57 protein-coding genes and 2 tRNA genes are annotated in these 55,956 nt (G+C 71.0%); 36 read left to right on the top strand and 23 right to left on the bottom strand.

The window, feature by feature from the left end:
• Positions 1 to 53 precede the first annotated feature (53 nt).
• Positions 54 to 1,565 (top strand): SulP family inorganic anion transporter, encoded by a 1,512-nt coding sequence (locus tag IEZ00_RS05965; protein ID WP_229795136.1) that lies wholly within the window; start codon positions 54 to 56, stop codon positions 1,563 to 1,565.
• A gap of 165 nt (positions 1,566 to 1,730) precedes the next feature.
• On the opposite strand, the gene IEZ00_RS05960 is transcribed toward IEZ00_RS05965, so the two are convergent.
• Positions 1,731 to 2,039, bottom strand: coding sequence for a hypothetical protein (locus IEZ00_RS05960; RefSeq protein ID WP_189222041.1), 309 nt, complete (start codon positions 2,037 to 2,039; stop codon positions 1,731 to 1,733).
• A gap of 224 nt (positions 2,040 to 2,263) precedes the next feature.
• On the opposite strand from IEZ00_RS05960, the gene IEZ00_RS05955 reads away from it, so the two are divergent.
• On the top strand, positions 2,264 to 3,439 hold the full coding sequence (locus IEZ00_RS05955) for an HNH endonuclease signature motif containing protein (RefSeq protein ID WP_189222040.1): 1,176 nt from the start codon (positions 2,264 to 2,266) through the stop codon (positions 3,437 to 3,439).
• Between the two features lie 2 nt (positions 3,440 to 3,441).
• On the opposite strand, the gene IEZ00_RS05950 is transcribed toward IEZ00_RS05955, so the two are convergent.
• Positions 3,442 to 4,320: a serine hydrolase gene (locus IEZ00_RS05950; RefSeq protein ID WP_189222039.1), complete on the bottom strand. Its 879-nt coding sequence runs from the start codon at positions 4,318 to 4,320 to the stop codon at positions 3,442 to 3,444.
• Between the two features lie 16 nt (positions 4,321 to 4,336).
• The gene (locus IEZ00_RS05945) at positions 4,337 to 5,068 is read right to left on the bottom strand and encodes a Type 1 glutamine amidotransferase-like domain-containing protein (protein WP_189222038.1); all 732 of its coding nucleotides are present in this window, start codon (positions 5,066 to 5,068) and stop codon (positions 4,337 to 4,339) included.
• 52 nt (positions 5,069 to 5,120) lie between these two features.
• Between IEZ00_RS05945 and IEZ00_RS05940 the strand changes: the two genes are divergently transcribed.
• The 4 genes from IEZ00_RS05940 to IEZ00_RS05925 all read left to right on the top strand — a co-directional run bounded on the left by IEZ00_RS05940 (position 5,121) and on the right by IEZ00_RS05925 (position 8,800).
• Complete coding sequence (locus tag IEZ00_RS05940; protein WP_189222037.1) at positions 5,121 to 5,768, top strand: YdcF family protein; 648 nt, start codon at positions 5,121 to 5,123, stop codon at positions 5,766 to 5,768.
• A 10-nt stretch (positions 5,769 to 5,778) separates the two neighbouring features.
• On the top strand, positions 5,779 to 7,029 hold the full coding sequence (locus IEZ00_RS05935) for a deoxyguanosinetriphosphate triphosphohydrolase (protein ID WP_189222036.1): 1,251 nt from the start codon (positions 5,779 to 5,781) through the stop codon (positions 7,027 to 7,029).
• A 56-nt stretch (positions 7,030 to 7,085) separates the two neighbouring features.
• On the top strand, positions 7,086 to 8,156 hold the full coding sequence (locus IEZ00_RS05930) for a serpin family protein (protein WP_189222035.1): 1,071 nt from the start codon (positions 7,086 to 7,088) through the stop codon (positions 8,154 to 8,156).
• 77 nt (positions 8,157 to 8,233) lie between these two features.
• Positions 8,234 to 8,800, top strand: coding sequence for a carboxymuconolactone decarboxylase family protein (locus tag IEZ00_RS05925; protein ID WP_189222034.1), 567 nt, complete (start codon positions 8,234 to 8,236; stop codon positions 8,798 to 8,800).
• Positions 8,801 to 8,830: 30 nt separating this feature from the next.
• Here IEZ00_RS05925 and IEZ00_RS05920 read toward each other — a convergent pair whose 3' ends face one another.
• Positions 8,831 to 9,739, bottom strand: a complete 909-nt coding sequence (locus tag IEZ00_RS05920; protein WP_229795273.1) for a sigma-70 family RNA polymerase sigma factor — start codon at positions 9,737 to 9,739, stop codon at positions 8,831 to 8,833.
• 25 nt (positions 9,740 to 9,764) lie between these two features.
• Between IEZ00_RS05920 and dnaG the strand changes: the two genes are divergently transcribed.
• Genes dnaG through IEZ00_RS05905 form a run of 3 tightly spaced genes read left to right on the top strand, consistent with a single transcriptional unit; the run spans position 9,765 to position 12,929 of the window.
• A complete protein-coding gene (dnaG, locus tag IEZ00_RS05915; protein ID WP_189222032.1) occupies positions 9,765 to 11,657 on the top strand; it encodes a DNA primase in 1,893 nt (630 codons plus the stop codon).
• Positions 11,657 to 12,181: a hypothetical protein gene (locus tag IEZ00_RS05910; protein ID WP_189222031.1), complete on the top strand. Its 525-nt coding sequence runs from the start codon at positions 11,657 to 11,659 to the stop codon at positions 12,179 to 12,181. Before dnaG ends, IEZ00_RS05910 begins: the two co-directional genes overlap by 1 nt.
• A 4-nt stretch (positions 12,182 to 12,185) precedes the next feature.
• A complete protein-coding gene (locus tag IEZ00_RS05905) occupies positions 12,186 to 12,929 on the top strand; it encodes a trans-aconitate 2-methyltransferase (RefSeq protein WP_189222030.1) in 744 nt (247 codons plus the stop codon).
• A gap of 5 nt (positions 12,930 to 12,934) precedes the next feature.
• On the opposite strand, the gene IEZ00_RS05900 is transcribed toward IEZ00_RS05905, so the two are convergent.
• On the bottom strand, positions 12,935 to 13,183 hold the full coding sequence (locus tag IEZ00_RS05900) for a hypothetical protein (protein ID WP_189222029.1): 249 nt from the start codon (positions 13,181 to 13,183) through the stop codon (positions 12,935 to 12,937).
• A 137-nt stretch (positions 13,184 to 13,320) separates the two neighbouring features.
• Here IEZ00_RS05900 and IEZ00_RS05895 point away from each other — a divergent pair.
• The 4 genes from IEZ00_RS05895 (at position 13,321) to IEZ00_RS05880 (ending at position 15,948) form a co-directional block, all read left to right on the top strand.
• Positions 13,321 to 13,392 (top strand) — tRNA-Asn (locus IEZ00_RS05895).
• A gap of 209 nt (positions 13,393 to 13,601) precedes the next feature.
• Positions 13,602 to 14,450, top strand: a complete 849-nt coding sequence (locus tag IEZ00_RS05890; RefSeq protein WP_189222028.1) for an oxygenase MpaB family protein — start codon at positions 13,602 to 13,604, stop codon at positions 14,448 to 14,450.
• 76 nt (positions 14,451 to 14,526) lie between these two features.
• Positions 14,527 to 14,601: transfer RNA gene (locus tag IEZ00_RS05885), tRNA-Ile, on the top strand.
• An 81-nt stretch (positions 14,602 to 14,682) separates the two neighbouring features.
• Entirely contained in the window at positions 14,683 to 15,948 is a 1,266-nt protein-coding gene (locus IEZ00_RS05880; RefSeq protein ID WP_189222027.1) for a tyrosine-type recombinase/integrase, read from the top strand.
• Here IEZ00_RS05880 and IEZ00_RS05875 read toward each other — a convergent pair.
• A complete protein-coding gene (locus IEZ00_RS05875) occupies positions 15,945 to 17,660 on the bottom strand; it encodes an AIPR family protein (protein WP_189222026.1) in 1,716 nt (571 codons plus the stop codon). The genes IEZ00_RS05880 and IEZ00_RS05875 overlap by 4 nt on opposite strands.
• Before the next feature lie 120 nt (positions 17,661 to 17,780).
• Here IEZ00_RS05875 and IEZ00_RS05870 point away from each other — a divergent pair, with 120 nt between their 5' ends.
• On the top strand, positions 17,781 to 18,338 hold the full coding sequence (locus tag IEZ00_RS05870; RefSeq protein ID WP_189222025.1) for an NUDIX domain-containing protein: 558 nt from the start codon (positions 17,781 to 17,783) through the stop codon (positions 18,336 to 18,338).
• On the opposite strand, the gene IEZ00_RS05865 is transcribed toward IEZ00_RS05870, so the two are convergent.
• Entirely contained in the window at positions 18,315 to 19,382 is a 1,068-nt protein-coding gene (locus IEZ00_RS05865) for an NsdA family TPR-like regulatory protein (RefSeq protein WP_229795134.1), read from the bottom strand. The genes IEZ00_RS05870 and IEZ00_RS05865 overlap by 24 nt on opposite strands.
• A gap of 240 nt (positions 19,383 to 19,622) precedes the next feature.
• Complete coding sequence (locus IEZ00_RS05860) at positions 19,623 to 20,009, bottom strand: helix-turn-helix domain-containing protein (RefSeq protein ID WP_189222024.1); 387 nt, start codon at positions 20,007 to 20,009, stop codon at positions 19,623 to 19,625.
• A 172-nt stretch (positions 20,010 to 20,181) separates the two neighbouring features.
• On the opposite strand from IEZ00_RS05860, the gene IEZ00_RS05855 reads away from it, so the two are divergent.
• The 5 genes from IEZ00_RS05855 (at position 20,182) to IEZ00_RS05835 (ending at position 24,099) form a co-directional block, all read left to right on the top strand.
• Positions 20,182 to 20,460, top strand: coding sequence for a helix-turn-helix domain-containing protein (locus tag IEZ00_RS05855; protein ID WP_189222023.1), 279 nt, complete (start codon positions 20,182 to 20,184; stop codon positions 20,458 to 20,460).
• Positions 20,461 to 20,523: 63 nt separating this feature from the next.
• Positions 20,524 to 20,817, top strand: a complete 294-nt coding sequence (locus IEZ00_RS05850; protein WP_306344653.1) for a WhiB family transcriptional regulator — start codon at positions 20,524 to 20,526, stop codon at positions 20,815 to 20,817.
• The gene (locus IEZ00_RS05845; protein ID WP_189222022.1) at positions 20,814 to 21,143 is read left to right on the top strand and encodes a hypothetical protein; all 330 of its coding nucleotides are present in this window, start codon (positions 20,814 to 20,816) and stop codon (positions 21,141 to 21,143) included. The genes IEZ00_RS05850 and IEZ00_RS05845 overlap by 4 nt, the downstream gene beginning before the upstream one ends.
• Before the next feature lie 14 nt (positions 21,144 to 21,157).
• Entirely contained in the window at positions 21,158 to 21,949 is a 792-nt protein-coding gene (locus IEZ00_RS05840) for a hypothetical protein (protein WP_189222564.1), read from the top strand.
• On the top strand, positions 21,946 to 24,099 hold the full coding sequence (locus IEZ00_RS05835) for a cell division protein FtsK (protein ID WP_189222021.1): 2,154 nt from the start codon (positions 21,946 to 21,948) through the stop codon (positions 24,097 to 24,099). The genes IEZ00_RS05840 and IEZ00_RS05835 overlap by 4 nt, the downstream gene beginning before the upstream one ends.
• 295 nt (positions 24,100 to 24,394) lie before the next feature.
• Here IEZ00_RS05835 and IEZ00_RS05830 read toward each other — a convergent pair whose 3' ends face one another.
• The 4 genes from IEZ00_RS05830 to IEZ00_RS37980 form a co-directional block, all read right to left on the bottom strand.
• The gene (locus IEZ00_RS05830; protein WP_189222020.1) at positions 24,395 to 24,592 is read right to left on the bottom strand and encodes a transcriptional regulator; all 198 of its coding nucleotides are present in this window, start codon (positions 24,590 to 24,592) and stop codon (positions 24,395 to 24,397) included.
• A 582-nt stretch (positions 24,593 to 25,174) separates the two neighbouring features.
• Positions 25,175 to 25,507 carry a hypothetical protein gene (locus IEZ00_RS05825; RefSeq protein ID WP_189222019.1) on the bottom strand — a complete coding sequence of 111 codons (333 nt, stop codon included), beginning with the start codon at positions 25,505 to 25,507 and terminating at the stop codon, positions 25,175 to 25,177.
• Positions 25,504 to 25,698, bottom strand: coding sequence for a hypothetical protein (locus tag IEZ00_RS05820; protein ID WP_189222018.1), 195 nt, complete (start codon positions 25,696 to 25,698; stop codon positions 25,504 to 25,506). The genes IEZ00_RS05825 and IEZ00_RS05820 overlap by 4 nt, the downstream gene beginning before the upstream one ends.
• 139 nt (positions 25,699 to 25,837) lie before the next feature.
• Positions 25,838 to 26,956: an NUDIX hydrolase gene (locus tag IEZ00_RS37980; RefSeq protein ID WP_306344652.1), complete on the bottom strand. Its 1,119-nt coding sequence runs from the start codon at positions 26,954 to 26,956 to the stop codon at positions 25,838 to 25,840.
• A 775-nt stretch (positions 26,957 to 27,731) separates the two neighbouring features.
• Here IEZ00_RS37980 and IEZ00_RS37975 point away from each other — a divergent pair.
• Together IEZ00_RS37975 and IEZ00_RS05810 are read left to right on the top strand one after the other, a co-directional pair.
• A complete protein-coding gene (locus IEZ00_RS37975) occupies positions 27,732 to 28,127 on the top strand; it encodes a hypothetical protein (RefSeq protein WP_306344651.1) in 396 nt (131 codons plus the stop codon).
• Positions 28,085 to 28,867, top strand: coding sequence for an NsdA family TPR-like regulatory protein (locus IEZ00_RS05810; RefSeq protein ID WP_506347058.1), 783 nt, complete (start codon positions 28,085 to 28,087; stop codon positions 28,865 to 28,867). The genes IEZ00_RS37975 and IEZ00_RS05810 overlap by 43 nt, the downstream gene beginning before the upstream one ends.
• A 270-nt stretch (positions 28,868 to 29,137) precedes the next feature.
• Here IEZ00_RS05810 and IEZ00_RS05805 read toward each other — a convergent pair whose 3' ends face one another.
• From IEZ00_RS05805 to IEZ00_RS05785, 5 genes are all read right to left on the bottom strand, one after another.
• Positions 29,138 to 31,129 (bottom strand): hypothetical protein, encoded by a 1,992-nt coding sequence (locus tag IEZ00_RS05805; protein ID WP_189222017.1) that lies wholly within the window; start codon positions 31,127 to 31,129, stop codon positions 29,138 to 29,140.
• Entirely contained in the window at positions 31,126 to 31,851 is a 726-nt protein-coding gene (locus IEZ00_RS05800) for a hypothetical protein (RefSeq protein WP_189222016.1), read from the bottom strand. Before IEZ00_RS05800 ends, IEZ00_RS05805 begins: the two co-directional genes overlap by 4 nt.
• Before the next feature lie 69 nt (positions 31,852 to 31,920).
• The gene (locus IEZ00_RS05795) at positions 31,921 to 32,598 is read right to left on the bottom strand and encodes a Crp/Fnr family transcriptional regulator (RefSeq protein ID WP_189222015.1); all 678 of its coding nucleotides are present in this window, start codon (positions 32,596 to 32,598) and stop codon (positions 31,921 to 31,923) included.
• Between the two features lie 152 nt (positions 32,599 to 32,750).
• Positions 32,751 to 32,945, bottom strand: coding sequence for a ferredoxin (locus IEZ00_RS05790; protein ID WP_189222014.1), 195 nt, complete (start codon positions 32,943 to 32,945; stop codon positions 32,751 to 32,753).
• Complete coding sequence (locus IEZ00_RS05785; protein ID WP_189222013.1) at positions 32,942 to 34,141, bottom strand: cytochrome P450; 1,200 nt, start codon at positions 34,139 to 34,141, stop codon at positions 32,942 to 32,944. Before IEZ00_RS05785 ends, IEZ00_RS05790 begins: the two co-directional genes overlap by 4 nt.
• A gap of 193 nt (positions 34,142 to 34,334) precedes the next feature.
• Between IEZ00_RS05785 and IEZ00_RS05780 the strand changes: the two genes are divergently transcribed.
• Genes IEZ00_RS05780 through IEZ00_RS05770 form a run of 3 tightly spaced genes read left to right on the top strand, consistent with a single transcriptional unit; the run spans position 34,335 to position 36,282 of the window.
• A complete protein-coding gene (locus IEZ00_RS05780; protein ID WP_189222562.1) occupies positions 34,335 to 35,198 on the top strand; it encodes an ABC transporter ATP-binding protein in 864 nt (287 codons plus the stop codon).
• Positions 35,195 to 36,046 carry an ABC transporter permease gene (locus IEZ00_RS05775; protein ID WP_189222012.1) on the top strand — a complete coding sequence of 284 codons (852 nt, stop codon included), beginning with the start codon at positions 35,195 to 35,197 and terminating at the stop codon, positions 36,044 to 36,046. Before IEZ00_RS05780 ends, IEZ00_RS05775 begins: the two co-directional genes overlap by 4 nt.
• Positions 36,043 to 36,282, top strand: coding sequence for a helix-turn-helix transcriptional regulator (locus tag IEZ00_RS05770; RefSeq protein ID WP_189222011.1), 240 nt, complete (start codon positions 36,043 to 36,045; stop codon positions 36,280 to 36,282). The genes IEZ00_RS05775 and IEZ00_RS05770 overlap by 4 nt, the downstream gene beginning before the upstream one ends.
• 83 nt (positions 36,283 to 36,365) lie before the next feature.
• Here IEZ00_RS05770 and IEZ00_RS05765 read toward each other — a convergent pair whose 3' ends face one another.
• Positions 36,366 to 37,577, bottom strand: coding sequence for a macrolide family glycosyltransferase (locus IEZ00_RS05765; protein ID WP_373293086.1), 1,212 nt, complete (start codon positions 37,575 to 37,577; stop codon positions 36,366 to 36,368).
• Between the two features lie 319 nt (positions 37,578 to 37,896).
• On the opposite strand from IEZ00_RS05765, the gene IEZ00_RS05760 reads away from it, so the two are divergent.
• The 4 genes from IEZ00_RS05760 to IEZ00_RS05745 all read left to right on the top strand — a co-directional run bounded on the left by IEZ00_RS05760 (position 37,897) and on the right by IEZ00_RS05745 (position 41,872).
• Positions 37,897 to 39,051, top strand: a complete 1,155-nt coding sequence (locus IEZ00_RS05760; RefSeq protein ID WP_189222009.1) for a nitric oxide synthase oxygenase — start codon at positions 37,897 to 37,899, stop codon at positions 39,049 to 39,051.
• 78 nt (positions 39,052 to 39,129) lie between these two features.
• Entirely contained in the window at positions 39,130 to 40,239 is a 1,110-nt protein-coding gene (locus IEZ00_RS05755) for an NAD(P) transhydrogenase subunit alpha (protein WP_189222008.1), read from the top strand.
• Positions 40,236 to 40,511, top strand: a complete 276-nt coding sequence (locus IEZ00_RS05750) for an NAD(P) transhydrogenase subunit alpha part 2 (RefSeq protein WP_209615800.1) — start codon at positions 40,236 to 40,238, stop codon at positions 40,509 to 40,511. The genes IEZ00_RS05755 and IEZ00_RS05750 overlap by 4 nt, the downstream gene beginning before the upstream one ends.
• Positions 40,508 to 41,872 carry an NAD(P)(+) transhydrogenase (Re/Si-specific) subunit beta gene (locus IEZ00_RS05745; RefSeq protein WP_189222007.1) on the top strand — a complete coding sequence of 455 codons (1,365 nt, stop codon included), beginning with the start codon at positions 40,508 to 40,510 and terminating at the stop codon, positions 41,870 to 41,872. The genes IEZ00_RS05750 and IEZ00_RS05745 overlap by 4 nt, the downstream gene beginning before the upstream one ends.
• Before the next feature lie 94 nt (positions 41,873 to 41,966).
• Here IEZ00_RS05745 and IEZ00_RS05740 read toward each other — a convergent pair whose 3' ends face one another.
• Positions 41,967 to 43,973 carry a GGDEF domain-containing protein gene (locus tag IEZ00_RS05740; protein ID WP_229795132.1) on the bottom strand — a complete coding sequence of 669 codons (2,007 nt, stop codon included), beginning with the start codon at positions 43,971 to 43,973 and terminating at the stop codon, positions 41,967 to 41,969.
• A gap of 228 nt (positions 43,974 to 44,201) precedes the next feature.
• Between IEZ00_RS05740 and IEZ00_RS36270 the strand changes: the two genes are divergently transcribed.
• The 3 genes from IEZ00_RS36270 to crcB are packed head-to-tail and all read left to right on the top strand — an operon-like array spanning position 44,202 to position 45,330.
• Entirely contained in the window at positions 44,202 to 44,639 is a 438-nt protein-coding gene (locus IEZ00_RS36270) for a MarR family winged helix-turn-helix transcriptional regulator (protein ID WP_209615806.1), read from the top strand.
• The gene (locus tag IEZ00_RS36265) at positions 44,636 to 44,989 is read left to right on the top strand and encodes a fluoride efflux transporter FluC (RefSeq protein ID WP_229795130.1); all 354 of its coding nucleotides are present in this window, start codon (positions 44,636 to 44,638) and stop codon (positions 44,987 to 44,989) included. Before IEZ00_RS36270 ends, IEZ00_RS36265 begins: the two co-directional genes overlap by 4 nt.
• Entirely contained in the window at positions 44,986 to 45,330 is a 345-nt protein-coding gene (gene crcB / locus IEZ00_RS05730) for a fluoride efflux transporter CrcB (protein ID WP_189222006.1), read from the top strand. Before IEZ00_RS36265 ends, crcB begins: the two co-directional genes overlap by 4 nt.
• Before the next feature lie 18 nt (positions 45,331 to 45,348).
• On the opposite strand, the gene IEZ00_RS05725 is transcribed toward crcB, so the two are convergent.
• On the bottom strand, positions 45,349 to 47,598 hold the full coding sequence (locus IEZ00_RS05725) for a HelD family protein (protein WP_189222005.1): 2,250 nt from the start codon (positions 47,596 to 47,598) through the stop codon (positions 45,349 to 45,351).
• A 234-nt stretch (positions 47,599 to 47,832) separates the two neighbouring features.
• Here IEZ00_RS05725 and IEZ00_RS05720 point away from each other — a divergent pair, with 234 nt between their 5' ends.
• The 4 genes from IEZ00_RS05720 (at position 47,833) to IEZ00_RS05705 (ending at position 51,380) form a co-directional block, all read left to right on the top strand.
• The gene (locus IEZ00_RS05720) at positions 47,833 to 48,510 is read left to right on the top strand and encodes a hypothetical protein (RefSeq protein ID WP_229795128.1); all 678 of its coding nucleotides are present in this window, start codon (positions 47,833 to 47,835) and stop codon (positions 48,508 to 48,510) included.
• 124 nt (positions 48,511 to 48,634) lie between these two features.
• On the top strand, positions 48,635 to 49,279 hold the full coding sequence (locus tag IEZ00_RS05715; RefSeq protein WP_229795125.1) for a TetR/AcrR family transcriptional regulator: 645 nt from the start codon (positions 48,635 to 48,637) through the stop codon (positions 49,277 to 49,279).
• A gap of 36 nt (positions 49,280 to 49,315) precedes the next feature.
• Entirely contained in the window at positions 49,316 to 50,695 is a 1,380-nt protein-coding gene (locus IEZ00_RS05710) for a dihydrolipoyl dehydrogenase family protein (protein WP_229795123.1), read from the top strand.
• Between the two features lie 313 nt (positions 50,696 to 51,008).
• Positions 51,009 to 51,380 (top strand): hypothetical protein, encoded by a 372-nt coding sequence (locus IEZ00_RS05705; RefSeq protein ID WP_189222004.1) that lies wholly within the window; start codon positions 51,009 to 51,011, stop codon positions 51,378 to 51,380.
• 28 nt (positions 51,381 to 51,408) lie between these two features.
• Here the strand turns inward: IEZ00_RS05705 and IEZ00_RS05700 are convergent, their stop codons facing one another.
• Complete coding sequence (locus IEZ00_RS05700) at positions 51,409 to 52,656, bottom strand: hypothetical protein (RefSeq protein ID WP_189222003.1); 1,248 nt, start codon at positions 52,654 to 52,656, stop codon at positions 51,409 to 51,411.
• A gap of 356 nt (positions 52,657 to 53,012) precedes the next feature.
• On the opposite strand from IEZ00_RS05700, the gene IEZ00_RS05695 reads away from it, so the two are divergent.
• Positions 53,013 to 53,516, top strand: a complete 504-nt coding sequence (locus IEZ00_RS05695) for a DUF3145 domain-containing protein (protein WP_189222002.1) — start codon at positions 53,013 to 53,015, stop codon at positions 53,514 to 53,516.
• A gap of 40 nt (positions 53,517 to 53,556) precedes the next feature.
• On the opposite strand, the gene IEZ00_RS05690 is transcribed toward IEZ00_RS05695, so the two are convergent.
• Positions 53,557 to 55,257, bottom strand: coding sequence for an ATP-binding cassette domain-containing protein (locus IEZ00_RS05690; RefSeq protein WP_189222001.1), 1,701 nt, complete (start codon positions 55,255 to 55,257; stop codon positions 53,557 to 53,559).
• Positions 55,254 to 55,956, bottom strand: a 703-nt coding sequence (locus IEZ00_RS36260) for an ATP-binding cassette domain-containing protein (protein WP_229795121.1), incomplete at its 5' end; no start/stop codon positions are given. The genes IEZ00_RS36260 and IEZ00_RS05690, both read right to left, overlap by 4 nt.

Raw genomic sequence — 55,956 nt, 5'->3', positions numbered from 1 at the left:
TCCACCGCCCACGCCGATTCGCGAATCGCGCCCGGCCCGATCGGAGCGCGGCCGTGACCGGGCAGTTGGAGCGTTCCGCGCCGCCCTCGCGCGGGTTGACCTGGCGGCAGTCGTGGACCAGCGACCTCGGCGCGTCGCTGGTGGTCTTCCTCGTCGCGCTGCCGCTGTGCGTCGGCATCGCCGTCGCCTCCGGCGTCCCCGCCGAACTGGGCATCGTCACCGGCGTGGTCGGCGGCATCGTCGTCGGCCTGCTGCCGGGCAGCAGCCTCCAGGTCAGCGGCCCGGCCGCCGGGCTGACCGTGCTGGTGGCCGACACCGTCGCCGCGCACGGGATCGGCGCCCTGGGCGTCATCGTGCTGGGCGCGGGCCTGCTCCAGGTCCTGCTGGGCCTGCTGCGGCTGGGCCGGTGGTTCCGGGCGATCTCGCCCGCGGTGGTGCAGGGGATGCTCGCGGGCATCGGCCTGGTGCTGATCCTGGGCCAGCTCTACCCGCTGGTCGGCAGGCAGCAGCCCGCCACCACCGGCGAGAAGTTCGCCGGACTGCCGGGCCTGGACCCGCTGACCGCCTCGGCGGCGCTGGGTCTGCTGACCATCGTCGCGATGGTGCTGTGGCGCCGCGTCCCCGGCCCGGTGGGGAAGGTCCCCGGCATCCTGGTGGCCGTCGCCGCGGCCAGCGCCGTCGCCACGGTGCTCGACCTGGACGTGCCGCGCATCGAGGTCGGCTCGCTGACCGGCGTCGTCTCGCTGGTCGACTTCTCGGTGCTCGACGCGGGCGTCGTCGGCGCCATGCTCACCTTCGCCCTGGTGGCCTCGGCGGAGAGCCTGTTCAGCGCGGCGGCGGTGGACCGGATGCACTCCGGCCCGCGCACCCACTACGACAAGGAGCTGGTCGCCCAGGGCGTCGGCAACGCGGTCTGCGGCGTGCTGGGCGCGCTGCCCATGACCGCCGTGATCGTGCGCAGCGCCGCGAACGTGGACGCCGGGGCGCGCACGAAGCTGTCCCGCGTGCTGCACGGCGTGTGGCTGCTGGTGTTCGTGGTCCTGCTGCCCGGCGTCCTGTCGGCGGTGCCGCTGGCGGTGCTGGCCGCCCTGCTGGTGCACGCCGGGTGGAAGCTGCTGGACGTGCGCGGCGTCGCCCGGCTGGTGCGCGCCGACCGCGCGGAGGGCGGCGTGCTGCTGCTGACCGCCGGGCTGATCGTGCTCACCGACCTGCTCACCGGCACGCTGGCGGGTCTGCTCGCGGCGGTGGTGAAGACCGCCTGGGACGTCTCCCGGCTCTCGGTGGTGGTCACCGACCACGGTGAGGACCACCACCACGTGGCGGTGCGCGGCAACGCGACGTTCCTGCGCCTGCCGAGGCTGCTGGAGACCCTGGAGGCGCTGCCCGACGGGCGCGTGCGGGTGGACCTGAGCGATGTCCGCCACCTCGACCGCGCCTGCGGGCAGGCCATCGAGCAGTGGGCCGCGCAGCGGGTCGGGGTCGAGCTGATCAGGCCGCGGGAGCGGTCAGGAACGGGCTCGCCCGATCGACGTAGGACACCCGCAGAGCATCACGAGCACGAGTAGCGGCGACGAACAGCAGGCACCGCTCGCGGAGGACGTCGTGCTCGTGCGCCACGGCGTCCTCCTCGGCGGGGGGTGATCGCGCAGCGCTTTCCCAGGTAGTGAGGTGGTTGCCCGCCGAACCCCTGGCGGATCCGTTTCCGCTGTCCGCGAGCCGGGGCAACCGGCTCACAGCACCGCGCGCACGATCGCGGCGCTGCCGAAGAGCAGCACCAGGGCGACGAACAGCCAACCGGCTCGCGCCCCCAGCAGACCCGCGCCGGGGTCGGCCGTGGCGCGGGCTCGCGCGTTGAGCGCTTCGGCGCGCAGCACGCAGGCGAGCGCGCCCGTCCACAGCGCGAACGCGACCAGGAACACCCGGTGGGCCACAGCCCCGGCGATCAGGAAGCCGATGAGGAACGGGGCGAACACCGCGATCCACGACCACCGGAACAGCAACCCCCAGCGGTAGGTCCCGCGCGGCGGCTGGTTCCCCATCCGGGTTCTCCTCCCCGAAAGCGTGCTTGCTCCTGTTGATGATCCGCTGCTTCGCGTCACGGCTCCAACACCACCGCCGTGTCCGACAGCCTGGTGAGACTGGTGGAGGTCTTGATCAAGCGGTCAAGGGGACCGGCCAAGCTTGAGCTGCTCGTCCGGAGCCGCGATGGGCGTACCTGATCGTGTAATAGCCTGATCGAACGCCTGTTCGATAGCGTGGGTTTATGGATCTCTCGCCCGCCCTGTTGACCGACGATGGCCTGTTCGCCGCCGTCGCGGAGGTCGAGGCGTGGGCGCGCGAGGTGCACGTGAAGCGTTTGCGCCTGCTCGCCGAGGTGGTCCAGCGGGGTCTGGACGTGCGCTCCTACCAGCAGGCCACTCGGGCCAACCCGGCCGAGGTGAAGAGGTGGCTGACCCAGGCGCGGCTGTTCCTGCCGGGACGAGGGCCGACCGGGCAGCCCGTGGAGGCGGCGGACCCGGTGGTCGCGGCGGCGGTGGAGGAGTTGAGCGACGGCCACCTGACCGAGTTGGCCCGTGCCGTCGGGCTGCGGCTGCCGGAGGGATCGCAGGAGATCCTGGTGACCGCGGCTCGCTCGGTGGAACCGAAGGCGGTGCGGCGGTTGGCCGACCGCATCCACGACCAGGTCGTCCAGGACGGCAAGGACGAAGTCGACGAGGACGCGGCCGACCAGGGCGATGTGCTGCGGCTGCGGGATCTGCCCGGCGGGCGGCTCGAGTTCTGGGGCGAGCTGTCGGCGCGGAGCGGGGCGCGGTTCAAGGCCGCGCTGGAGCCGCTGTCCCAACCGCGTCCCGAGGGACCGCGTGATCGGGCGCAGCGCCAGGGGGAGGGCTTCGGCGACCTCCTGGCCCTCGTGCTGACCTCCGGTGCGCTGCCGGTCGAGGCGGGGGAACGCCCGCACGTCAGCGTCACCCTCGACTACGACACCCTGCGGCGCGGGGTGGGCCACGCGCTGCTCGACGGCGGCGCGCACCTGAGCGCGGCACAGGCCCGACACCTGGCCTGCGACGCCAAGATCATCCCGGTGGTGCTCGGCGGTGCGTCCGAAGTCCTCGACCTGGGTCGCACCCGGCGCACCGTCAGCGTGGCCCAGCGCAGGGCGCTGCACGCCCGCGACCGGGGGTGCGCCTTCCCCGGCTGCCCGCGACCCGCGAAGTGGTGCGACGCCCACCACGTGGTCCACTGGGCCGACGGCGGCCCCACCGACCTGGACAACCTCCTGCTGCTGTGCCGTCTGCACCACAGCCTGGTGCACCACTCGCGGTGGCGCATCACCATCACCGGAGGTGTCCCGGTGTTCATCCCGCCCCGCCACATCGACCCCGCCCAACAGCCCCGGCAGAACCTGCTGCACCGACAACCCACCCGGCACGCGGCCTGATCTCACGGGTCGGTGAGAGCGTCGACCACGGTCCTGGCGATGGCGGTGACGTTGTCGCGGGCCGTGGCGGTCGCCACGCCGGTCTGCACCGACAGCAGCGCCACGGCGTACCGGTCGCCGACCACGCCCGCGCTGTGCAGGTACAGGTCGGCGGGTAGGTAGTACATCCAGCCCTGCTTGGTGTAGCCGCCCAGCCCCAGCAGCCCGAACCCCTGGTCGAACCCGTCCGCCGCGGTGGTCGGGGCGGACGACAGCGCGGAGACGATGAAGTCCCGCGCCTCACCCGGCAACTCCCGCAGGACGTACTGGTAGAGCCGCACCACGTCGACCGCGGACATCTCGACCTCGCCCCACTGCGACGGGTCGGCCGGGGCGGTGGTGTTCCGCAGCCCCGCCCGCTCGGCGACGCGGGTGATGGCCCCGATGCCGTCGTGCAGGACCCACAGGGCGTTCATGGCGTTGTCGTCGCTCACGCTCAGCGCCCGCTGCAGGTAGTGGCGGTCCTGGTCGGAAGCACCCGCCCCGAGCACGTCCACCGCGACGACGAGCTTGCTCAGCGACGCGGAGCGGAAGGGCGTGTCACCGTTGTGGCCTGCCAGCGCGCCGGTTGCCAGGTCGAGCACGGCCAAGCCGAGGTCCACGCCGGTGGCCGCCGCCGCGCGGTCGACCGCCTCGGCGATCTCGGCTTCCGACGGTCCGGGCGGTTCGGAGCCGGGCGGTTCGGAGCCGGGCGGTTCGGAGCTGCGCGGCACCGCGGCGTGCGGGGTTGCCTCGGGGCTGGGCTCGGGAGCGCCGTCGCTCGGTGGGCAGCCCAGCACCAGCGCCACTGCCAGCGCGCTCACCGTCGTGAGCGCCGCCACCAGCCACCAGAGCCTTCCCACACCTCAACGGTGCTGCTCACAACCGCCTGATGTCGAGCGAATCCTCCTGTGCGGTACCTGAAGATTCGTCCCGCCGCACCACGTACGCGCCGCCGCTGCCGCGCTCGGACACCGCTTCCACCAGCTCCGTGCCCCGGTACAGCAGGCCCGCGCCGTCGTCGGTGCAGTAGGTCAGCGGGAGCGTGCCCGCCGCGACCGCCTCGTGCACCGCGGGCCTGCGCGCGGCCTCGGTGTCGTAGTGCACGCCGTTGCCGTAGGGCAGCAGCGCCAAGCCGTTGTCCACCACGCGCAGCTCGGGGCCGAACGAGTCCGTGGTGCCGCCGACGTGCCAGCAGATGGATCCGGCCGAGACGCCGCCGAGCACCACGCCCGCCTCCCACGCCCGGCGCATCACCGCGCCCAGGCCGTGCACCTGCCACACCGCCAGCAGGTTGGCCACCGAGCCGCCGCCGACCCACACCACGTCGTGCTCCAGCACGAACCCCGGCACGTCGTCGGTGGGCGGCATCGTGAACAGGTTCAGGTGCGACACCTCCCACCCGGCCAGCTGACCGGCCTCGGTGATGTGGGCGTTGAAGTGGCGCTGGTCGCCGTTGGCGGTGCCCACGTGCAGCAGGCGGGGCTTGCGGCCTTGCACCCCCGCCAGGTCCACGGCGAAGCGGACCAGGCCGCCGAACTCCAGCATCGTCCGGTGCCCGGCGCGGAAACCGCCGGAGGTGGCCAGGATCGTCGGTTGCTCTGCAGGCATGTCGTGATCCTCGCAGCGTGGTCGGAGCGGCGGTTGTGGAAACATTCACCTTGTGCGACCCACCACTTTCCTGTCCAGGCTCCGCCGTGTCGTCCAGCGCGTCGTGCTCGGCGGGATCGCGGTAGCGGTGCTCGTGGTCGGCGGCACGGCGTTCCGCGTGTGGCAGGTGGCGCGGGAGGACGACCGGACGCACGCGGACATGGCTATCGTCCTCGGCGCCGCCCAGTACAACGGCGTGCCCTCCGACGTGCTGGCCGCGCGGCTGGAGCACGCGCGGCGGCTGTTCGCCCAAGGGGTGGTCGGCTACATCGCCACCACCGGGGGCCGCCAACCCGGCGACAACTACACCGAGGGCCAGGCTGGCCGGATCTGGCTGGAGGAGCGCGGCGTGCCCGCCGACCGGATCATCGAGGTCGGCGAGGGTTCCGACACGCTGGGCAGCATCCGCGCGGTGGCGGCCAAGGCGCGCGAGAAGTCCCTGGAGACCGCGGTGATCGTCAGCGACCCCTGGCACTCCCTGCGCGCCCGCACCATGGCCGAGGACGAGGGCCTGGACGCGTGGACCTCGCCGACCCGCAGCGGTCCCAACGTGCAGACCCGCGCCACGCAGCTGTTCTACATCCGCCGTGAGACCGGCGGCCTGCTGTACTACCACCTGATGAAGGCGCCGGCGGGCGCGTTCGACGGCATCGTGCTCTAGCGTTGGCCCGATGAGCACGGGCTACACCGAGCACGACCGCGCGCGGCTGCTGCCCGAACGGCCCAAGACCGCCGTGCTGCCGGGCGCCCGGCCCGAGCGGCGCGGCGCGTTCTCCCGCGACCGGGCCCGCGTGCTGCACTCCGCCGCCCTGCGCAGGCTGGCGGGCAAGACCCAGGTGGTCGGGCCGGGGGAGGGCGCCGAGGTCACCGGCGTGCCGCGCACCCGGCTGACGCACTCGCTGGAGGTGGCCCAGATCGGCCGCGGCATCGGCGAGGAGCTGGGCTGCGACCCGGACCTGGTGGACACCGCCGGGCTGGCGCACGACATCGGCCACCCGCCGTTCGGGCACAACGGGGAGCGGGCGCTCAACGCGCTGGCCCAGCCGTGCGGCGGGTTCGAGGGCAACGCCCAGACCCTGCGCATCCTGACCCGCCTGGAACCCAAGACCGACCGCGGGCTCAACCTCACCCGCGCCTGCCTGGACGCGGCCATGAAGTACCCGTGGCCGCGCCGCCCCGGACTGGTGAAGTTCGGCGTCTACGAGGACGACCTGGACGTGTTCGGCTGGGTCCGCGAGGGCGCCCCGCAGCGCAGGCGGTGCCTGGAGGCGCAGGTCATGGACTGGGCCGACGACGTGGCCTACTCCGTGCACGACGTGGAGGACGGGGTGCTGGCGCACCGGATCAGGTTGGCCGCCCTCGGCGACCCCGCCGAGCGGGCGGCCATCGCGGAGCTGGCCGCCAAGCACTTCTCCCCGGAGCCGGTGTCGGCGCTGGAGTCGGTGGCCGACGAGCTGCTGCGGCTGCCGGTGATCGCGCCGCTGGCCGAGTACGACGGGTCGCTGGGCGCGCAGGTGGCGTTGAAGCGGCTGACCAGCGAACTGGTGGGCCGCTTCGCCTCGGCGGCGGTCGGCGCGACCCGCGCCGCGCACGGCGACGGCCCGCTGACCCGCTACGCCGCCGACCTGGTGGTGCCGCCGCGGGGCGCCGCGGAGGTGGCGCTGCTCAAGGCGGTCGCGGTGCGGTACGTGATGAGCGACCCGGCCCGGCTGGCCATGCAGCAGCGGCAGCGGGAGCTGGTGGCCGAGCTCGTGCACGCCCTGCTGGACCGCGCCCCCGACGCGCTGGACCCCGCGTTCGCGCCCGCGTGGCACGCCGCGGCCGACGACGCCGCCCGGCTGCGCGTGGTGGTGGACCAGGTCGCCCTGCTCACCGACGCCCAAGCGGTGGCCTGGCACGAGGCGCACGCCCGGCCCGCGTGATCGGTGGCACACTCGGGACGCGGGTGGCACGACCCGACAGCGGTGAAGGAGTCCCTGTGCCCGACCGAGCGCCTGACCGAGCGCACCTGACGTTCGCACTGACCCTGCACGACGCCCTCGCGCCCGACCGCGGGGTGAACGCGTGCTGGTCGCCGTACTCGGTGGCCAGCGCGCTCGGCATGACCGCGCAAGCCGCGCGGGGCGCCACCGGGGAGGAGATCGTCGCCCTGCTCGGCGAGGACAACGCCGAGGTGCTGCGCTCGGCCGCGATCGCCGACGAGGAGGCCGAGTTCGCCGTCGCCAACACGCTGTGGGTGTGGGACGAGCTGCCGCTCGACCCCGACTTCACCGCCGAGCTGGCCCGCTGGCCCGGCGCGAAGGTGCGCTCCGCGCCGTTCGCCACCGACCCCGAGGCGGCGCGCAAGGCGATCAACGCCGACGTCGCCGAGACCACCCGCGAGCTGATCCCCGAACTGCTCAAGTCCGGCTCGGTGCACGAGGACACGGTGGCCGGCCTGGTCAACGCCCTGTATCTGAAGGTGGCCTGGACCGAGGAGTTCCCGGAGGGCGACACCGAGCCGCGGCCCTTCCACGCCCCCGGCGGCACCGTCGAGGTGCCGACCATGCGCAAGGAGGCGACCCTGCGCTACGCCGCCCGAGCGGGCTGGCAGGCGGTCGCGGTGCCCGCGCGCGGCGGTGTCGAGGCGGTGGTGCTGCTGCCCGACGGCGAGCTGGGCGACACGGCGGGCGTGCCGGAGGTGCTGGCGGCGCTGGACTTCGAGCGCGTCGAGCTGCACTGGCCGAAGCTGTCCCTGACCTCCTCGGCGCTGCTGGCCGACCCGCTGCGGCGGCTCGGCGTGCGGACGGTGTTCACCGCCGAGGCCGACCTGACCGGGCTGAGCCCCGACCCGAGGCTGACCGTCGACGAGGTCGTCCACGAGTCCGTGCTGCGCGTCGACGAGCAGGGCTTCGAAGGAGCCGCCGCGACCGCCGTGATGATCCGCGCGGTGTCGCTGATCATGCACCCGGACCCGCGCGTGGTCCGCGTCGACCGGCCGCACCTGGTGCTGATCCGGCACGCGGGCAGCGGTGCGATCTTCTTCCTCGCCCAGGTCGCCCAGCCCTGACCCGGTCCTGGTCCCGGTCTGTCACACCCCGGCCCGCCCTCTCGTCCCCACGACGAGGACGAGAGGAGCGAGGACCCATGGCGAGGATTCCGCTGGTGTCGACCAAGGACGCCAACCCGCTGCTGAAGCTGGTCTACCGGTTCGCCAAGCGCCGCTACGGCGCGGTGCCGGAGCCGTTCGCGGTCGCCGCGCACCACCCCAGGCTGCTGATGGCCAGCGGCCGCCACGAGCTGGCGGTGCAGCGCGCGGCCACCGCGCTGCCGGTGTCGCTGCGCGAGCTGGTGGTCTACGCGGCGGCGGTGAAGCTGGGCTGCTCGTGGTGCGTGGACTTCGGCACGATGCTGCAGAAGCACGAGGGCCTGGACGTCGACCGGCTCAAGGAGATCGGCTCCTACCGGGAGTCGGACAAGTACACCGAGCTGGAGAAGCTGGCGCTGGCCTACACCGACGCGATGACCGAGACCCCCACGGCGGTCACCGACGAGCAGGTCGCCGAACTGGTGGACCGCCTGGGGCACGCGGGGGTGGTCGAGCTGACCTACCTGATCGCGCTGGAGAACATGCGCGGCCGGTTCAACTCCGCCTTCGGCATCGTCGACCAGGGCTTCACCTCAGGGGAGGCCTGCCGGGTGCCGATGCCGTGACGCGGTGCGGCGGGTGGCCGCGCCGCGCGGTCACCCGCCGAAGTCCACGTGACCGAGCTTGTCCGGGTTGACCACGTCGAACATCGCCGCGATCCGGCCGTCCCGCACCACGAACGCGCTGACCCGCGCCGACAGCGGCCCCCGCTGCGGGTACAGCAGCCCGAGATCGCCGTTGACCAGCGCGGGCGTGCTGTCGGCCAGCAGCTCGCCGTACTTGCGCCGCAGGCCGAGCAGGAAGCGGGCCACGCGGTCCGCGCCCTCGATCCGGTTGACCGCCGTGCGCGCCTTGCCGCCACCGTCGCCGACCAGCACCACGTCCGGGTGCAGCAGGCCGAGCACCGTCCGCACGTCGCCCGCCGCCAGCGCCGCCGTGAACCGGGCCAGCACCTCGCGCTGCTCCTCCAGCGCCACCCTCGGCGGGGGCGCCGCGTCGGCCACCGCGCGCCTGCCGCGCGAGGCGTGCTGACGCGCCGCGGCGGGCGTCACGCCCAGCGTGGCGGCGATCTCGTCGAAGGGCAGCCCGAAGGCGTCGTGCAGCACGAACGCCACCCGCTGCTCGGGGGTGAGCCGGTCGAGCACCACCAGCGCGGCCATCCGCACCCCGTCGTCGCGCACCACCGCGTCCAACGGGTCGTCCTCGCCCGTGGTGACCAGCGGCTCGGGCAGCCACTGCCCGACGTAGCGCTCCCGGCGCACCGCGGCCGAGCGCAGCCGGTCCAGGCAGATCCGCCCCACCACGGTGGTCAGCCACGCCCGCACGTCCCGGATGGCCTCCCGCGACTGGTCGGACAGCCCCGACAGCCGCAGCCACGCCTCCTGCACCGCGTCCTCGGCGTCGGCGACGCTGCCGGTGAGCCGGTAGGCCACCCCCACCAGGTGGGCGCGGTGACCGGTGAAGGTCTCGGCGAGGCTCTCCTCGGCGGTGGTCACGGCGCCCAGTCTGCCGGCACTAGACTCGGCGGACGTGGCAGGACGCATCCGGGAGAGCGACATCGCACTGGTGCGCGACCGGAGCCGCATCGACGAGGTGGTGGGCGACCACGTGTCGCTGCGCCGGGCGGGCGGCGGCGCGCTCAAGGGCCTGTGCCCGTTCCACGACGAGAAGTCGCCGTCGTTCAACGTCCGCCCCACCCACGGCACCTTCCACTGCTTCGGTTGCGGCGAGGGTGGCGACGTCATCGCGTTCGTGATGAAGATCGAGCACCTCGGCTTCGTCGAGGCGGTCGAGCGGCTGGCCGACCGGGCGGGCGTCCAGCTGACCTACGAGGGCGGCGGCGCGACGATCCAGCGCGACCGGGGCACCCGCAGCAGGCTCATCGAGGCGCACCGGGCCGCCGCCGAGTTCTACGCCGAGCAGCTGGCCACGCCCGAGGCGATGCCCGCGCGCGAGTTCCTCGCCCAGCGCGGCTTCGACGAGGCCGCGGCCAGGCAGTTCGGCTGCGGCTTCGCCCCCGGCGGCTGGGACCGGCTGACCAAGCACCTGCTGGGGCGCGGGTTCGAGCTGGCCGAGCTGATCAAGGCGCAGCTGACCAAGGAGGGCCGCCAGGGCCCCATCGACCGGTTCCACCGCAGGCTGCTGTGGCCGATCAAGGACCTGGGCGGCGACGTGGTGGGCTTCGGCGCGCGGCGGATCTTCGACGACGACCCGATCCAGGCCAAGTACCTCAACACCAGCGAGAGCCCGATCTACAAGAAGTCCCAGGTGCTGTTCGGGCTGGACCTGGCCAAGCGGGAGATCGCCAAGCGGCGGCAGGCCGTGGTGGTCGAGGGCTACACCGACGTGATGGCCATGCACCTGGCGGGCGTGCCCACCGCGGTGGCCTCCTGCGGCACCGCCTTCGGCGCCGACCACATGAACGTGCTGCGCAGGCTGCTGATCGACGACTCGCTCAACGGCGAGGTGATCTTCACCTTCGACGGCGACGCGGCGGGCCAGAAGGCCGCGCTCAAGGCATTCGAGGGCGAGCAGCAGTTCTCCGCCCAGACCTACGTGGCGGTGGCACCCGACGGCATGGACCCGTGCGAGCTGCGGCAGGTCAAGGGCGACGTGGCCGTGCGCGACCTGGTGGCGCGGCGCACCCCGCTGTTCGAGTTCGCCATCAAGGCCCAGCTGCGCGACTACGACCTGGACTCGGTGGACGGCCGGGTCGAGGCGCTGAAGAAGATGGTGCCGTTCGTGGCGCAGATCAAGGACCGCGCCAAGCGCGACGGCTACGCCACCAAGCTGGCCTGGTGGGTCGGCTGGGAGGACGAGGCGACCGTGGTGCGGCGGGTCAGGGAGACCGCGAACGGGCGGGCGCCCGCGCCCCGCGCCCGGCGCGCGGCCGTGGACCCCAACCAGGGCGCGCTGGCCGTGGACGTGGACGGTCCGCCGCGGCCGGACCCGCGCGACCCCCGGCTGTGGCACCAGCGGGAGGCGCTCAAGGCGGCGCTGCAGCTGCCGGAGATGGCCGGGCCGTACTACGACTCGCTGCCCGACGAGGCGTTCACCCATCCGACCTACCTGGCGCTGCACCGGGCGGTGCGGGACGCGGGCGGGGTCTCCTCCGGGCTGTCGGGACCCGCGCTGCTGGACGCGGTGGGCCAGGCGTGCGGGCCGCAGTCGGTGCGGTCGGTGCTGACCGAGCTGGCCGTGGAGCCGCTGCACGTCAAGGGCGACGAGTACCGGTACGTGCAGAGCGTGCTGGCGCGGCTGCAGCAGATCCTGGTCGCCGCGCAGATCACCGAGATCAAGTCCAAGCTGCGCAGGGTCTCGCCGATCGAGGAGCCGGACGAGTACCGCGCCCTGTTCGGCGACCTGATCGCGCTGGAGGACTACCACAAGGCGTTGGGCGAGCAGGCGAACGGAGCCCTGTGATGGGTGCGGTGGGAGACCTGCTGCGCAGGCTGTTCGGCTCGGGGGCCCCCGAGGGGTTCACCGGGGCGCTGGAGCCCGCGGAGCACGTGGTGGCCTCGGCCGCCACCCGCGACGGCTGGCTGGTGGCCACGTCGCTGGGCCTGTGGCTGCCCGGCGCGCGGCCCCGCAGGCTGGGCTGGCACCTGATCAGCAAGGCGACCTGGTCGGGCGGCGCGCTGAGCGTGGTCGAGGCGGTCGAGGACGGCGCCGTGGGTGAGGTCGTGGTGCTGCGCGACCTGCCGCCGCGGCGGTTCGCCCTGGAGGAGCCGGGCAAGCTGCCCGAGGCCGTGCACAAGCGGGTGACCGGGGCGATCCGGTCCCGGCACCGCCACGAGTCGCCGGGGGCGTGGTTCCTGCGCCGCCGGGTGCCCGGTCGCGACGGCCTGGTGGTCCAGGTGCGGCCGGACGAGGGCGAGGACGTGGAGCGCGTGAAAGAGATCACACCCGCGTTCGTGGCCTCGCTCCCGCCTCCGCCGGTGGACTGATGGCATGTGGGATCCAGGCAAGTACCTAGCGTTCGCCGACCACCGCTCCCGCCCGTTCCACGAACTGGTGGCACGGGTGCGGGCCGAGGCGCCCCGTCGCGTGGTCGACCTGGGCTGCGGCCCCGGCAACCTGACCACCACGCTGGCCGAGCGCTGGCCCGACGCGGAACTGGAAGCCCTGGACTCGTCGCCGGAGATGGTCGCCGCGGCGCGGGAACGCGGCCTGGCCGCGAGTGTGGGGGACATCACCGAATGGCGGCCCGCCCCGGACACCGACGTGGTGATCAGCAGCGCGGTGCTCCAGTGGCTGCCCGACCAGGACGCGCTGCTGCGCCGCTGGACGACCGAGCTGCCCTCCGGCGCGTGGCTGGCGCTGCAGGTACCGGGCAACTTCCAAGCCCCGTCCCACGAGCTGCTGCTGGAGGTGGTGCGACGGTCGTGGCCGGAGCTGGAGGACCTGCTGAGGTTCCACGTGTTCACCCCGGCCGGCTACGCCGAGGTGCTGGAGGGCTGCGAGGTCGACGCATGGGAGACCACGTACCTGCACGTCCTGCACGGTGAGAACGCGGTGCTGGAGTGGATCACCGGAACGGCCCTGCGGCCGATCCGCGCGGCTCTGGGCGACCAGGAGTGGGCGGCGTTCCGGGCCGAACTGGCCCCGCTGCTGGCGCGGGCGTACCCACGGCGGACGGACGGGAGCACGTGGTTCCCGTTCCGCCGCGTCTTCGCCGTGGCCCGCGTGTCCTAGGTGTCCTAGTTGGCGCGCGGGATGACCGGGTCCATCCGGTGCCCGTTGGCGTCGGAGGGGGCGGTGGTCGTCCGCGACCTCCGCCCGAACCCGGTCTTCTCACCGACCTTCGCCCGCACGATCCCGGCCGCGCCCTGGACCGCGGGGTGGTCGACCATCGCCCGGTACGCCCGGACGATCTGGTCGTACCGCTGCCGACCCGCGCGCGCCCCCAGCACGTAGCCGACGGCAGCGCCGAACATGATGCCCTTCATCAGCAGGTCCTCCTCTCATCGTGCCTGGTCACACCCCATCCTGCCGGAACAGGAGGGGGGTGTGCGCGAGCACCTCCGACGATGCGCTAGAGTTATGACCTGTCAGGCCGACCAGGTCAGGCGGAACAACTGAACAATCCCCCATAGCTCAACGGCAGAGCATTCGACTGTTAATCGAAGGGTTACTGGTTCGAATCCAGTTGGGGGAGCGCCTTGCCGGATCGGCCCCCGTCCACTGCGGACGGGGGCCGATCCGTGTCGGTCCTGCCCCACGCGAGACCCACGCTTTCGGCACGATTCACTCTTCCGTCGCGATCAGGATGGCCGCTGCCGTCCCGCCCGAAACCTGATCGCCCACACGGGTGGCACGCGCGTCACGGGGTGTGGCACTTGTCACGTTCTCCGTCACCCTCGGAGGATGGCCGACCGCTTCGCCAACGTGCGCCGCATCACAGCCCTCGACCCGGAGCGCGACGCGCAGGAAATCCTGCGCATCTCGACCGCGTACGAGTTCCCCTGGGACTACCTGCGGGCCCTGGAGTTCGCCCTGTTCCGCACCTACTGCGTGCCCTCCGTCTCCGCCCTGCTGGCGGCCACCGGCGAGTTCGAGCGGCGCCCCCAGAAGCGCTACGACGACACCGCGCTGCTCATGGCCGAACTGGTCGACCACGGCTACGACTCGGCGCGCGGCAAGGAAGCGCTGCGCGTGATCAACCGGCTGCACGGCCGGTACGACATCGCCGCCGCCGACATGCGGTACGTGCTGTCCACGTTCATCTACGACCCGATCGAGTGGATCTCCGCCTACGGCTGGCGCGACCTCACCGACCACGAACGCCAGGCGGCGTTCCACTTCTACCGGGCCGTGGGCGCGCGGATGGGCATCCGCGGCATCCCCGACTCCTACGAGGCGTTCCTGGCGTTCAAGCGCGACTACGAGGCCGAGCACTTCACCTACGCGGACTCCAACCGCCAGATCGGTCAGTACACCCTGGACCTGTTCTGCTCGTGGTACCCAGCGTGGACCCGCCCCGCCGTCTCACTGGCCGTGCGGAGCCTGCTGGAGCCCCCCATGCTGGCCGCCGTCGGTTTCACCCCACCGCCCCGCTGGATCGGCGCCCTGACCCGCCTGGGCCTGCGCATCCGCGCCCGCGTGGTCCGCCACCTGCCGCCGCGCGAAGTGCCACGGCTGACCAACGACCCCGGCAACCGCACCTACCCCGGCTATCCGGGCTCGCTGAGCCCGTCCGACCTCGGGGCTCCGTAACACGGGTTGGTCACGTGCTGCCGGGTTGCTGAGACGCCTGGGCGGTTGATCGGTACTCTCCAGAACCGCACGTCAGGGGGCGGTAGCTCAGCCGGTCAGAGCAGCGGACTCATAATCCGTCAGGTCGTGGGTTCGAACCCCACCCGCCCTACCGATGACCAGCGGAAATGCTGGCTTCAAGATCAATAATTGGTCTCTGGGTGCTGGATTGGGTGCGAGTACCGTCCGGTTCATGGCCGAAGACAGGAGCACCGGCCGCAAGCGCGGCCGGATCGAAGAGCGCGGTAGTTCGCTCCGGGTGAAGGTCTACGCGGGCATCGACCCTGTGACCGGCAAGCGGGTGTACCTCAACGAGACGGTGCCCGGCACCGACAGGGCGGCTCGCAAGAAGGCCGAGAAGGCGCTCACGCGGCTGCTGGCCGAAGCGGACGCCCAGCGCGCCCCTACGTCGTCCGTGACGCTCGCCTACACCATCAACGAGTGGCTCAAGGCGTCTGAGCTTGAGGACAGCACCGAGGAGGGGTACAGGGGGTACATCGACCGCACCATCGTCCCCGCGCTCGGCTCGGTGCCGATCAGCAAGCTGACCACCAGGACGTTGGAGACGTTCTACGCGGACCTGCGCCGCTGCCGCGTGCGCTGCGATGGCAAGCCGCACGTTGACCACAAGGCCGACGGCGACCACGACTGCAAGAAGTCGAAGTGCAAGCCGCACGCCTGCAAGCCGATGGCTGCTTCGACGGTGCGTCAGATCCACTCGATCATCAGCGGTGCGCTGAACGCCGCTGTCCGCTGGGACTGGCTGAACCACAATCCCGCTCAAGTCGCGAAGCGTCCCAAGCAGAAGCCTCCGCAGCCTGACCCACCTTCGCCCGCCGACGCCGCACGTCTCATCGAAGCGGCGTTCGAGATGGACGAGGATTGGGGAACGCTTGTGTGGCTCGTCATGACCACTGGCCTTCGACGCGGTGAGGTCTGTGCTCTACGGTGGTCTGACGTTGATTTCGATACCGAGACGCTCAACGTCAGGCGTAGCTACAGGTTGCGGCGTGGCGTCGGTGTGGAGAAAGACACGAAGACGCATCAGATGCGCCGCATCGCGCTCGACTCGGAGACTGTCGTCTTGCTGCGCAGCTTGAAGCGGCGTCTATGTGACCGGCTTACCGAAGCCGGAACTGACTTCGACAGAGAGATGTTCCTCTTCGGCGGAGTGCGCAGGTTTGACCCCTATCAGCCGTACTCGCCGCACGCCGTCTCAAGCAGGTATAAAGACATGGCTGAGCGGCTAGGGATCAAGACGCATATACATGCTCTTAGGCACTATTCGGCTACGGAGCTGCTGACTGCTGGCGTGGATCTCAGGACTGTCGCAGGACGCTTGGGTCACGGTGGTGGAGGTGCGACCACGCTTCGAGTTTATGCCGCATGGGTCGCAGCCTCCGATCGTAAAGCTGCCGAAATCCTTGGGTCTCGTATGCCTAAACGTGGCTCGATTTAATCTGCAATCTCCAGCAACTTGCGCAGATATTGGTCCGTGAAGTCGCGAGTGCGGCCAAAATCTCTCGTTATCTCCTTTCCGCCTGCAAGCCGCCTCAGGACGACTTCGCATTTTTTGAGCAAGTTGTAGTACTTGCTGTCACTCCATAGCAGTTCGTTAAACTTTGCGCAGTCTGCTTCGGCCTTCTTTTCGCTTGACTCGATGAGGTCCGGAGTCATTGACGCCGTATAAAGAGTGCGGACGCCAGCCAGTAGATGGTACCTTGCTGGCTTCAAATCTCTAGGGACAAAATTGCTGCGGAAGAAGTGGTCAAGTTTGCAAAAGGCGTACGCGGCCGAGTAATAGTAAGCTGCATGGTGTCGTTCTGAGAAGACGTCGCCGCCGACGCGCCCACGTAGATCCCCGTAGTAGCGAGCAGCGGTATGAGGAATTCTTAGGTAGAGTGAAGCGAACGACTGCATCAGATTTCGCAGTGTCACGACTCGCCAAGTCCCTCGAACTTGTGCGGAGCCAGACCACTGCTTCGATCTGCGCTCGTAGTAGATTCGGTGGGCACTCTCATTGCCGAATGAATCGAAGTACGATTCGATGCGGCGTTGCAAACCCGATAGCGCCATCAAGTTTTCAGGTGTTACAGAACTCTGATTGTTGGTCGCGCGAGTGATACTGTTCGCTACGTCGTCATCCGATGCGACGATGAGTCGAAACGGGACGAAGACGTTGTCCAGGTTTTCGCGATTCCGGTGCAGAATGTGACTAGTCTGACAACCGTTGACGATCTGAAAGTCCTTCAAAGCGAATCGATTGCCGGTCACTTTAAGGTCTCTGGACACAACGGTTACACCGTTGTTCAAGACGCAGAACCTGCTGGCTTCTTCCGACTGAAGAGTATTCTCGATATCCTCATTTACGTCGTTGTCGCCCTGAAAATCTCGTACGTTGTCGAAGAAGAGCGTTTTCCTGATTTCTCCTTCATCGTCGGTGACGAGTTTGACAAATTCGGTTCCTGGTAGCACCCCCAGGTATGCTTCGCGGATTCCTTGCATGTCGGGCAGAGTCGTACGTTGATCGAATTGAATGGTGATTTCTAGAGCGGAATCGATAGCGCGCCAGTTGTCTTGGACCTCTTTTGCTCCCCAGACTTGGAAGTCAATGCGAGAGAATAGATTGCTATCACGAAGTCTTGCTTTTGTGTCGTCGATCTTGTCTATGATTGGAGTGGGACGTTGCCAGTTTCCGGTGGTTACGTAATAAAGTCGACAAGAGGGATTGCTTGAGAATCGAGATGATTCATCAAAAAGCCTCTTGATCATTTCGTGCTGGCTTTTGAGCCTGTCGTCGGGTGCGGAATCCTTTGTCAAGAGTGCAATGCAGGTGTCGGCGAATATGCTGATTTCACCCAAGGCAAAGCTTGAAGATCGCTTTGCTTGGATTAGTGTGATTGCGGACTCGATGGAGTGGCGACCGCTTAGGGCGTCTTCTAGTTCATTGAGTCCCGGGATAAGTTCCCCGTTAACTGTAAGTGCAAATCCGTCGATTCCTATAGTGCCATTGTCGCCGCATGAGTAATCGTCGACGGTGAACTGCTCGTCGTGATGTTTGGAAAGTATGATAAAGTTGGCGAATCTTTCGAATTTTTCGCTTTCTTCACTTTGGGTTACGCCGTGGTTGGTCGCCCAAGTTTTTAGCAATCCTGCCGTAACGCGATCCATTCAGTTCTCCGGTGTGCAGTTCACTCGTTATCGAGTTGATCGTTCTTTGCTTATCTCTTCAAGTGGGCAGGTTGTTAGCCGCCATGTATAGCCCATTCGGGTGAACCGTAAACTGTCGACGTGGCTGATGAGCTTGGCGAGTGGGACGTGTACGGAGAGCGACTTGTCTATGACAACCGGTGGGTGAAGGTCGGGCTTGCAGACGTTACGGCTCCGAACGGGAAGCGGTGGGAGTATCACGTCGTTCACCTGGCGCGGATCGCCATCGCCCTGATCGTCAATGCTCAGGAGGAAGCGTTGATGTTGTGGCGGTACCGTTTCCCGACCAAGCAGTGGGGCTACGAGCTGCTGGGTGGCATGGTCGAGGACGGAGACGACGCTGCGGTGACGGCGGCACGTGAGGCCGCCGAAGAGAGTGGTTGGAAGCCCGTGGGGGAGCCGGAGCACCTGATCAGCTTCGAACCGTTGCCGGGACAGGTCACCGCGCCCGTTGACGTCTACCTGTGGCGAGCCGCTGAGCACATCGGCGACCCGACCGATACGGAAGAGGTAGGGCGGGTGGAGTGGGTGCCCCTCAGTCGGGTGCCCGAGTTGGCCCAGCGCAAGGAGCTGCTGGGGTCCGGAACCCTCGTGGGGCTGACATATTACCTGGCATCACGCGGCATGCAAGGGAAATGACAGGCGCTCTAGGCGTCGACGCAGCCGGATCGAGCCGACTTGTTGGATGATCCGGCGAGCTTGCTGGGCGTAACTCATGGCTGCGTCGCGCTCGCCTGCCGCCGCATGGGCAAGCGCCAAGTCAACAAGCAGGCCGGCGTTGGCCCTGACGAACGACGGATGCCTCTCGGCGAAGTCGAGTACGGCGGTGAGCTGGGAGATCGCTTCCGGCTCACCGAGGTGCACCAGGGCGTTGCCGCGCCAACGGTCGAGGTGCCGGCCGCCGAGGAAGATGAACGGCAGGTCTGGGTGACGTGCGTCGACGGGCAGCAGGGGATCCGCTCGATCGAACGCCCTCAGTGCCGAGTCCCGGTCTCCGGCTATCGCGTGAGCTTCGCCGAGTGCGGCGTTCAGCCATGCCCGTAGCAGTCGGGGAGTGTGTATGCCTGCGATGTCCACGGCTTCTTTCAGCAGCTCCAAGGCGTTGCCCGCGTCACCCACCTCAAGCAGCACATATGCTTGCTCGGCTACCGCATGAGCGTGACGAGACGCTGAACCGGATTCGAGAGCTGCCGATCTGGCGCGCGAGTAGTAGCGCCATGCTTCGTCGATCGAACCACTGTCGAGAGCGTTCCACCCCGCCAGGGTCGACGCTTCGGTGAGAATAGTCGCCAGAGGTTGCCGGTGCTTGCTCAGCAGTGAGTGCGTCAGGTGTCGCTCGACCTCTTCGATGTGGCTGCGGAGTTGCTGAAGACGGGCTGTCGAACCGAACCGCCGGTCGGCGTGACACACGCCGTCAACCTGCTGGCGGAACAGCTCCACAGTCTCGGCATCCACACGCCGTGCCACCACAAGGCGGTTCGTGAGTTCGTCGGCAAGTGGATTCGCCGGGGCCTCGGTGGGGAAGCCGAGTTGTTCGTTCGTCTTGCCGTACAGCTCCCGGAACAGTCGACGGACATCTGGTCCCGGCGTCACGTGCCCGTTCTCCCAGCGGGACAGTTGGGTCTTGCGGACCACCAGCGACAGCACGGGCAGCCCGTAGGCCGGAGCGCGGTCGTTGATCATCCCGGCCACCCGGACCTGGCTCCAACCGCGTGCTTCACGCGCCGCCTTCAGCGGGGTGTTCCTGCTTATTTCCGGTACCTGTTGCACACGTTCTGACCAGCGTAGATAACACGGGATAACAGCCGGTGCGTTATCCCTTGCCGTCTGTAGCGGGCGGCGAAAATGCCGTTCCTTGGTGTCATGAGCAGCACCTCGGGAACGCCCAGCCCCGCGAGACTGGACTGGTACGGCGAGAGCGGGCTAATCGGCGCCCTCGTCAACACGAGCGACAACCTTGTTGAGATTGGCGTTCATCTCGTCAAGCCGGTACGTGATGGCGCGGAGTTGGCGTTCGATGTTCGCCAAGCGGCTCGGAACGTCCTCCTCGGGACTGGTGACCGGGTCACCGACCGCCGGCGGCTGACGTCCGTGGAGGACGGCCGTGAGGTGCTCCGGGTGCCAGTTCAGCGCCAGGGACAGCGCCTCCAACGTCCTGGCGCTACGCCGCCGCTCCACGACATGGTGCTGGATCTCGCGGACGATCGCTTGCGAGACGTGCGACCGCTCCGCAAGCTCCCGCTGGCGCAAGCCCAGTTCCTCGACGCGCGCGTTGATAGCCCGCGCGACAGCCGCCCAGTCCTCCGCCACCCATTCCTCCGTGCTCCGCCTCAGCGCCGAGATTAGCGCGGACATGCCTTTCGGTGGGCTGTTCCTGCATACGGAGCAGTGCCGCGGGGACTGATTCACACCTTTGCAAGCCGAAATCGGCTTAGACATAAGCCGTAATTGGCTCTCCAGCTATTGCTTGTGGAGAAGTGCAATGAAGGCGTTGACGGAGAACGCCGCAGCGCCGGCGTTCTACACCGTTCGTGAAGCCGCCCGGATCTTGAGGTGCAACGCATCGACCCTCTACCGGGCGATCCAGGACGACGGCTTCCCCGCCGTCCGCATCCGGACCCGCTACGTGGTGCCGGCGGTTGCCGTGGAGCAGCTCGCCCAGCGGGCAGCGGAGTCGGGTGGCGTTGTCGATGTGGCTGCCATCGCTGCCGAGCGGCGGACCGCTCGTGAGGTGGCTCGGCTGACCGGAGGTGCCTGGTGATCTCTGGCGACCACGGTGAGGACTACTACGAGGTGATCGCGGCGGACCTGGACCGGTTCGCGGATGTGCCGGAACGGGGTGTTGTTGGAGGTCGTCACGCGGGGCGGCCGGTGTCTGTGGCTGGTGTCGGGTGACGAGCAGGCTCCCGAGTGGGACGGGGAGGAGCTGACCGATCGGGAGTTAGCCGCGCGGTTGTGCGCGGAGTGTTCGGCGCGGCGTGCGTGTCTGGAGTTGGAGTTGCGCACGGCCGGTCTAGACACGCTCGGGGTGTGGGGTGGTCTGTCGGAGGAGGACCGGCGTGCCCTGTACCCGGTGTGGCTGGCGCGGCGTGGCCGGAGGGGTGGGCCGTCGTCATGACGATCAACCTCACGGTGACCCAGGTGTTGGCTGGCGCGGGGGTGCTGCTGGCGCTGGTGATGGTGTGGCGGGCCGGGTCGCGCAGGGCCAGGGCTGCCGCTGAGACGGCGCGGGCCGGTGTCCGGCTGCTGTGGTTGACGGGGCGGGTGCTGACCACGGCCGTCGGGATCGTGGGTGTTCAGTGGCTGGTGATCACCCACGGTCGGGAGTCCACCTTGCTGTGGGTGGTGCTCGGGCTGCCTGCGTTGTTCTCCGCGTACACGCTGACCAGGGCGTTGACGGTGACTGCGGTCGGTACCGGCCGGCGTCGGGGTGATCGGCGGTGAGCACCCCGAGGGGTGTGGGGAGGGTGGTCGCCTTCGGGCGGCCACCCGCCTCCCACGCGAACGAGAGCAACGCCCACCGGCTCGCGCGGGAGGCCGCAGAGGCCGCCGAGGTGCGGGCGCACGAGACGCGGCCTGAGGTGGTCGCGCTGCGGGTGGAGCGGGTGCGGGCGCAGGTGGACCGGTTGTGCTGGGCCGGGATCGTGCTCGGGTTGGAGCTCACGATGGCCAACGTCCAGCACTTCGCGGCCGGTGGTACGGCCACCTGGTCGTTGCCGTGGCTGGCGGCGTGGCTGTTGGACCCGATGGTGTCGCTGGTGCTGTTGGCGATCCTGCGCGCGGAGCAGGTGACGGCCCGCTACCAGGTTCGGACGGGGCCGTGGGTGCGGCGGGCGAAGTGGTTCACGCTCGCGTCCACGTACGTGATGAACACGTGGCGGTCCTACGCGGAGGGGGCGCTGTCGGGGATCGTGCTGCACTCGGTCCCGCCGCTGGTGGTGTTCGTCGCGGCGGAAGCGGTCACGGACCTGCGCGACAAGCTCACCGAAGCGGTCACGCGGGCGTTCACGGAAGCCGGTCGGAGCGCGCCTCCGCCCGTTCACGAACGCCCGCCGCGCGTGAGCGCCAGGCGTGGCGGGGCGGGGCGTCGGACGACGTTCGCCGAGTACCTGGCGGCGGCACGGGCGGCGTGGGAGCCCAGGGTGACGGTGACGCCCGCGTGGGTCCGGGAGGTCACCGGGTGCTCGCGCGGGCTGTCGTCGCGGTTGGCGGCCGTGCTGGCGCGTGAACTCGCCGGGGGTGGGTCGTGAACGCGCGCGAGGGTGGCTCGCTGCCGGTGCAGGCGTCGGCGAGGGAGGTCGTGAACGCCGTCCTTGACGGTGAGTTCGTGAACGACGAGCCGTCCGCACGACGCATGGCGTGGGCGCGGCGGGTGGCCGACTGGTGGCGGCGTTCGCCACGCGTGCCCGTCGGGTTGAAGTCGCGTCGGTTGGAGGTGCAGGCGGTCAAGGACGGTGTGGTGGCGGTGCTGCGGTCGCCGTTGCGGTTCGCGCGTGCGGTGGTGCGCGGGCTGGTGGTCGCGGTGCGGTGGTGGCGGTCGCGGGTGCGGGTCGCCGACTACCGGGCCGCTGCCGAGCAGTCGGAGAAACTCGCCGACAAGTTCGCCGACATCCGGGCGCTGGGGCTGTTCCGGTGGAAGGTCACCGGCGCCCTGGTCGCGACCACCGCCGTCGGGGTCGGGGTGCTGGACCTGCTCTACGGGCACCGGGTGCTGTGGAGCTGCGGGACGGTGGTCGCGGCGGGCCTGGCGCTGCTCGGTCGCCGCAAGGACGGCTCACCGGGCCGCAAACCCGTGCTGTCCGGGCCGCGCACGCTGACGTGGACGATGGACCCCCAGGTGCTCGTGGACGCGTTCCGGGACGCGAAGCTCATCGGCAAGGACGAAACGCTGCGCCTGGTCGAGCGTGCCACCAGGCAGGGCGACGGGTGGGCGGTCACCGTGGACCTGCCCGCCACCCGCAAGGCCGCCGACGTGATCAAGCACCGGGAAGCGTTGGCGTCGGCGCTCGCCGTTGACGAGGTGCAGCTCGTGGTGGAGCGGGTGCGCGGCAACGGCGGTCACGCGGGCCGGGTGGCGCTGTGGGTGGCCGACGAGGACCCCTACAGCGCGCCACCGGAGCGGACGCCGCTGCTGGCGGTCGAGCGGTGGGACGCGTGGCGGCCGGTGCCCTTCAGGCGCGACGCCCGGCAGCGGCGGGTGGATCTGCCGTTGGTGTGGACCTCGTTGCTCGTGGGCGCGATCCCCAGGCAGGGCAAGACGTTCGCGGCACGGCTGGCGGCCGCGGGCCTGGTCCTGGACCCGTTCACGCGGTTGTACGTGGCCGACTTCAAGGCCGGGAAGGACTGGCACGCCGCCGCGCAGGTGGCCCACCGGTTCATGGCCGGCGACGAACCCCAGCACGTCCTGACGCTCGTGGACTGGCTCGTGGAACTCGTGGCCGAGGTCCAGGGCCGCTACCGGCGGATGCGGGAGCTGGACGACGAGGTGTGCCCTGAATCGAAGATCACCCCCGCCATGTCCCGTGACCGGAGCCTGGACATGCCCATCACGGCGATCTTCGTGGACGAGGTTCAGGTGCCGTTGGAGGACCGGACACCACTGGAGGTGCAGGGCAAGAAGCTCACGGCGGGCGAGTACGTGGGCGAGCTGCTGACCTGGTTGGCGCGCAAAGGGCCGGCCGCCGGGATCGTGCTCGTGGTGGCCACCCAGCGCCCCGACAGCAGGACCATCCCCAGCAACCTGCGGGCCGTGCTCGGCTCGCGGTTCGCGCTGCGAGTCATGGACTGGCGCGACAGCAACATCGTGCTGGGCGAGCAGATGAACACGCGCGGCTACGACAGCAGCCGACTGCTGGCCGGCCACAAGGGGGTGGGCATCCTGCGCCCGGACGGCGAGACCACCGCCGGAGCTGACGTGCTCGCCGTGACCGTGCGGACCTACTACATGCCGAATGAGGACTGGCGCACCATCTGCACCCGTGGACGCGCGCTGCGGGAGGCAGAGGGCACCCTGACCGGACACGCGGCCGGACAGGACACACGCCCGATGCTCGACCACGCCGCCGTGGCACGCGCGGTCGGCACCGTCGCCGAACGCGCCGAGGAACCAGAGGTGCCCGAACCGCTCGCCTCCGTCGTGGCCTACCTCGGAGACGACCTCGAACCCGGCGGACGCGAGTTCGTGCCCACCGCCGAACTCGTGGCCGCGCTGGAGGTCGAGCCCACGGCGTTCGGTCTGCGCATGGGCGAACTCGGGTGCCGCCCCACCCGCGGCCGGATCACCACCGACAACGGCGTGAAGCAGGTGCGCGGCTACCTCGTCGCCGACATCCGGGCCGCGCTGACCGCGCTGCGGGAGAGCACCGTGGTGGACGGAGAGGTGGTCGAGGACGACACCTGACCCGTCACTCAACCCGTCCCACCACCGGCAGGCCGTCACACCGGGCGGGACAGGTGCCAAAGAGCGACTGAGCAGCGCAAACAGCGTGTTGTGACGGGTGGGACGCGGGACGGACCACCCGTCCCGACACCGCGAAACGGCCGTGTGCGGCCCTCTGTCGAGAGGGTTCGCACATGGCCGTCCCGTCCCACGGGTGCCCGAGGGAGGCGATCGGCACCCGCGAACCGGCCGCCCTGGTCAGGTGGGCAGGCCGGGGGTCCTGGGAGTCCCCTGTGTCCTTGACGACCTCGAATACTTAATCGAATTCCACTTCGAACGCGGTCAACGCACTCGCGATGAACACCGAACCCGGCTGAAGCTCGCCGTCGAGCACCCGCTTGACCGTGGAGCGCTGGACCTTCATCGCCTTGGCCATGGAGTAGACGGACAAGTAGCCGAAACTCAGAGCGCCTGCAACGAACTTGTCCTTGCGAAGTCGCACGGTGTAGGCCATTCCCGGCTCACCCGACGCTCGCAGCGTGGCCGTCCGGAGCGCCACCGGCGACCGACGACTCGGCCAGCACACGCGCCAACTCCGGGCCGGACATGAGTTCGCCGCACTCCGTCGGCGAGACGAGCCAACGCACCTCGTACCCCTCGACCACGACCGGCGGCAGCGGAACCGTTGCATCCGGCGGCAGGACCACCTCACCGTCCAACCCGTCGGACGACGAGAACAGGACACCGCGAACTCCAACGACAGCCCGGCGACCGGCAACGGGAGCAACACCAGGGGCGTCGGCGCGGCCCGAAACGACTCCGACTCGACCACCGCCCCCGCCCGCCCCGGCTCGATCCCCACGGCGGACAGGGCAGGCCCGACAACAGCCAGCACCGACCGCATCACGCCGCCATCAGCCGTCGCCCACCAGCGCCGCACCACGTCCGGGTCCGTCGTCGCCCCGCGTGGTGAGCACAGCGCGAGCGAGTCACGGCCGAAGTTCGTCACCGGGTCCACGTAGGTGTCGCCGACCCACCGCGCCCCGGCACCACGGCCCACCCGCGCGCCACGCACTCCAACGCGCTGTCCAGACCGCTACTCGCCACCCTTGCCACCGACCCACACCACTCGGGACACGGCGCGCCCATGGTTGCCGAAGACCATCAAGGCACGGTCCGCCGACCTGAGACTCATGTACGTCCCGCCCTTGGCCGAGACCACCTCGGCACCGGACTCCTCGTGCGCCATCCCCCAAGCGGCGATCTCGACCTCACCCGCGTCCCGGTCCTCCCGCACCACGGCGAACAGGCGCGGTGCCTGCTGGTCGACCGCCTCTTGCACCTCGGCGACGAACTCCGGATCTTCGAACTCCGACTCCCCCGCGCCCTCCCCGTCCCGGCCCCCGCCACCGACCAGTGCCATGGTCATGAATGCCTTCCCTCTGCTTCCTCGTGGATCTGGCGCACCTCTTCGCGCGCCCAGATCGCCGTCTGCGCGCTCTCGGCGCTTTGCCGAACGTAGCGCCTGCCCAAGACGACGAGGTAGATCACCGGCAGCACGAGCCACACGACGAACAGCACGATCCCGCCGACGTCACTCGCCAACTCGCTCCACACCACGAACAACCACCACCGCCCTAGACGAAACAATGACGTCAGTTTCCCCAGTGGTCCAGGACCAGTAAATGACCTGACATGGACCAGACTTGACCTACGGTCTTGTTGCGGCTGTGTTTAGAGGGAATCAGAGTGCCTGCTCTTATTCGGATCGCATCATCGGCGGGTAGAGGATCCGGGCTGGGCCGCGTCGGAACAATTCGGCTGGTCGACCGGGTTGGCCTGTCTTCTTTTTTCCGGTGTCAATCAAGAAGCCTTTGGTTCCGCGTACTTTGCGTTGAAAGTTCGGTGGGTTGATGGGAATTCCCCAGACTGCTTCGTAGACCTTTCGCAGCTCAGCGATGGTGAACACCTTCCCGCAGAAGTCTGCGGCTATGGTTGTGTGCTCCAGTAATCGGCGCGCACGTCCAAGTGCTTGCTGAAGGATCTCTCCGTGATCGAAGGCCAACCGGTCATTGTTTAGCCACAGTGAATCCTCGACCTCGACCCAGTCCGCCCGGTGTGCATCGGTTGCCCCCATTACTTCGGGTAGGTTCGGTGCTATTGCGAGGAACGCGGTCGTTATGATCCGTCCCCGGGGATCGCGCTCGGGGTGTGAATATGTGTGGATCTGTTGCAGTGGGATGCTTGAGCTGTCCAGTCCTGTCTCCTCGGCAAGTTCCCGCTTGGCAGTGTCTTCCAATGACTCGCCTGGTCGGATGAATCCCCCAGGAAGCGCCAGTTTGCCTCGGTATGGTTCAGTGCCCCGCTTGATCAGCAGGACGTGGAGACGCCAATCTCGGATGGTGAAGATAACTATGTCGGCAGTTGGCAACGCGGCTACGCGCGGACGCCTGATGGCCTTGATCCGGGAAGTTCCACAGACAATTCCGTCCGCTAGTTCGCGGGCGGTCAGTACGGTGCCTGCGGGAACCTCGATAGGGATGTCCTTTGGAGGTTCGGCGTAGTAAACCGCCATTCCGCGTTCGTGGACGCGCCCTAGTTCATATGCGGTCGTGCGACCGATGTACCCGCCGGGATTTACTACGTACACAAAGTCTGACGAGAATATTTTCTCCAAGGTTGCTGCTTGGATGGCTTGATCTGACGACAGGGGCGGATCCGATTTGAAACGTACGAACTCTTGTCTGTGGTCTGTTATTTGCGACAGTGGGGGGGATTTCACTGCTATTCCTGAAGTGGTAAAAATCTGTGCAACCTCCCGAACTTCCTGAAAGTGTTGCCGAAAGCTTCCGATGAGCGAGACGGAGGGAAAGGTCATGGCTATTTCTTGGGCGCTTGGTCGAGTTGGGCCTTCGTCTGGTGTTTCGGTGAGGGCTCCGGTTGCGAGAAGGGTGGTACCGGCGCCTGCAATCGGCGTATCAACTCTGCTGCCGCTAAACTCGTTCCAGTGACCACGGTAGTGATCACTGCCGGGTCGTACTGCTTGAAGACCATCAACACTGCGAACCCGAAAACGATTGCAGCCGCGATCAGTCCAGCGGTCATCCGGCTAATCGAGTGCTTGGCGTGACGTCGCATGCGCACATGCTGGCACTGTGGACCTGCGGATCGTTGGACCAGATATGGCGGCCGTGACACTAACTGTGACGTCTTCGCAGGTCAGGCAGCCTTTTGAGGGCAAAGTGTCAACCCGAACTCAACCCCTTGGCGGAGCGCTTGCTCGACACCCAGGCGGACCCGTTCAAGGTTGCCCTTGCGGTGCGGGGGTGGCAACAGCAGTGGCTGTGCTGGTCGACCGCAGTGCAGCGAGGGCAGCTGTAGCTTGCCGGACGGCACTTCCCTGTGAACGACAGCGAGGGGCGTGCTAGTTGCGCCTTCAAGGTGTCTTGATCGCTCGGAAGCGAGCGAGGGGTGTCTGTGCTGGTCTGTCGCTTGAGGTCGAGGCTGACCAGTGTGAGGTGAAGCGGTCGCCACCGGACTGGCTGACAGCAGTGTGCTTGCGTAAAGCCGAAATCAGCTTAGAGTGAAACTGGTTTCATCTCGATGACCACATGTGGACGTGTTGTGCCCTGTCATTGACATGAGGAGGGGCTGTGCGACCTGCCCGTACTGTGCTTGAGCAGTTGATCCGCGAGCGACGCATGACGATGGAGGAGTTCGCGGACTACGCGGAGACCTTCGCTCGCAACCACGGCGAGGTGGGGACGCTGAGCAAGCGCCATCTCCACCGTCTCGCCACAGGGCAGCGTGGTGATGGCAAACCACTCGGTGAGGTTCGCCCTGCGACGGCACGGCTGCTCGAAAAGATCTTCAACCTCACGATCGAGGAACTCCTCGCGCCGCCGAGTGAACACAATGTCGAAGACGATCCTGATACCGAGTTGCGACAGCGCCTCCATGCGGCCGTGCCGTCGATGCCGAGATCGTTGAACTCCTGCGTGGGCAGTTGCTTGCGATCCGCAGGCTCGATCGGCAGTTGGGTGCTGTAGTCGCCCACGAGGAGGTCGTGACGAAGATCCGCCAGCTTGAAGCACTCTTTCAGCACAGCCTTGGCCTGAAGACCAGGGGAGCCCTCGCCGCTCTCTTGACTGAGCTGTCGACACTTGCGGGATGGCAAGCGCTGGATCTTGGGCGTACGGACCAGGCGTGGCAGCACTACGAGCGTGCGAAAGCTGCCGCTCGTGACGCGGGGAATCCGCTTCTTGAGGCACACGCGCGGGCAGAGCAGTGCTTCGTCCTGGTCGACGTCGGGGAGTCGACCTCAACGGTCGAGCAGCTTGGGGCCGTCCGCAGTGCGCTGAGGAGGGGAACTCCGCTCCTGCGGGCATGGCTTGCCGCTGCCCACGGAGAGGTGCTCGCTGCCGCTGGTCGCCAAGATGCGGCGTTGCGCGCCTTCGATGACGCCTACGCGGAATCCGGAGAAGCGGAACAACTCGACAGCAGCCCGTACCTCGTTCTGCGGACGGTCGACTTGATTCGCTGGCGTGGGCATGCACTCGCCAGGTTCGGGCACCCGGACGCTGTTGAGGTGCTGTCGTCGGCGCTCAGGGAGCTTCCGGCCGATTTCGTCAGGGCTGAGACGGGCCTGCTCGTCGACTTGGCCCTGGCCGGTCGCGCGACCGGTCGCGCCGATCTTGCTCAGCGGCATGCGAGTCGAGCGGCTGTGCTCGCTCGTTCGATAGGGTCGAAGCGGCAGTTGAAGAGGTTGAACGCTCTCGTCACGCGCTGAGCCGGTGATCGTCCACTGTGGTCCCGTTTGGGTGCGGTTCTGGGTGCGAACCGCCGGCGATGGGTGCGAATAGAGGGACAAGATCCGCGAAGGGCGCGGCAAAACCGCCGGTCAGCGACGTGGGCGACGTCACTCGGAATCCTTATAATCCGTCAGATCGTGGGTTCGAACCCCACCCGCCCTACTGTTTCTGCTGGTCAAACGTGTTGATGGTGGTGTCCACGATCAACACCACCGCCCTGCGAATCGTGCGGTCGGCTGGATCGCGGGTCAATCGCGACGCTGGGCCCGGCGTGCCGCGCGGAACGCGCGGTGGAGCTCGGTGCGCCGAGTCGGGTGGCAGCGGGCCAGGCGTCGCACTGTCGCGCGTCTGCCCCACCAGCTCAGGTCGTCGCAGATCAATGCTGCCAGGCGCACCAGCCGCGCGGCGCTCGTCGGTTTCCACCGCGACTCCACGGCCAGCGCGGAGAGGCGGTTGATGGCGACGTCGCCGAACTGGTCGTCGCCCATGACCATATTCGCCAGTGCCCGCACCTGGCGGGGGTGAGTGGCTTCGAGGTGGAGGTCCTCCAACCACCGCGGCCTGTGCGCGGGGAAACCCGCGATCCACAGGCCCAGCGCCAACGACACGGGGCGCAGACCGTTGCGGCGGCCCCGGCCCGAGGTCCACGACACGACCTGGTCCAGCACCGCGGTGTGGAGGTGACGGTCCTCCAGCATGCTCAGCACCGCGTACACCACCCCGTTCTGGGCGGCGTAGTTCGTGGACTCGGCGATCCTGCCCAACCGGGCGAGCGCGTGGTGCACGTCGCGCCTGCCGAACGGTGAGCCGTAGACCCATGCCGCGGTCCACTGGCGGTAGGGGGAGCCCTTGTTCTTCGTCCAGGACTCCAAGGCCTGCTCAACCAGCGGAGCCAACCTGTGGTCGTCCGCCAGGTGTTGCAGGGTCGACGCGATCAGAGGTTTGTAGGTAACGCCACCTCGCGCGGCGAGGTTGTCGAGCACACGCAGCGGGTCGTGGGCGGGGACCTCGGTGATGAACGCGCACAGCGCGCGTCGCGTGGCCTCGCGGAACCGCCCCAGCATCGCGGGGGCGCACATCCACTCGCACAGGATTTCCTGCGCCATGGGGTACTCGCGCCACAGGCGGCGTAGCACCACCGCGGCCCAGCCCTGGCGCTCGAAGCGGACCGTCTCCTCACGCAGGCCGTCGTGCTTGGGGTGCTTGCGCACCACGGTCGTCGCGCCCACGTCGCGCAGCAGTTGCTCCTTGGAGGAGTCGAACACGCGCCTCGGCCGCAGCTTCTTGTCCTCGGGCAGCTCGGCTTCGCGGATCTTCTTGTCCAGCGCCAGGGCGTGCGTGACCACCTCGTCGTACGGCTGGTTCTCCAGCAGGGCCACGGCGAAGGAGAACGAGTACTCCAGCGTCGACCACTCGCGCAGCCAGTGCGCGACCGCGTCCTCGACGTCTTCCTCCAGCTGTGCCAACGCCTCGGAGGCGGTCAGTTCGCCCAGGCAGACGCGGACCGCCAGGGCCGCCGCGCGGACCGCCTTCTCCGGCGGGTCTCGGTCGGCCAGCACCGGTGCCAAGTCGGACTTGAGCACCATGGTCGGCCCTTCGACGGCGTCCGGGCTCAGCTTGCGGATCGTCTCCTGGGCGACCGCCAGTGCGTTGGGCGCGAGCAGCGTGACCACGTGGTCGGCGGCGGCCGAGGGGGCTTGGGTTCGGCGGTCGACCACGATCACCAGGTGGCACCCGACCGATCGCACCACGCCCAGGCACTGCGTGAACTCGCGGTCGGTGAACGGCCGCTCGCCCAGCTCGGTGGCGTCCCAGACGTATCCCTCGCCGCTGCGCAGCTCGTCGGCTTGGAACGAGCCGAGTGGGCGGTCGCGGTTCGCGTCGACCACGGCGGTCGCACCGAGGTCGACCAGCAGCCTGCGAGCGGTGTAGGTGCGACCGGTGCCCGGACCGGCCAGCACCACGACCCGCTTGTCGATGAGCGCGCGGCCGGCGTCGCGGAAGTGCCCCGGCGGTTCGAAGTGGTGGCGAACCTCGTTGATCTCGTCGTCGGTAGCGCGCAGCACCCGCAGGTCCGGTTGGCTCGCCACCCCGTTGTGGATGGTGATGTTGCCCGTGACGGTGCCGACCTGCGCGCCGGAGACGCCACCGTGCGCGGTGTTCGCGGTGGTGGGGATGAGCCGGTGCTCCGGTTCGACCTTCTCCGCGTCCTTGTTCTCGGCGGGCGCGGCTTCGCTCATCGCGGTCCGCCGATGTGCACGCCGCCCGTGATGGTCCCGGCCTGCACCCCGTTCATCGTGCCGTGGACGGTGTTGGTCACGCTGTGGGGCGTCGCTGGGGACTCCCGGGGCTCGGCGCGTGCGGCGAACTCGCGGATGCTGCGGGCGTCGAAGCCGGGCACGCGCACCCACGCCGTCTCGACGAACTCCTTGTGCCGCACCGGGACCGGTGCGAAGTCCGATCGGCGCGCGTACCTGGTGTAGCCGCCGCCGAACACCGCGCGCAGCGCCTGCTCGGACAGGATCAGACAGGTCGTGGTGTCGGGGTTGTGCTCGGCGCAGCGGGCGAACAGCTCCTTGAACGCGGGTGCGCCGAGCAGCCGGGCGTGGGCGATCTTGGGTTCGTACAGGCCGGGCTGCGGGCCGACGGGGCCGACTTCGACGGCGATGCGGAACCGGATGTCCGGCTTGTACCAGCGGTTGTGCTCCTCGGCGATGGTGTCCAGGTGGTGCGCCACGTCCAGCAGCGCGCCCAGCCACCCGCTGGGCAGGGTGAGCAGTGCGCCGTCGCCGGTGGTCTCCCACTCCAGCACGTCCGCGGAACCGATGCCGCCGCGGCGCAGCGCCTGCTCGACCATCATGTCGACCGCCTGGCGGACGGCGGTGAGGTGGTGGCCCTCGTTCCGCGCCGCGCCCACGACGTCGACGCCGAACAGCGCCCGGTGCTCAGGAATCCGGTTCACCGGTGTACCTCCCCAGGGGTGAAGTCGTAGGGAGGCGAGTCTGGGGCCATCCGGGCGGCAGTTCCCCGCTCAATTGCGGAGCCAGCTGGCGGGCCCTTCCTCCGGGATGCCGAACCGCCGGGCCAGCTCCTCGGGGTGGGGCAGCACGTACCGCAGCCTCCTGGTGCGCAGCAGGCCGCTCTCGCGCAGCGACTTGAGCAGGGTCTCGACGCGCCGCTCGGAGGCGTTGACCGCCTGTGCGATCTCCCGCTGGCTCAGCCCCTCCAGCACCAGGCCCTCCTCGGTGCGCCTGCCGTGCTGGGCGCTCCACCGCAGCAGGCAGCCGACCACTCGCGGGAACACCCCGCGGGTCTGCGCCAGCTGCCGCGCGTCGTTGTCCACTTGGCGCTGGTAGGCCGTGTACTCCACCAGGGTGCGCACGTCTTCGTTCTCCTGGCGCAGGCGCATGAAGACGCGCGCCGCCAGGTACGCGGCCTCGCCGTCGCGCAGGGCGATCACGTGCGCGCTGCGCGGCTGCTGCCAGATCAGGCCCAGCTCGCCGACCAGCGTTCCGGGGCCGACCAGGCTGACCAGCGGGTCGTGCCCGTCGCACGGCAGCACGACCTTGAGCAGCCCGCTCTCGATCAGCAGCGCCTCGTCGCTGGTGTCGCCCGCGGTGATGAGGATGTCGCCCTTGCGGAAGCGCCTTCGCCGTCCCGCGGCGGCGCGCAGCGCGTGCAAGCCTCGTTCAGCAGGGTTTTCGGACACGGGGACATGGTCCGGCGTCAAGTCCTGCACGCGGGTGACCGCCGTTGGATTTCACGCTTTCAGCCGAGCAGGTGTCCAGAGTGGCCCCGATTTATCGGGTTTGGAAAATGCCGGTCGGGCCGCCCGGTGACGGGCGGCCCGACCGGTCCGGTTCACTCCACGACGCGGATCGCGCCTGCCGGGCACAGGTGTGCGGCTTCGCGCGCCTTCCGCTGGTGCTCGCCGGAGGGCGACGGGTCCAGCAGCACCACGGTGCCGTCCGCCTCGTCCTGGTCGAACACCTCGGGGTCGGTCAGCGCGCACATGCCCGCGCCCGCGCAGCGCTCCTTGTCCACCTCGACCTTCACGAGAACGCCACCGGCAGGCTGTGCACGCCGTAGATGCCCATGTCCGTGCGCATCGGGATCTCCTCCACGGGGACCGCCAGCCGCAGGTCCGGGAACTCGCGGAACAGCGCGTTGAACCCGACCCGCATCTCGATGCGCGCCAGCTGCTGGCCGAGGCACTGGTGCACCCCGTGGCCGAAGCCGAGGTGCCCGCTGGCGGACCGGTGGATGTCGAACTCGTCGGGCCGCTCGAAGCGGTCGGGGTCGCGGTTGGCCGCGGGGATCGACAGGATCACCGTGCTGCCCGCCTCGACCAGCTTGCCGCCCACCTCCACGTCCTCCAGCGCCACGCGCCCGGTGCCGAACTGGATGATGGAGGCGTACCGCAGCAGCTCCTCGACGGTGTTGTCCACCAGCGACGGGTCGGCGCGCAGCGCGGCGAGCTGCTCGGGGTGGCGCAGCAGCACCAGTGTGCCGAGGCCGAGCATGTTCGCGGTGGTCTCGTGGCCCGCGACCAGCAGCAGCAGCCCCATGTTGGCGACTTCCTCGTCGGTCAGCTCACCGCTGTGGACCAGGCCGCTGAGCATGTCGTCGCCGGGCTGGTCCCGCTTGCGCCGGGCGAGGTCCGCGACGAACCGCTCGACCCGTTCGAGGGCACCCATGATCTCGTCGAACGGCACGTCCAGCGACAGCATCTTGCCGGTGTCGCGCTGGAACCTCTCCCGCTCCTCGTAGGGCACGCCCAGCAGCTCGCAGATGACCAGCGACGGCACCGGCAGCGCGAAGTTCGGCACCAGGTCGACCGGCGAGCCCAGCGCCCGCATCCCGGCCAGGTGCTCGGCGACGATCTGCTCCACGCGCGGCAGCAGCTGGTTCATCCGCCGCACGGTGAACTGCCCGGTCAGCAGCTTGCGGTAGCGGGTGTGGTCGGGCGCGTCCATGTTGATGAACATGCCGGGCTTGGCGGGTGGCTGGGTGGGCACCACCTGGCCGCCCACGGTGATCGGCGCGTGCTGCAGCTCTGCCCGGTTGCTGAACCGGCGGTCCGCCAGCACCTCGCGGACCAGGTCGTAGCTGGTGACGAGCCAGCCGTGGTGGCCGTCGGGGAAGCGCAGCTCGCTGATGGGCTTCTCGGCCCGGAGCGCCCCCAGCTCCGGCGGCGGGTCGAACGGTGTGCTGCGCGTGGTGGGCAGCACGGGGTGCAGCGTTTCGGTCATCTCGCACACCTCCCAGTGCGTTGGCGAAGACCTCTTCGCAAGGTACAGAAGATTCACGAACTTGTGAAGGCGATTAAGCCGATGGAGAAGATGTCGGGTTCCTTCGACTAGTCGTAGTAGATGTGCTACACAATGCCGGAGAGGTCGGACGAGGGGGTGGGGACAGTTGGTCATAGAAGTGCGCGACCTGCGGATGCGCTACGGGACCGTGGACGTGCTGCGAGGGGTCGACTTCACCGCGCGGCGCGGTGAAGTCGTGGCGCTGCTCGGGCCCAACGGCGCGGGCAAGACCACGACGATCGAGATCCTGGAGGGCTTCCGGGCGCCGTCGGCGGGACACGTGCGGGTGCTGGGCGTGGAGCCGGTCCACGGTGACGAGGCGTGGCGGGCCCGGCTGGGCGTGGTGCTGCAGTCCTGGCGCGACCACGGCCGCTGGAAGGTCCGCGAGCTGCTGCACCACCTGGGCCGGTACTACCAGCCGTACGGCACGCCGGAGCGCTCCCGGCCGATGGACACCGACGAGCTGATCAAGACCGTCGGGCTGGCCGAGCACGCGGACAAGAAGATCGCCAGGCTCTCCGGCGGCCAGCGGCGCAGGCTGGACGTGGCCATCGGCATCGTGGGCAAGCCGGACCTGCTGTTCCTGGACGAGCCGACCGCGGGCTTCGACCCGCACGCGCGCCGGGACTTCCACGACCTGGTGCACCGGCTGGCCGACCTGGAGGGCATGACGATCCTGCTCACCACGCACGACCTGGCCGAGGCGGAGAAGCTGGCCGACCGCATCCTGGTGCTGGCGGGCGGGCGCATCATCGCCGACGGCAGCCCCGACCAGCTCGGCAGGCAGGTGGCGGGCCAGTCGGAGGTGCGCTGGACCAGCGGCGGGCAGCGGCACGTGCACCCGACCGAGGACGCCACCCGGTTCGTCCGCGAGCTGCTCGCCGGGGACGACGGCGTCACCGAGCTGGAGGTGCGGCGCAGCACCTTGGAGGACACGTACATGGCTCTCGTGCAGCGGTTCGAGAGCGGCCAGGGGGAGGAGGTGGCCGCGCTGTGAAGGGGCACACCGCGCACGCGGCCCGGCTGGGGCTGGAGCGCGGCCTGCGGGAGTTCCGGCACACGCTGCTCAGCGCGGACCAGACGTTCAACCTGTTCGTCATGGTGGCGTTCGTCGTCGTGCTGGTCCTGCAGCGCGATTCCACCGTGGAGGGCACCGCGCTGTCGCTGGCGGCGGTGACCATGCCCAGCTCGCTGGGCATGATCGTGGCGTTCAACGGCCTGGTCGGCCCGGCCGGGCAGCTGGCGGTCAACCGGGAGGACGGGACTCTGCTGCGCGCCAAGGCGGTGCCCGGCGGCGTGGTCGGCTACCTGGTGGGCCGGATCACCCAGGTCTCCCTGGACGCCCTGATCAGCGCGACCTGCGTGCTGGTGTCGGGCCTGATCGTGGTCAGCGGCCTGCTCGGCGGCACGAACTGGCCGCTGCTGGCGGCGGTGTTCGTGGCCGGGCTGCTGGCCACCATGCCGTGGGGCGCGGTGGTGGGTTCGCTGACCCGCAGCCCCCAGGGCGCGATGGGCCTGACCATGCTGCCGATGATGGGGCTGACCGCGATCTCCGGCATCTTCTACCCCATCTACGGGATGCCCCAGTGGGTGCAGGGCGTGGCCCAGGTCTTCCCGGTCTACTGGGTGGGGCTGGGCACCCGCTCGGCGATGCTGCCCGACGAGGCCGCCGCGGCCGAGATCGGCGGCTCGTGGCGGCACCTGGAGACCTTCGGCGTGCTGGGGGTGTGGGCGCTGCTGGGCTTCCTGCTGGCGCCTACGATCCTGCGGCGGATGGCCCGCCGGGAGTCGGGGGCCGACATGGAGCAGCGCCGTCAGGCGGCGCTGCAGAGGGGCTCGGTGTGAGCGAGACCGTCCACAACCGGATCGCCATGCTGCGCGCGGAGCGAGGGGTGTCGCGCAGGCAGCTGTCCGAGGCGCTGGGCATCCACTACCAGACGGTGGGCTACCTGGAGCGGGGCGAGTACAGCCCGAGCCTGTACCTGGCCCTGCGCATCGCCCAGTACTTCGAGGTCCCGGTCGAGGTCGTGTTCTCCACCGAACCGTTCCCCCGGCTGGGCAGCGGGGAGAGATCGGCGTAGCCGCCCGCGCCCCGGTGCTCGCCGGGGCGCGGGCTGACCCGCCTCGCGGTCGTGACTACAGCGTCGTGGCTACAGCGTCGTGACTACAGCAGGGACTCGATCACGTCGGCGGCGGCGCGGGTGCCGCCCGCCGCCCGGATCTCCCGCTGGAGCTCCGCCAGCCGCGTGGCGACGGCGGGATCGGAGACCAGTTCGGTCACGGCCGCGCGCAGCCGTTCGGGGGTGGCCTCCGGGTGCGGCAGGTAGCGCCCTACGCCCAGCTCCTCCAGCCGCGCGGCGTTCATGTGCTGCTCGCCCAGCGTGGGCACGCCGACCATGGGCACGCCGTGGTGGAGGCCCTCCATGGTCCCGCCCATGCCGCAGTGCGTGATGAACGCGCTCGCCTTGGCCAGCACGGCCTGCTGCGGCACCCAGGCGTGCAGCTCGACGTTGGCCGGGACGGGGCCGAGGTCGGCGGGGGAGACGTGCTTGCCGATGCCCATCACCACGTGCCACCGCGTCCCGCCGAACGCCTCCAGGCAGCGCCGGTAGAACTCCGGCCGGTCGGTGTAGGCCGACCCCAGCGAGATCAGCAGCACCGGCGCGGAACCGGGCGCCTCCCAGTCCCCCTCGTGCGCCCGCCGGTCCAGGCACGGCCCCACGAAGGTGTACTTGGGGTCGACGGTGTCGCCGTTGATCTGGAACGAGCGCGGGATGCTGACCACCGCCCGCTCCGGGTGCCCGACGTAGGTGCGCCCGTCCACCGCCGAGCCCTGCTCGCGCAGCCACGCGTCGAGCTGGTCGAAGAAGTCCAGCACGTCGGGTTGGGAGTACACCTCACCCATCTGCTCCTCCCAGCCCTCGTAGGTCACGAAGGTGGGGGAGAACTGGATCGCGGGCACGCCCCAGCGCTGCGCCAGCAGCCGCGCGGTCCACGCGCCGATGTCGTAGACGACCAGGTCGGGCCGGTCGTCGGCGAAGGCGGCGGTCAGCTGCGGCAGCACGGCCTTCGCCTCGGCGAGGAACAGGTGCATGGCCGGGGCGAGGTCGGTGGGCCACACCTGGTCGGCGGCGGGCAGCGTGGTCTCGTAGCGCACCGGCGTGGCGCCCGCGCGCTCGACGGCGGCGGCGAAGGTGTCGTCCACCGCGTAGCCGACCCGGTGGCCGCGGGCCACCAGCTCCGCCACGACGGGCAGCGTCGGGTTCACGTGCCCGTGGCCGGGGATGTTGAGGAAAGCGATGTGGGACAAGGTCGTGCTCCTGTTTTCCGGGATGACTCGGGCCCCGTCGCGCGGTGCGCGCGGGTTGGCGGTCAGAGCCGGAAATCAGAGGTAGATGACCAGGAATCCCCACATGCGCTCGACGGTAGCGCGGGTGCGGACGGACCGGCCACCGAGTTGTCCGCCACCGCGGGCGGCGCGGCGCGCGACACGGGAAAACCGAGGGTGATGTAAATCACTGGTCATCGGTGTGATTCCGGCGGGTAACCATCCGATAGTCCTTGTTTCCGCAGGACTTCCACCCACTCACCCGATCGGGCACATACGGTGCGAGGCCGCTTGCGCCCCGTGTCGGTCGCCCGGTGCCCGGCGGGTCTGTGCGAGGTCCGCGAAAGTGCAACTACGGTGTCCCGTCATGGCCCCCGTTCCCCTGTGTCCGGCTGAAGCCATCCCCCTGCGTGCCGAGCCCTTCGTGGACATCGCGGAGGCGGAGGACTTCATCCGGCTGCACCACGCCGAGCACCCGGAGGCCGGTCCCGTCGAGGACCGGCTGGCGCGGGTGCGCGCCGAGATCGCGGCGACCGGCACCTACCGGCACACCCCCGAGGAGCTGACCTTCGGGGCGCGCGTGGCCTGGCGCAACAGCGCCCGCTGCATCGGCAGGCTCTACTGGCGCAGCCTGAAGGTCCGCGACCTGCGCGACCTGCGCGACCCCAAGGAGATCGCCGACGAGTGCGTCGAGCACCTGCGGCTGGCCACCAACGGCGGCAAGATCCGGCCGGTGATCACGGTCTTCGCGCCGGACGAGCCCGGCGCGAAGGGGCCGCGCATCCACAACGAGCAGCTGATCAGGTACGCCGGGTACGTCGGCGCCGACGGCGGCGTGCTGGGTGACCGGCGCAACGCCGAGCTGACCGCCGAGGCGGTGGCGCGCGGCTGGCGGCCGCCGCCCAAGCGCGGGCCGTTCGACGTGCTGCCGCTGATCGTCTCCCGCGCGGGGTACGACACCACCATGGTCGAGCTGCCGCGCGACGCGGTGCTGGAGGTGACCCTGCGCCACCCCGAGCTGCCCTGGCTGGCCGACCTGGGGCTGCGCTGGCACGCGGTGCCCGCGATCAGCAACATGCGGCTGCGCATCGGCGGCGTCGACTACCCGGCCGCGCCGTTCAACGGCTGGTACATGGGCACCGAGATCGGGGCGCGCAACTTCGCCGACACCGACCGCTACGACCTGCTGCCCTACCTGGCCCGGCGGATGCGGCTGGACACCTCCTCGGTGCGCACGCTGTGGAAGGACCGGGTGCTGGTCGAGCTGAACCGGGCGGTGCTGTACTCCTTCGCCGCCGACGGGGTGACCATCACCGACCACCACACCGAGTCCGACCGGTTCCTGACCCACGTGCAGCGCGAGGAGGCGGCCGGGCGGTCCTGCCCGGCCGACTGGTCGTGGATCGTGCCGCCGATCTCGGGCGGCGCCACCAGCGTGTTCCACCGGTACTACTCCAAGGAGGAGTTGCTGCCCAACTTCTTCCCGGCGGGCACCACGGGGGTCTGCCCCATGATCAATTGACGGCGGTCGGGTGAACGGGTTCACCGTGAACGGCGCGGTGTGGCCTGCGTCACCTTTGATCGACTAACGTGGTCCCCCGTGAGAGTGGGCATCCCCGCGGAGTCGCGGCCCGCCGAGCGCCGGGTGGCCGCGCTGCCGGAGACGGTGGCGCTGCTGACCGGCGCGGGCCTCGCGGTGGACGTGCAGTCCGGGGCGGGGCGGCACGCCCACGTCCCCGACGCCGCCTACCAGGCGGCGGGCGCGACCGTCGTCCCCGACCACCCGGCGGGCGCCGCCGAGGTCCTGCTGTCGGTGCAGCCGCTGGACCCGGAGCGCGCCCGGCTGCTGCGGGAGGGCGACATCACCATCGGCTTCCTGCCGCCCGCCGCCGAGCTGGACCTGGTGCGCGTCCTGGTGGAGCGCGGCGTGACCTCCTTCAGCCTCGACCTGCTGCCCCGCGTCACCCGCGCGCAGGGCATGGACGCGCTGTCCTCCCAGGCGCTGGTGGCGGGCTACCGGGCGGTCCTGGTCGCCGCCGAGCGGCTGCCGAGGTTCCTGCCGATGTTCACCACCGCCGCCGGGACCGTGCCGCCCGCCAAGGTGCTGGTGCTGGGCGCGGGCGTGGCCGGCTTGCAGGCCATCGCCACGGCGCGGCGGCTGGGCGCGGTGGTGGAGGCCTACGACGTGCGGGCGGCGGCCGCCGAGGAGGTGCGCAGCCTGGGCGCGCGGTTCCTGGAGCTGTCCCTGGAGACCCAGTCCGGGGTCTACGCCGCCGAGCAGTCCGAGGACTTCCTGGAGCGGCAGCGCGAGCTGATCGCCGAGCGGGTGGCCGCGTCGGACGTGGTGATCTGCACCGCCGCCGTGCCGGGGCGGCGGGCGCCGGTGCTGGTCACCCACGACATGCTCAAGGCGATGGCGCCGGGGTCGGTGGTGGTGGACCTGGCGGCCGAGTCGGGCGGCAACTGCGCCGCCTCGGCCCCCGGCGAGGACGTGCGGGTCGGCGAGGTCCTGGTGCACGGGGCGCTGAACCTGCCCAGCTCGCTGCCGGTGCACGCGAGCAGGCTCTACGCCCGCAACGCGGCCAACCTGCTGCTGGCGATGACCGAGGACGGCGTGGTGCGGCCCGACCTCGACGACGAGGTGATCGGCGGCTGCTGCCTGACCCACGCCGGGCGCGTGCGCCACGGACCCACCGGGGAGCTGCTGTGATCGACCTGCTGACGATCTTCGTGCTGGCCGTGTTCGTCGGGTTCGAGGTCGTGTCGAAGGTCTCGACCATCCTGCACACGCCGCTGATGTCCGGCGCCAACGCCATCCACGGCGTGATCCTGGTCGGCGCGATCCTGATCACCGGTCGCGCCGAGGGCGGCCCGGAGCTGGCGCTGGGGCTCGCGGCGGTGTTCCTGGCCACGGTCAACGTGGTGGGCGGGTTCGTGGTCACCGACCGGATGCTGGAGATGTTCAAGGGGCACAAGCGGTGAGCCCCACCTGGGTCCAGCTCGCCTACCTCGTCGCCGCGCTGTGCTTCGTGCTGGCGCTCAAGGGGTTGAGCACGCCCCGGTACGCGCGGCTGGGCAACCTCGTGGGCGCGGCGGGCATGGCGCTGGCGGTGGTCACCGCCTACGCGCACGGCGCGGTCCACAACGGACCGCTCATCCTGCTCGCGGTGGCGGCGGGCGCGGTGGTCGGCGTGCCCGCCGCGCGGTCGGTGAAGATGACCGCCATCCCGCAGATGGTGGCGCTGTTCAACGGAGTCGGCGGCGCGGCGGCGGCGCTGGTGGCGCTGGTGGAGTTCGTCGAGGTGGACGGGTCGGCGCTGTTCGACGTCGCCACCGTGCTGACCGTGCTCATCGGCGCGGTGAGCTTCTCCGGCAGCGTGGTCACCTTCCTCAAGCTCCAGGAGGTGATGACCACCCGCCCGGTGCTGCTGCCCGCGGGGCGGTTCGTCGGCGCGGGCGTCGCGCTGCTCGGCCTGGCGCTGGCGCCCGCCGTGGTGGCGACCTCGTCGGTCCCGCTGCTGGTGGCGCTGTTCGCGGTCGGGCTGGCGCTGGGCGTGCTGTTCGTGCTGCCGGTGGGCGGCGCGGACGTGCCGATCGCGATCTCCCTGCTCAACGCCTTCACCGGGTTGGCCGTCGCCGCGTCGGGCTACGTGCTGGGCAACACGCTGCTGATCGTGGCGGGCACGCTGGTCGGCGCGTCCGGCACCATCCTGACCCGGCTGATGGCGCAGGCGATGGGCAGGCCGCTGGCCAACATCCTGTTCGGCGCCTTCACCGCCGCACGGGCCGCCGCCGCGGGCGGCGAGCAGCGCACCGTGCGGTCCGGCACCGTCGAGGACGTGGCGATCCTGCTGGGCTACGCGCACTCCGTGCTCGTCGTGCCCGGCTACGGGCTGGCCGTGGCGCAGGCCCAGCACGCCGTGCGGGAACTGGCGCAGCTGCTGGAGAAGCGCGGGATCAGGGTGGACTACGGCATCCACCCGGTCGCCGGGCGGATGCCGGGGCACATGAACGTGCTGCTGGCCGAGGCCGACGTGCCCTACGAGAACCTCAAGGAGCTCGACGACGTCAACCCCGGCATGGGCAGCGTGGACGTGGCGCTCGTGGTGGGCGCCAACGACGTGGTGAACCCCGGCGCGCGCGACGACCCCGCCAGCCCGATCTACGGGATGCCGATCTTCGAGGTCGACCACGCCAAGGCCGTGGTGTTCATGAAGCGCTCGATGCGCCCCGGTTTCGCGGGCGTGGACAACGGCCTGCTCTACCACCCGAAGACGACCCTGCTCTTCGGCGACGCCAAGGACTCCCTGACCAAGCTGCTCACCGCCGTGAAGCAGCTTTGACCCCCGCGAGTCGAACCCCCAGAACCCCCGAGTTCAACACTCAGGACGACCACGCCCGCCCCCGGTGTCACCCACCTATGGGCGACTCGCGAGGCTAGAGCTCGTAGTCGGGCACGGGGGCGCCCAGGGCTTCGCCGAAGGCGTGGTCCGCGCCGACCTCCGCCCACCACGTCCGCTGCTCCTCGGTGTCCACGCCGGGCACGGTCACCGCCACCCCCGACGCGCGGATCTCCCGCAGCATCAGGCCGATCGCGCGGTGCAGCAGGCCGGGTTCGCGTCCGGCCAGCCTGCGCACCACCGAGGGGGCCAGCACCACCGCGTCCACCGCCAGCTCCTCCAGCAGCGCCAGCTCCGCCTGGCCGCCGTTGAACGCGGCCAGCCCGGTGGCGATCCCGCTGTCCCGCAGCACCCGCGCGTTGTCCTCGCCCTCGGCCACCAGCATCGACCGGGTGTCCAGGTACAGCCGCAGCGCCTCGGCGGGCAGCCCGGACTCGTCCAGCGTCCGCTTCACCGCGCCGACCAGGTCCTCGTCGCTGGACTGCATCGGCGACAGCTCCACGTGCAGCGCGCCCGCGTCCCAGCCCGCCGCCGCGGTGGCCGCCTCGCGCAGCGCCCACCGCGCCAGCCGCAGCGACAGCCCGGTGCGCTCGGCCAGGTCCACGCACTCGTCGTGGCCCAGCTCCGCCCACCGCAGCCGGGCCAGGTGGCCGGTCACCGAGCCGTCGGCCAGCGCCACCACCGGCTGGTACTCGACCTCGATCTCGCCGCCGTCCAGCGCGCCCGGCATCCGCGCGGCGCGGGCGAACCAGGTGCGCGCGCGGTCGTCCTCGTACCGGTCGTAGGGCAGCCACTGCCGCGCGCCCCGGCGCTTGGCGCGGTGCAGCGTGGCGTTGGCCGCGCGCAGCAGCTCCGCCGCGTCCCACCCGGTCGGGGGCCGGTCCACCACGCCGATGCCCGCCGACAGCGCCACCCCGGCCCCGGTCGGCTCGGCCAGCGCCGCGTAGATCCGCTCCACCATCGCGGGCACCCGCGGCGTGGTGGGGGAGTTGTCCACGACGATGGCGAACTCGTCGCCGCCCAGCCGGGCCACCAGCGCGCGCTCCTCCGCGACCACGCGCTCCAACCGCCGCCCGACCTCCCTGAGCAGCTCGTCGCCCCCGGCGTGGCCGAGACCGTTGTTGACCACCGAGAAGGCGTCCAGGTCCAGGTGGTACAGGGTGATCCCGGCGCCGGAGGAGCCGTGCAGCGCCTCCAGCCGGGTGGTGAAGTGCTGCCGGTTGGGCAGCCCGGTCAGCGGGTCGCGCAGCAGCTGGTGGTCCAGGTGCGCGCGCAGCAGGTGCAGGTCGCTGATGTCCTCGACCACGGTCACCTGGTAGGCGGGCCGCCCGTCCTCGTCGCGCAGCAGCGACACCGCCACCCGCACCCACAGCGCCTCGCCGTCGGCGCGCCGCAGCCTGCGCTGCTCGCGTTGCCGGTGCTCCAGCTCGGGGCCCCGCGCCGCCGCGTCCACCGGCTCGAACAGCGCGGCCACCTCGCGCCCCACCAGCTCCTGCTTGGTCACCCCGGCCATGGTCGCCATCGAGTCGTTGGCCTGCAGGCAGATCCCGCGCAGGTCGCTGACCGCGATGCCCAGCGCGGAGGCGTCGAAGACCTCGTGGAACCGCGCCTCGCTGACCCGCAGCCCCCGCTCCGCGCGCTGCTTGGCCGACAGCAGCGCCCAGGTGATCTCCTCGTGCTGGTCGAGGGCGTCGTGCCGCACCGCGGAGGCGAAGCTCGCGCCGAGCACGCCCAGCACGGCCACCACCTTCCCCGGCAGGTCCGCCACCCCGGCCAGCTCCGGGGCCTCCAGCAGGGCACGGCCCAGCACCTCCACCGTGCGCTGCAGCGCCTCGTGGTTGGTGAAGCGGGCCCGCACCAGCTCCTCGCCGACCGCGCCCGCCGGGTCCGGGCGGAACGGCTCCGCGCGCAGCGCGTCGACCACCACGCCCACCAGGCCGAGCAGGTGCCGCTCGACCTCGGCGGAGGACATCGGCACGTACGCGGTCTGGTACACGGCCCGCGTCCACGCGCGGGCCAGCAGTTGGGCGGAGTGCTCGTGCACGGCAGGCGCACCTCCCACTGCTCGGTCGCGTGGAGGTTACTGACGGACACGACCACTGCGGCAGGTGTGGAACGCTCTTGACCCCGATCGGCCTAGCGGCTGGGGTCAACACACCCACTGCCAGCCGTCGCGAGGGCGAAATCCGGACCCTTGCGGGTGATCCGCGTCCGATGCGGGATGCTCCACTCCGGACACCCCGCCGCGGCCGTGGATCAGTACCCTTGGCCCATGTCGGACGAGGCTCGCACGCTCACGGACGTGGTCACGCGGCTGCGCCGCGCCCTGCGCACCAGCATCCGCTCGGAGTGGCCGTGGGACGCGCTGCCCATGGCGCGGGTGGAGCTGCTGCAGACCCTCGCCGAGCGCCCGCCGATGCGGGTCGGCGACCTCGCCGCCGAGCTGCGGCTGGCCCCCAACACGGTCAGCGGCCTGGTCGGCCAGCTGATCGACGGCGGGCTGGTGACCCGCGCGGGCGACCCGACCGACCGGCGGGTGGCGCGGCTGTCGGTGACCCCGCTGGGGCACGAGAAGCTCGCGGTGTGGCAGAGCGCGCACGAGAAGCGCATCGGCGCGGCGCTGGACCGGCTGGAGCCGGGGGAGCGGGAGGACGTCGTGCGGGCGCTGGCGGCGCTGGACCGGCTGGTCGACCACCTGCGCACGAGTTGACCGCCCCGCGCGGCGCGCTCGCCGCGGTGGCGCTGGGCGGCGGGTTGGGCGGGCTGGCCCGGTACGGGCTGGGCCTGCTGGTGCCGGGACCGTGGGGGACGCTGCTGGTCAACGTGCTGGGGTGCGCGCTGATCGGCGTGCTGATGGCGTTCGCGCCGCGCGCGCACCCGCTGGTGCGTCCGTTGCTGGGCGTGGGGGTGCTGGGCGGCTTCACGACCTTCTCGGCCTACGCGGTGGACGCGGTGCGGCTGGGCGGCGCGGTGGCGCTGGGGTACTTGGGCTTGACGCTGGTGGTCGCGCTGACCGCCACCGGGGCGGCCCTCGCGGTGACCAGGAGGCTGCTGCGGTGACCGCCCTGCTGGTGTTCCTGGGCAGCGCCGCCGGGGCGTCGCTGCGCTACCTGGCGGACCGGTTCGTCCGGTCGCGGTACCCGTCGCCGCTGCCGTGGGCGACGCTGGCGGTGAACGTCGCGGGCTGCTTCGCGCTGGGGTGGCTGGTCGGCGCCGAGCCCGCGGTGTGGGCGCTGGCGGGCACCGGGGTCTGCGGCGGGCTGAGCACCTACAGCACGTTCGGCTACGAGACCGTGGCGCTGCTGGAGCGCGAGCGGTACGGGTGGGCGCTGGCCAACGTGCTGGCCAACGTGGTGGTCGGGGTGGGGGCGGCGGCGCTGGGGTGGTGGATCGGCCGCTGACGCCGCCGCCGCACTCCGCTAGGCGGGGGTCAGCCTGCTCAGCACCGGCGGCAGGTCGTCGGTGTGCAGCACGCCCAACCGCTGCGTGGCGCGGGTCAGCGCCACGTACAGGTCGCTGGCCCCGCGCGGCGACTCGGCCAGGATGCCGCTGGGGTCGACCACCAGCACCGAGTCGAACTCCAGGCCCTTGGCGTCCACCACGCCCAGCACCACCACGGGCGCGTCCAGGTCGTCGGTGGCGTCGGGGACCGCCGCGCGCAGCTGCGCCAGCCGGGCGGCGGGCACGATCACCGCCAGCTTGCCGTCGCCGATCGCCGCGGACTCCTCGGCCACCGCCGCGGGCAGCGCGGCGGCCAGGTCGGCCACCCGGCGCGACCACGGGGCGTGGCCGCTGTCGCGCACCGAGGTCGGCGGCACCAGCTCCGGGTTCACGCTCGCCAGCACGTCCGCCGCCACCGCCATGATCTCCGAGGGCGTGCGGTAGTTGACCGTCAGCTCGGTCAGCTTCCAGCGGTTCATCACGTAGGGCGAGAGCACCTGGTCCCACGACGTGGCGCCCGCGATGTCGCCGGTCTGCGCGATGTCGCCGACCACGGTCATGGACTTGGACGGGCAGCGGCGCATCAGCGTCCGCCACGCCATCGCCGACAGCTCCTGCGCCTCGTCCACGATGATGTGGCCGAAGGTCCAGGTGCGGTCCGCGGCGGCGCGCTCGGCGGCGGTCTCGTAGCGCTCGGCGCCGTGCCGCTCGGCCAGCCGGTAGGCGTCGACCAGGTCGGTGGCCATCAGGATGTCCGGGTCGGCGTCGTCCTCCAGGTCCAGGATGTCCAGCACGCCCTGGGCGTAGTCGACGGCCTGCCTGCGCTGCCGCTCGGCGCGGGCCTTGGCCTCGGTGTCGTCCTCGCCCAGCAGCTCGGCGGCCTCGTCCAGCAGCGGCACGTCCGCGGGCGTCCACGGCGAGCCCGGCTCGCGCACCAGCAGCGCCCGCTCCTCGGCGCTGAGCTTGGGCGCGGCCTTGGCGATGCGCTGGGGCGAGGCGAACAGCTCCTCCAGCAGCCGCTGCGGGGTCAGCGTGGGCCACAGCCGCTCCACCGCGGCCCGCACCGCGTCGTCCTCGCGCAGCTCGCGGCGGATGTCGTCGATGTCGGCCTGGTCCAGCAGGTGCCTGCCGAGCCTGGCCACGGCCTGCGCGGCCAGCGCGCTGATGATCTCCCGCTGGAAGGTGCGGCGGGCCTCGTTGTGCGGCCTGCGGGTGCGCCGGGCCCGGCCGCGCGCGTCGGAGATCATCCGCCGGTCCAGTCGCAGCACGTCCTGGTCGAAGGGGATCTCGACCAGCGAGGGCGCCTCCTGCCGGTCCTTGATCGCGCGCGCCACGACGTCGGCCATCTCGATGCGGCCCTTGAGCGCCGCGGTGCGGGCGGGTTCGCGCCCGGTGGCGGTCAGGCCGGGGAACAGCTCGCCCACCGTGGACAGCAGCACGCCGGTCTCGCCCAGCGACGGCAGCACCTGGCCGATGTAGCGCAGGAACGTGGAGTTCGGGCCGACCACCAGCACGCCCCGCTTGGCCAGCTGGCGGCGGTGGGTGTAGAGCAGGTAGGCCGCGCGGTGCAGAGCCACCGCGGTCTTGCCGGTGCCCGGACCGCCCTGGACGACCACCACGCCGTTGAGGTCGGTGCGGATGATCCGGTCCTGCTCGGCCTGGATGGTGGCGACGATGTCGCCCATCTGGCCGGTGCGGCTGGCGTTGACCGCGGCCAGCAGGGTCGCCTCGCCGGTCAGCCCCTCCCGGCTGTGCCTGGCCTCGGCGGAGTTGATGTCGAGCACCTCGTCGTCGAAGCCGACCACCTTGCGCTGCCTGGTGCGCAGGTGGCGACGCCTGCGCACGCCGTCCGGCGCGGCGGCGGTGGCCAGGTAGAACGGGCGGGCGGCGGGCGCGCGCCAGTCCATCAGCAGCGGCTCGTACTCCTTGTCCTCGTCGAACAGCCCGATCCGGCCGATGTAGAACCGGTCACCGGTGTGGAAGTCCAGCCGCCCGAAGCACAGCCCGTTCTCCACCGCGCTGTACTGGGCGAGTTGATCGGAGTACATGGCCACCGAGGTGTCCCGCTCCGACCTCATCTGGTGCGTTCCGCCGGTTTGCCGGAGCGCGCCCGCCAGGCGCTTCGAGCTCTGCTCGCGCAGGTCGTCCAGCCTGCCGTACAGCATCGACACGTATTCCTGCTCCGATTCGATTTCCACGAGTCGGAGGTCGTCGGAGGGGCTTGACAACGTGCCTCATTTCTCGATACCGTCGTTTGTCAGGCAGTTACTTTTTCGCCTGTCGCTGTTCTGCGCGCGCGCAGAACGACTAATCTACACGTTCCCCGGCCCTCGGCCGACCCCCTCCGGCGCAGCGATCCCGCCCGGTCCTCACCCGTCCGGGTGAGATCCCGGTCGGTACCCGCGGTGAGCGCGTTCCGCCTGTTGAGGGGCGTGCGGCGGGCACGCGGGTGAAACCCGGCGGTGGGCGCCGCGTTCGCGGGCAGGCTGGGACGGGTGAAGGAGCAGCGCCAGGAACTGGTCCGGCTGTGCCGGTGCGCGGTGGCCCGGCCGCGCTGGCAGCTCGTCGCCGCGGTCGCGGTCTCGCTGTGGTCGGCGGCCTGGGTGCTCGGCCAGGTCCGCGGCGCCCCCAGCCCGCTGGACGTGCTGCGCGCCCCGGTGGCCTGGGCGGGCGCGCCGACCGGCTGGCTGGAGGCCGCGTCCGCCTGGTGCGAGGGCCGCACGTCGTTCCTGGCGGTCGTCGGCGGCCTGCTGTGGGCGATGACCACCGAGCGCCAGCAGCTGAGCGCGCTGCTCGGGTGGGTGGCGGTGATGCTGGCCGCGGAGTCGACCGGCTACGGCGCGGTGCACCGGGCGCTGCTGGCGCTGGCCTGCCTGCTGGTGGTGCTGGGCGTGGCGTCCATCCCCGGCAGGCGGGCGTTCGTGGTGGACCGCGTGGCGCTCATCCCGCGCGACGTGCTGCGCGCGGGTTCCACCGCGCTCGCGCTGTCGGCGGTCGTGCCGCTGGTGGCGCCCGGCCTGGCGGTGGCCGCGCTGCTGCGGCCCTACGTCACCCGGCCGCCGCGTCCGCGCCAATGGAGTTCCGCAAAACCGCGCTCGGAAAGCGCCGAACCGGTCGGGGTGCCCGCACCGCGCGGTTGATCCGGCGCGCGGGACCGTTATTTAGCGGACTGGCATGTGAGTGGTGCTCATGTGCGGATCACGTTATCGAGTCTTTGTTACCCGGCGTTTGGCTTACTCGTCCGTATACCGCAAGATGACCCGCGTGCATGACAATCCCGCCGAAAACCGCTTAGCCAAGGTGATGCGCCGTCAGCCCGTTCAGCAGCGGGGCGCGGCGACCGTCACCGCCATTGTCGACGCCTGCGCGGCGCTGCTGAACGAGCACGACTACGACGACATCACCACCGCCCGCATCGTCGAGCTCGCGGGCGTGCCGATCGGTTCGTTCTACCAGTACTTCCCGGACAAGCGCTCCGTGGTGCACGCGCTGGCGCTGCGCGGCATGGAGGACTACCTGGCCCAGGTGGAGGAGCTGTTCGCCGACGACGGGCCCGCGCCGGACTGGCGGGAGGCGATCGGCCAGGTCGTGGCGGTCTACCTGCGGATGCTGGTGGAGGTGCCGGGCTTCGGCCGGGTGCGGTTCAGCGACCTGCTCGACGGGCACCGCCTGGACGCCAGCATCGACCAGTACGAGCTGATGGCCGAGCGGCTGCGCGAGCTGTTCTGCGGGCGCTACGAGGTGCGCGGGTCCGCGCCGGTCATGCTGACCTTCCGGATGGCCGCGCAGACCGCGGACGCGCTGTTCAAGCTCGCCGAGCGGGTGGCCCCCGACGAGCGGCAGCACGTGCTGGAGACCGCGAACGGCATGATCTTGAAGATGCTGGCCGGGGTGTTCGACCCGGAGTGACTTGCCGCGCCGGTCCCGGTGGTGTGGGGTGGACCGGTGACGGGCGACGACTTCGACGTGATCGTGATCGGCGGCGGCCCGGTGGGGGAGAACGCCGCCGCCCGGACCGCCGCTGGCGGGCTGCGGACCGCGCTGGTGGAGCACGAGCGGCTCGGCGGCGAGTGCTCCTACTGGGCGTGCATGCCGAGCAAGGCGCTGCTGCGCCCCGGCCACGCGCTGGCCGCCGCGCGCCGGGTGCCCGGCGTGCCGGTGGGGGAGCGGCTCGACGCCGCCGCCGTGCTCAAGCGGCGCGACGGGTTCACCTCGGACTGGGACGACAGCGGTCAGGTCGCGTGGGCCGAGGGCGCCGGGCTGACCGTGGTGCGCGGTCACGGCGAGCTGGTCGGCGAGCGTCGCGTGGACGTGGGCGGCCGGGTGCTCACCGCCTCCCGCGCGGTGGTGGTGTGCACCGGCAGCGTGGTGCGCACGCCGCCGCTGGAGGGCCTGGCGGAGGTGCCCCACTGGACTTCGCGCGAGGCGACCTCGGCCCACGAGGTGCCCTCGTCGCTGGTGGTGCTGGGCGGCGGTGTGGTCGGCGTGGAGATGGCGCAGGCGTGGGCCAGGCTGGGCTCGGCGGTGACCCTGGTCGTCTCCGGGGAGCGGCCGCTGCCCGCCTTCGAGCCCTTCGCCGGTGAGCTGGTGCTGGAGGGGCTGCGCGCGGACGGCGTCGAGGTCGTCACCAACGCCAGGGCCAGGTCGGTGTCCCTGGTGGCGGGCGGCACCCGCCTGAGCGGTGATGGCGTGGACGTGGTGGGCGAGCACCTGCTGGTGGCCACCGGGCGCAGGCCCGCGACCGAGGGCCTGGGCGTGGAGCGGTTCGGCTTCACCGCGGGCGAGGCGCTGCCGGTGGACGACACCGGCCGGGTGGCCGGGCTGGACTGGCTCTACGCCGCGGGCGACGTGACCGGCCGGGCCCCGCTGACCCACCAGGGCAAGTACGCCGCCCGCGCGGTGGGCACCGCCATCGTCACCGGCGCGGTGTCGCCCGAGCCGTGGAGCGCGGCCGCGGCGACGGCCGACCACACCGCCGTGCCGCAGGTGGTGTTCACCGATCCCGAGGTGGCCGCGGTGGGGCGCACCGCGGCGAAGGCGCGCGAGGCCGGGCTGGAGGTCCGGGTGGTGGACCTGGACATCGCGGTGGCCGGGTCCGCGCTGCACGCCGACGGCTACCGGGGCAAGGCCCGCATGGTGGTCGACGAGCGGACCCGCACCCTGGTCGGCGTGACCTTCGCCGGGCCGGACGTGGCGGAGCTGATCCACGCCGCGACCGTGGCGATCGTGGGCGGGGTGACCGTGGACCGGCTCTGGCACGCGGTGCCGTCCTACCCGACGATCAGCGAGGTGTGGCTGCGGCTGCTGGAGGCCTACGGCCTCTGAGGCATTCCCCGGCGTGACCCCGATCAATTTGCCGCGGCTGTTCGGAATTGCCGCGGCGGGATTTTCCGGTGCGCCGGAGAATCACGATCCGGTGTCACTTGCCGGGGCGACGCGCGCGCGGTGGCGCTGGTCGGACCCGGCCAGTAATCTCCACAGTGGACGGTCCGGCGGGCTGGGTGGGTCCGCCGGAATGCATATGAACCCTTGTGGGGTGCGCGTGCACATTCCCGAAGAAGACCGCACCGCCAATCGACGCGCGGCCGTACCGCCGAATGGTGGTCGGTCGCCGAAAAATGCGGCTTACACTGCAGAGGTGACCAGGGGGACCGTCGTCGTCACGAGCGCCGCGGTGGCGTGGTGCGCCTTCGTCCTGATCACCACGCTGCTGCCCGACGGCCCGGCGCTCACCCCGACCGCGGTGTACCTGCCGGGCTTCCTGGTCCTGCCGGTGGTGACCTACACGCTGCACCGGGCGCGCGAGAACGCGCTGCTGTGCGTGGCCCACGTGCCGTGGCCGGTGCTGGTGGCGGGGTCCGCCGTGGCCGTGATCGGCTGGCTGTTCTCCTGGGGCGGGCTGGTGGGCAGGCCGGGCACCGAGACGCTGAGCGCGGTGGCGGGCCTGGTCATCGTGCTGCACGTGGCGTTCGGGCTGATCGCGATCGGGCTGGCCCGCACCGACTACTGAGCGCCCGCCGACCGCCTCGCCGACCGCCTCACTGCTCGGCGGGCAGCCGCAGCGCCTCATCGGCCACCGCGGTCAGCACCGGGTCGGCCGGATCGGACCCGTCCCGCGCCCACACCGCCTGCGCCACCCGCACCTTGGCGCCCTTGGCCACCACCCGGATCGCCGAGCGGTCGAACGAGCTCGGGCCGCCCTCCCAGGACTTGCCCTCCTTGACCAGCGCGGTGATCCCGCCCGTCCCGGCGGCCGAGGCCAGGCCGTGCAGCTCGGCGGCCCGCGCCGGGTCCGGCAGGCTCAGCTCGGCCACCGCCACGCCGACCGACCGCCCGTCCACGGCGGTCTCGTACTGCGCGCGGCGCAGCTCGGCGCACTCGTGGTCGGCCAGCCACGCCTGCACGTCGCCGAACGCGTGGGCCGCGCAGTCCTCGCTCAGCGCGGCGCCCCTCGGCGTGAAGTTGCGGCCGTCCACCACCACGGTGGTCGGCTCCGGCGGCGCGTCGGCAGGCGGCGAGGCGTCCGAGGCGTCGCCGGAGGACACCGCCACCACGACCGCGACCAGCGCCAGCAGCGCCGCCACGGCCACCGCGGCGATGGGCAGCCACTTGCGGCGGCGCGCCGCCGCGGGCCCCACCTTGGGCAGCAGCATGGTGCGGGCCGAGGCCAGGTCAGCGGCCACGTCGGAGAAGCCCTCGGCGCGCAGCTCGGCCGGGCCGGGCGGGGAGCCGGTGGGCGCGAGCACGGCGATGAGCCTGGCCGCGTGCTCCACCGAGCACGGCCGGTCGCTGGTGGCCAGCTCGCGCGCGGCGGCCAGCAGCGTGGTCGGCTTGGGGTGCAGCACGCGCAGGCCCCGGTTGAGGTCCGCGGTGGGCTGCACGACCTGCCCCACGTACGGTCCGACCGCCACGACGGTGGTCACCGGCAGCGGCTCGCCGCGCATGTCCTGGATGCGCCGGGCCACCGCGGTGGTGGCCGTCAGCGCCTCGGCGGCCGGGCTGACCGCGCCGTCCGGGCGGATCAGCGGCCAGCCGTCGGTCTTCCACCGGTCGCCCAGCGGGGCCTCCAGCCGCACCGCGGGCTCGGGCAGGTCCACGCCCACCACGACCAGCACGCCGCGCGGCAGCACGACCACCGCGTCCAGCGGGCGGGGGCAGCCCGGCGGCTGGACGCCGAGCAGGGCCACGCCGCCGAGCACGGAGCCGCCCGCGCCCCAGGTGGTCAGGGCGGCGCGCACGTCGGCGCCGACCGCCGAGGGCTCGGTCCCCAGCCTGATCAGGCGCACGCGATCACCCCGTTCCACACGATCGGACACGGTATCGCCGTCCGCCGGGACGCGGCGGCGGACCTGGGCGGTTCGTGCGATCGACGCGGGTGACCACCGTCACCAGGGGCATGTGCCCATCACCCGACGGTGTCGTTTGACCGCGGAAAGTGACCCGGCGGTCCGCCGCTTGGACCGTTGAGCGGCACATTAGGGTCGAAAGTCCTGTATCCGCCCACCCGAGTGATGCACGTGCTGGTTCTTCTGGCGGACTTCTCCCGCAGCGGGCAGAATGACCAAGTCGGGAATTCGCAAGATCGTCCGCTGTCGAGAGGTCGTAGGGGAAGACGTCCCTCGTCGAGTAGCGGAGGTCAGCTGTGAGCACCCGTGGCAGCACCAGTGGCGTGGTCTACGTCCACTCGTCGCCGTCTGCGGTCTGTCCGCACGTCGAGTGGGCGATCTCGGGCACCCTCGGTGAGCGAGTGGACCTCAGGTGGGCGGCGCAGCCCGCGGCGCCAGGGCAACTGCGCGCCGAATGCGCCTGGACCGGCGAAGCCGGGACGGGCGCCCGACTCGTGGCCGCGTTGAGGGCGTGGCCGATGCTCCGGTTCGAGGTCACCGAGGACCCCAGTCCCGGTGTGGACGGCGTGCGCTACTGCTTCGCGCCGGTGCTGGGCCTGTGGCACGCCCGGACCAGCGCCAACGGCGACATCGTGGTCTCGGAGGACCAGCTGCGCGCGCTGGCCGCCCGCAGCCGGGGCGGCGAGTCCTTCGCGCACGGCGTGGACGAGATCCTGGGCGCGGCCTGGGACGACGCCCTGGAGCCGTTCCGCAGGGCGGGCGACGGCGCGCCGGTCACCTGGCTGCACCGGGTGGGCTGAGCCCGCCGGTCGGCTCAGCCGGTCGGCTCAGCCGGTCGGCTCAGCCGGTCGACGCGGGCTGCCAGGCCGCCATCAGCTCCGCGTAGGCGGGCGAGGCGGCCAGCAGCTCCTCGTGCGCGCCCAGCAGCGCGGGTCCGCCGTCCATGACCAGCACCCGCCGCGCCCGCAGCGCGGAGGACAGCCGGTGGGCGATCACCACCAGCACCCCGCCGCGCGCGGCGAACGCCTCCTCCACGCGCGCCTCGGCCGCCGCGTCCAGGTGCGAGGTCGCCTCGTCCAGCACCACCACCTCGGCCGGGGACGCGTGCACCCTGGCCGCCGCCAGCAGCTGCGCCTCCCCAGCCGACAGCCCGCCGCCCGCGTGGCCGACCGCCCCGTCCAGCCCGCCCAGCCGCCGCACCACCCCGGTCGCGCCCACCGCCTCGACCGCGCGCAGCAGGTCGGCGTCGGACGCCTCGGGGGCCAGCAGCGCCAGGTTCTCCCGCACGGTGCCGGTGAACAGGTAGGTCTCCTGGGGCACCAGCGCGATCCGCCGGTGCCGCACCGACGGGCGCACCAGGTGCACCGGCACCCCGCCGAACCGCACCTCGCCCGCCTGCGGCGCCACCAGCCCGGTCACCAGCCCGGCCAGCGTGGACTTGCCGATGCCGCTGGGCCCCACCACGGCGAGGTGGTCGCCCGCCCGCAGCACCAGGTCCAACCCGCGCACCACCGGCTCGGCGCGCGCGCCCCAGCCGAAGGTCGCCCCGCGCAGCTCCAGCCCGCCGCCGGACGGCTCCAGCCCGCCCGGCGGGGCGGCGGGCGGGGGCGCGGCCTCGGCCAACCGGCGCAGCGCCACCACCAGGCGCAGCACCACCGTGCTGGTGGTGTCGGCCAGCCGCCGCAGCGCGGGCTGCACGCTCGTGCTCAGGTACACCACCGCGCCGAGCACCTCGCCCGCGCTCAGCGCGCCCGAGGCCACCATGCCCGGCGCGACGACCAGCAGCAGCACCAGGGGCGCGAAGCCGCCCAGGGTGATCACCACCCCGCGCAGCGCGCCTGCCCACGCCATCCGCACCGTCGCCGCCGCCTGCCGGTCGACCCGCTCGCCCACCTCGGCGGCGGCGCGCGCCGCGCCACCGCAGGCCACCACGTCGCGCAGCCCCAGCAGCGCCGCGCCCGCGACCTCGGCGGCGTCCTCGTCGGCCAGCACCAGCTCGCGCTGCCCGCGCGCCAGCGAGGGCAGCAGCAGCCCGAACAGCACCAGCGCGGCCACCACCGGCAGCACCACCAGCCAGGCCAGCTCGGCCACCGAGGTGGCCAGCCCGACCAGCGCCGCGGCCGTGGTCACCAGCAGCGCGCGCGCCTGCACCAGCACTCCCGCCGTGGCGTCCCGCACGACCTCCACGTGCCGGGTGATCCGGGCGACCGCGCTCGCGTCGGGCAACCCGCGGTGCGACCGGCCGTCGTGCAGCACACCGCGCACCACGGCGGTCACCAGCGCGTCGCGCATCGGCTCGACCACCCCGCCCAGCCGAGTGAACACCTGCCGCAGCCCGAACCCGCCGAGCACCGCGACCAGCGCGAACAGCACCAGCCACAGCACGCCCGAGGGCACGTCGCCCACGGCGAACCCGCGGTCCACCGCCAGCCCCACCAGCCGCCCGCCCAGCAGCGCGGGCACGCCCTCCACCACCGACCAGCCCAGCAGCACCGCCACCTCGCGCTTGCGACCCGCCAGCGCGCTCCAGTAGGCGTTCACCCGAACACCGCCCGGTACTCCGCGTCCCGCCACAGGGCGGAGTGCGGGCCGACCGCGCGCACCCGCCCGTCCTCCAGCCACACCACGGCGTCCGCCCGCCGCGCGGTGGCGGCCCGGTGGGTGACCACGATCCGGGTGCGCCCCGGCAGCGCCGTGCGCAGCGCGCGTTCCACGGTGGCCTCGGTGACGGTGTCCAGGCTCGCCGTGGCGTCGTCGAGCACGAGCACGTCCGGGTCGCGCACCAGCGCTCGCGCCAGGCCCAGCCGCTGCGCCTCCCCGCCGGACAGCGGGGTGTCGGCCAGCGGCGTGCGGTAGCCCTCGGGCAGCCGCACCACCACGTCGTGCACCTGGGCGGCCCGGCAGGCCCGCTCGACCCGGTCGGCGTCGGCGGTCGCGCCGTGCTCGAAGACCCCGTACCCGACGGCGTCGGCCACCGTGGCGCCCAGCAGCGCGGGCCGCTCGAACGCGCACCCCGCCGAGCCGCCGCGGCGGACCTGCCCGGACGAGGGCGCCACCACCCCGCCGATCACCGCGGCCAGCGACGACTTCCCCGCCCCGGAGCGCCCGACGACGGCGAAGAAGGCGCCTGCGGGCACGGTCAGGTCCACGTCGTGCAGCGCGTCGGGCACGCACACCCCGCGCAGCCGCACCTCACCCGGTGGCGCCGATCCCGGCGGCACCACCTCGGGCACCGGCACG

This window comes from Saccharothrix coeruleofusca, assembly GCF_014648515.1.
GTDB classification, from domain to species: Bacteria; Actinomycetota; Actinomycetes; order Mycobacteriales; family Pseudonocardiaceae; genus Actinosynnema; species Actinosynnema coeruleofuscum.
This window is presented reverse-complemented; position numbering and strand designations above follow the sequence as displayed.

Bases quoted from the DNA above. Each gene is read 5' to 3' on its own strand.
- IEZ00_RS05960 (WP_189222041.1), bottom strand. From the start codon at position 2,039: ATGGGGAACCAGCCGCCGCGCGGGACCTACCGCTGGGGGTTGCTGTTC.
- IEZ00_RS05955 (WP_189222040.1), top strand. From the start codon at position 2,264: ATGGATCTCTCGCCCGCCCTGTTGACCGACGATGGCCTGTTCGCCGCC.
- IEZ00_RS05945 (WP_189222038.1), bottom strand. From the start codon at position 5,068: ATGCCTGCAGAGCAACCGACGATCCTGGCCACCTCCGGCGGTTTCCGC.
- IEZ00_RS05935 (WP_189222036.1), top strand. From the start codon at position 5,779: ATGAGCACGGGCTACACCGAGCACGACCGCGCGCGGCTGCTGCCCGAA.
- IEZ00_RS05925 (WP_189222034.1), top strand. From the start codon at position 8,234: ATGGCGAGGATTCCGCTGGTGTCGACCAAGGACGCCAACCCGCTGCTG.
- IEZ00_RS05910 (WP_189222031.1), top strand. From the start codon at position 11,657: ATGGGTGCGGTGGGAGACCTGCTGCGCAGGCTGTTCGGCTCGGGGGCC.
- IEZ00_RS05905 (WP_189222030.1), top strand. From the start codon at position 12,186: ATGTGGGATCCAGGCAAGTACCTAGCGTTCGCCGACCACCGCTCCCGC.
- IEZ00_RS05900 (WP_189222029.1), bottom strand. From the start codon at position 13,183: ATGAAGGGCATCATGTTCGGCGCTGCCGTCGGCTACGTGCTGGGGGCG.
- IEZ00_RS05890 (WP_189222028.1), top strand. From the start codon at position 13,602: ATGGCCGACCGCTTCGCCAACGTGCGCCGCATCACAGCCCTCGACCCG.
- IEZ00_RS05880 (WP_189222027.1), top strand. From the start codon at position 14,683: ATGGCCGAAGACAGGAGCACCGGCCGCAAGCGCGGCCGGATCGAAGAG.
- IEZ00_RS05875 (WP_189222026.1), bottom strand. From the start codon at position 17,660: ATGGATCGCGTTACGGCAGGATTGCTAAAAACTTGGGCGACCAACCAC.
- IEZ00_RS05865 (WP_229795134.1), bottom strand. From the start codon at position 19,382: ATGATCAACGACCGCGCTCCGGCCTACGGGCTGCCCGTGCTGTCGCTG.
- IEZ00_RS05855 (WP_189222023.1), top strand. From the start codon at position 20,182: ATGAAGGCGTTGACGGAGAACGCCGCAGCGCCGGCGTTCTACACCGTT.
- IEZ00_RS05850 (WP_306344653.1), top strand. From the start codon at position 20,524: ATGTGCCGGAACGGGGTGTTGTTGGAGGTCGTCACGCGGGGCGGCCGG.
- IEZ00_RS05845 (WP_189222022.1), top strand. From the start codon at position 20,814: ATGACGATCAACCTCACGGTGACCCAGGTGTTGGCTGGCGCGGGGGTG.
- IEZ00_RS05830 (WP_189222020.1), bottom strand. From the start codon at position 24,592: ATGGCCTACACCGTGCGACTTCGCAAGGACAAGTTCGTTGCAGGCGCT.
- IEZ00_RS05825 (WP_189222019.1), bottom strand. From the start codon at position 25,507: ATGACCATGGCACTGGTCGGTGGCGGGGGCCGGGACGGGGAGGGCGCG.
- IEZ00_RS37980 (WP_306344652.1), bottom strand. From the start codon at position 26,956: ATGACCTTTCCCTCCGTCTCGCTCATCGGAAGCTTTCGGCAACACTTT.
- IEZ00_RS05805 (WP_189222017.1), bottom strand. From the start codon at position 31,129: ATGAGCGAAGCCGCGCCCGCCGAGAACAAGGACGCGGAGAAGGTCGAA.
- IEZ00_RS05785 (WP_189222013.1), bottom strand. From the start codon at position 34,141: ATGACCGAAACGCTGCACCCCGTGCTGCCCACCACGCGCAGCACACCG.
- IEZ00_RS05780 (WP_189222562.1), top strand. From the start codon at position 34,335: ATGCGCTACGGGACCGTGGACGTGCTGCGAGGGGTCGACTTCACCGCG.
- IEZ00_RS05760 (WP_189222009.1), top strand. From the start codon at position 37,897: ATGGCCCCCGTTCCCCTGTGTCCGGCTGAAGCCATCCCCCTGCGTGCC.
- IEZ00_RS36270 (WP_209615806.1), top strand. From the start codon at position 44,202: ATGTCGGACGAGGCTCGCACGCTCACGGACGTGGTCACGCGGCTGCGC.